Here is a 56,574-nt window from a genome sequence, read left to right on the forward strand (position 1 = left end):
ATGAAAAAAACGTTGCGTCGTCAGGTCATTTTCCCCTCTCTCAAATCGAGACAGCATGGAGCGTGAAAATTCTCCACCTGTAGCTTCTTCTAAAGAGATGTGACGACTTTCCCGTATTTGCCTAAAAACAGCTCCTATATCTTTCATCTTTTCTCCTCTTTTAGCTGGTATTTTTCAACCAATTGCTCAACAGTTTTCCCCTTGCTTAACCAATCGACCAGACGATCTAATCGACGAATTTCCTGCATCAAAGGATCCTGAATCGTTTCAATTTGAACGCCACAAACTTTCCCAGTAATCAGTGTTCGATTGGGGTGATAGGCGGGAGCTTGGCGAAAGAAATCTCCGTAGCTTCCGTCACGCTTTTTCCATTCTTGCAGTTCCTCCAGAGAATAGCCTGTTAATAGCGAGGTGATTTGGTCAAGGCTGGTCTCTTTTCCACCCTTTCGTAAGACTTTTTGGACTAAAGCTGTATATACAGTTGAAAATGATAAATTGTAAACTCTTGCCATCGGATTTCCTTTATCTTTTTTCATGATTATAACAAATTTTTGAGGAGACTTCTTGGTTGAAGGGACAGCTTCATGATATACTAATAGTATCTAGAAGATTTGAGGACAAAAGAATGAACTTATACACACAAGAAATCCGTAAAAACCCTGAAGGACTAGCTTTTGATCAAGAGTTGGATTTGCTAAAGGAATTGCAAAAGCGTAATCCAGAAATTCTTGATTTAAAAGATGTCAAAGCGACAGGTCAAGTAACTTACGATACTGGTCTCTATGTCTTGGATTACCAATTGAACTATACCATCGTCCTTGCCTCTAGCCGGAGCATGGAACCTGTTGAGATCAACGAAAGCTATCCTGTGACAGAAGTGTTCGCTGAGGACGCACAGTCAGAGGCAGATATCGAAGCCTTAGAAGAGGATTTGATCCTTCCTATTGAAGGAGGCAAGATTGACCTAAGTGAGAGTGTGGCGGATAATATCTTGCTCAATATTCCTCTTAAGGTCCTCACTCCAGAAGAAGAGGCTGGACACGGCTTTATCGAGGGCAATGATTGGAAAATCATGACAGAAGAAGAGTACCAAGAAGCTCAAGCGGTTAAGAAAGAAGAAAACAGTCCTTTTGCAGGTCTTCAAGGATTATTTGACGAAGAATAGGCTAGGGATGACATATTAAAAATCTAAACATAAATACAGATCTTTTCTTTGAGGAAAGACCTTCTTTTGGTATACTAGGATTTATAAACAACAGAGGGGAGACCTCTGAAAAAGGAGAAAAGTATGGATACATTATTTATTCCAGGTTGGTTGATTACTTTTGTAATCGTAGCCATTCTTGTATTGATCTTGTTGGTCAAAGGGTATGTCAACGCTAAACCAAACGAAGTTGTTGTTATTACAGGTCTTCGGAAGCAACGCCACTTACGCGGGAAAGCTGGTTTTATGATTCCCTTTGTCGAACAACGCTCTTATCTTGATATTGAGCAATTCTCGACAGATGTTCGGACATCTGAAGCAGTCCCAACACTGGACTTCATTAACGTCCGTGCCGATGCAGCTGTTAAATTAAAAATCGGTACAACCGATGAGATGATTGCCCGTGCTGCAGAGAACTTCTTGAACTGGAATACAACGGATATTTCCAACTCTGTTCAAGATGTCTTGGAAGGGAACTTGCGGGAAGTAATCGGTCAGATGGAGCTCCGTAAGATGGTCAATGACCGTCAAGAGTTTGCCTCAAAGGTGCAAGACAACGTAGCGCCAGACTTGGCTAAAATGGGGCTTGAAGTCATCGCCTTTACGGTCCAATCCTTCTCTGATGAAGGGGGAGTCATCGACAACCTCGGGATTGAAAATGTTGAAACCATTAAGAAAGATGCCTTGATTGCCAAAGCTAAAGCAGAACGCGAACGCAAGGAAGTCGAAGCAGAACAAGACAAATTGGCCAACGACAAACGTGTTGCAGCCGATCTTGAAATTGCGCAAAAACAAAACGAATTAAAACTTAAACAAGCAGCTCTCAAGCAAGAAGCAGATATTGCCCAAGCAAAAGCAGATGCTGCGAAAGGGATTGAGGCAGAAGTGCAACGTCGTGAACAAGAGCGCGTGGCAGCTGAAGCCAATATCATGAAACAAGAAAAAGAAGCGGAAGTCAAAGAGCGCGAAGTTAAGGTTCGTGAACAAGAATTGGATGCCAACATCCGTAAGCAAGCCGAAGCTGAAAAGTATGCTCGTCAACAAGCTGCAGAAGCAGAATTGATCGAACGCCAGCGTAAGGCGGAAGCAGAACTCTTCGAAACACAAAAAGAAGCCGAAGCTCGGAAGGCTCAAGCCGAAGCTGAGAAATTTGCTCAATTGCAAGAGGCCGAAGCCATCGAAGCCAAAGGTCGTGCAGAAGCAGAAGCCATTCGCTTGAAACTAGAAGCCGAAGCCAAAGGTTTGGACCAAAAGGCCGAAGCGATGAAGAAAATGCAAGAAGCTGCCATTACTGAAATGGTCGTTGATAAGTTGCCTGAAATTGCGCGTGCTGTCGCTGAACCATTAACCAAGGTGGATAAGATCACGATGTACGGGGAAGGCAATGCTTCTAAGATGGTGGGCGATATTATGCAAAGTATCGACCAAGTCTCTCAAGGAGCTGGATTTGATATTCGTCAATTGCTAGCAGGAGCTCTTGGGGTCAATATGACGGTCAATAAACTCAAAGAAGGAGAACAACCGGTCATTGAAGCAGAGGAGTTGGCTTCTAAAGAAGATTAATGTCATTCTTAAGAGAGTGTCTGAGAACTGTTTCTCGGGCACTTTTGTTTTTAAGATCAAATGATTTGCAGGAACTTCTCCTTCTTGGAGAAGGCGGGAAGCCATTTTCTGCTTTCTTTTGAGGAGGAAAAATGGTAAAATAAGGGCAAACTATAAAGAGGAGTGTCACATGACAAAAGCTAACTTTGGTGTTGTTGGTATGGCCGTAATGGGTCGTAACCTTGCCCTTAATATTGAATCTCGTGGCTATACAGTTGCCATTTTTAACCGTAGTAAAGAAAAAACAGAAGACGTTATTGCTTGCCATCCAGATAAAAACTTCGTGCCAAGCTATGATATCGAAAGCTTCGTAAACTCTATTGAAAAACCACGTCGGATCATGCTTATGGTTCAAGCTGGACCGGGTACAGATGCGACCATCCAAGCCCTTCTTCCACACTTGGATAAAGGGGACATCTTGATCGACGGAGGAAATACTTTCTACAAAGATACTATCCGTCGTAATGAAGAATTGGCGAACTCAGGGATCAACTTCATCGGTACTGGTGTCTCTGGTGGGGAAAAAGGTGCCCTTGAAGGACCATCTATCATGCCGGGTGGACAAAAAGAAGCTTATGACTTGGTAGCGGATGTTCTTGAAGAAATCTCAGCTAAAGCACCAGAAGATGGCAAACCATGTGTGACTTACATCGGTCCTGATGGAGCTGGTCACTATGTGAAAATGGTCCACAACGGGATTGAGTATGGTGATATGCAATTGATTGCTGAAAGCTATGATTTAATGCAACACTTACTTGGTCTTTCTGCAGAAGACATGGCTGAAATCTTCACTGAGTGGAACAAGGGTGAATTGGACAGCTACTTGATCCAAATAACAGCAGATATCTTGAAACGTAAAGACGACGAAGGCCAAGATGGACCCATTGTAGACTACATCTTAGACGCTGCAGGTAACAAAGGAACGGGTAAATGGACGAGCCAATCAGCTCTTGATCTTGGTGTGCCATTGTCACTGATTACAGAGTCTGTATTTGCTCGTTATATTTCTGCCTACAAAGAAGAACGCGTTCACGCTAGCAAGGTGCTTCCAAAACCAGCTACCTTCAAATTTGAAGGCGACAAGGCTGAGTTGATTGAAAAGATTCGTCAAGCTCTTTACTTCTCAAAAATTATTTCTTACGCACAAGGTTTTGCACAATTGCGTGTTGCTTCTAAAGAAAACAACTGGAACTTGCCATTTGCGGACATCGCATCTATCTGGCGCGACGGATGTATCATCCGTTCTCGTTTCTTGCAAAAGATCACAGATGCCTATAACCGTGATGCAGATCTTGCTAACCTTCTATTGGATGAGTACTTCTTGGATGTTACTGCTAAGTACCAACAATCAGTTCGTGAGATCGTTGCTCTTGCTGTTCAAGCTGGCGTACCTGTACCAACCTTCTCAGCAGCCATCACATACTTTGATAGCTACCGCTCAGCGGATCTTCCAGCAAACTTGATTCAAGCACAACGTGACTACTTTGGGGCTCATACATACAAACGTAAAGACAAAGAAGGTACCTTCCACTATTCTTGGTACGACGAAAAATAATCTTGCTCTATGGTCAAACGAGTTCTACTAGTAGAAAATGAGAAGCAAATCGCTCGCTTCATTGATTTGGAACTTCAAAAAGAAGGGTATCAAGTTGATGTTGTCGAGGATGGAAAAGCGGGTCTGGCCTTGATTGCTGCGACTAAATATGATCTGATCTTGTTTAATTACGATCTGTCAGATATGTCTGGTGAAACATTCGCAGAGGAAATCAGTCAGATCCGCCCAGCTTCTGTTTTGATTGTATTGGATAGCCGCGAAAAAATTGCTGAGCACAAAGAGAGTATTCAGCGCTTTGCCGTTTCCTATATGGTCAAACCCTTTATTATCAGCGATTTGGTCGATAAGATCACAGCCATTTTTAGAGGACGTGATTATATTGACCAACATTGTAGCCAGATGAAAATCCCAACTGCTTACCGCAATTTGCGCATTGATGTGGAACACCATACCGTCTATCGTGGGAAGGACATGATTAGTTTGACCCGCAGGGAATATGACCTCCTAGCGACTCTGATGGGAAGCAAGGGAGTGGTGACACGAGATCAGTTGTTGGAGAGTGTCTGGAAGTACGAGAGTACGGGTGAGACCAATATTGTCGACGTCTATATCCGTTATCTTCGTGGGAAAATTGATCTACCCGGTCAAAAAAGCTATATAAAGACTGTTCGTGGGATTGGCTATGCCATGCAAGATGCATTAGAATAAAAACATTCGAACCCTTAGAGGGTTCGAATGTTTTTATGTCTCAAGGGAAACGTTTGCGTTAGGAAAGAATAGGTTTTAAAAAGGATTTAGCCTAAAAAAGAGTAAAAAAAAAGATAAAATTTGGAGAAAAAATGAATGTAAGGCTTTACAAAAATTTAAAATATGGTATACTAGAAACAAATTAAGCGCAAACGTTTTCTCAAAAACAAAGCCTTAAGCAATATAAGGAGGTTGAATGATGAATAAAGGATCATTCAAAAGTTTATTTAGCTTTGAATTCTGGCAGAAGTTCGGTAAGGCCTTGATGGTCGTTATCGCTGTCATGCCAGCGGCTGGGTTGATGATTTCAATCGGGAAATCTATCCCTATGATCAACCCGAATTTGTCTCCACTTGTTATTACAGGTGGGATTCTCGAACAAATCGGTTGGGGGGTTATTGGAAACCTTCACATCCTGTTTGCACTCGCTATCGGTGGTAGCTGGGCCAAAGAACGTGCAGGGGGTGCCTTTGCAGCTGGTCTCTCATTTATCTTGATTAACCGTATTACCGGTGCAGTTTTCGGAGTGACATCTGCAATGTTAGCTGATAAAGCTGCAACGGTTCACACAATCTTCGGTGGATCAATTAAAGTTGCGGATTACTTTATCAGTGTTCTTGAAGCACCAGCTCTTAATATGGGGGTATTTGTAGGGATTATCTCAGGTTTTGTTGGAGCAACAGCCTTTAATAAATACTACAACTACCGTAAACTCCCAGAAGCCCTTTCTTTCTTCAATGGGAAACGCTTTGTACCATTCGTTGTTATCGTCCGTTCAGCTGCTACAGCCTTGGTTTTGGCAGCCTTGTGGCCAGTAGTCCAATCAGGAATTAATGGATTTGGTGTTTGGATCGCCAACTCACAAACCACTGCCCCAGTATTGGCACCATTCTTGTTCGGTACCTTGGAACGTCTTCTCTTGCCATTTGGTCTTCACCACATGTTGACCATTCCAATCAACTATACTCAATTGGGTGGTAGCTACCAAGTACTTACAGGTGCTGCCAAAGGAACAACAGTATTTGGACAAGATCCACTTTGGTTGGCTTGGGTAACAGACCTTGTTAACTTGAAGAAAGCAGATCCTAGTCAGTATCAACACTTGCTTAAAGCATACGTACCAGCTCGTTTCAAAGTTGGTCAAATGATCGGATCATTTGGTATCTTGATGGGGGTTGTGGTGGCTATCTACCGCAATGTGGACCCAGATAAAAAAGAAAAATACAAAGGGATGCTTGTTGCAACTGCTCTTGCAACCTTCTTGACAGGTGTTACAGAACCAATTGAATACATGTTCATGTTCATTGCAACACCATTGTACTTGATCTACGCCTTTGTTCAAGGTGCTGCCTTTGCAATGGCTGACTTGGTTCACCTTCGTGTTCACTCATTCGGTTCCATCGAATTCTTGACACGTACTCCAATGGCCATCAACGCTGGTTTGGCACTAGATATCTTTAACTTTGTATGGGTAACAGTCCTCTTTGGATTTATCATGTACTTCATTGCCAACTTCATGATTAAGAAATTCAATTATGCGACTCCAGGACGTAATGGAAACTACGAACAAAATGATGATGCCCCTTCAGGAGATGGTGCAACAGCTGGAGCTACTACAAGCTCAGCAAGCTCACAAGTGATTAACATCATCAACCTTCTTGGTGGACGTGCCAATATCGTAGATGTTGACGCATGTATGACTCGTCTTCGTGTAACCGTTAAGGACGCTGAAAAAGTCGGTACTGAAGAACAATGGAAAGCAGAAGGAGCTATGGGCCTTGTCATGAAAGGACAAGGTGTCCAAGCGATCTACGGACCTAAAGCTGACGTATTGAAATCTGATATCCAAGACGTTCTTGATTCAGGCGAAGTCATTCCTGGAACACTTCCTAGCCAAATGACAGCAGTTCAAAAGGCTGAAGCAACCTTTAAAGGGGTGACGGATGAAGTGCATTCCGTTGCAGATGGTGAAGTGATTAACATCGAAGATGTGAAAGATCCTGTATTCTCACAAAAAATGATGGGTGACGGATTTGCGGTTGAGCCTGAAAATGGCCACATCGTTTCACCAGTTGCTGGTAAAGTTACTAGCGTCTTCCCAACCAAACATGCCCTTGGTTTGGTAACAGATAATGGTTTGGAAGTATTGGTTCACATCGGTCTAGATACAGTTAGTCTTGAAGGAAAACCATTCGAGGTTAAAGTTACTGAAGGTCAAACAGTGGCTGCTGGGGACCTCTTGGTAGAAGCAGACCTTGATGCGATCCGTGAAGCAGGTCGTGAAACTTCAACAATTGTTGTTTTCACAAATGTAGATGCGATTAAATCAGTCAAGGTCGAACATACTGGTAAATTGGCTGCAAATGCGCCTGTTGCAACAGTAGAATTATAAGAGATGTCGGCAAAGAAAACGAGGTTGGGGCAGTGTACCCGGCCTCTTGCCGTTTCTTGATTTGGAGAGAAGGAGAAATCAGGGGATGAAATTTTTAACATTAAATTCCCATAGTTGGATGGAAGAGAATGCCCAGCAAAAATTTGAAACCCTCAAGGAACAAATTTTAGAAGCACAATATGATGTGATCTGTTTTCAAGAGGTCAATCAAGAAATGGGCTCAGAAGCAGTCGAAACGGATGAGTATTATCAAGCCTTGCCATCAGCTGTAGCCATTCACAAGGATCATTTTGTTCGCGTATTGGTTGAGGAGTTGGCTGCTCAAGGTCTTCACTATTACTGGACTTGGGCCTACAACCATATTGGCTATGATCACCTCAATGAAGGGGTAGCCGTTCTTTCGCGTCAACCTTTGAAGGCGGATGAGATATTGGTCTCCAATATGGATGATCCAACGGACTACCATACGCGTCGGGTGGCCGTTGCCCATACCAGTGTCGATGGAAAAGAGATTGCTGTTGCCAGTGTCCATCTTTCTTGGTGGGACAAAGGCTTCCAATTTGAGTGGCCACGCATTGAGAAGTACTTCAGCCAAGTAGGTAAACCCTTTATTCTAGCGGGTGATTTCAATAATCCTGCTGGTCAAGAAGGCTATGAAACGATTATATCAAGTTCACTTGAACTTCAAGATAGCTTTATTGAAGCTAAAGAAACAAAGGGTACCTATACTGTAGGTCCTGGAATTGATGGCTGGACAGACAATCAAATTCCATTGCGGATTGATTACATCTTTGCAAGTCCAGAATGGAACATCCAGCGTCTTTATGTCATCTTTGATGGGGAAAATAGACCCCATGTCAGTGACCATTATGGCTTAGAAGCTGAATTATCACTCTAATGTGAACGAAGAGTCGAAAGGAAAACGATTTTATTTAAATCGTCCTTCGACTCTTTTTTATGGATCAAAGTGGAGCAGGCATAGGGGATTCTCCTGTTCTTCTGCTTTCTTTACGATTCAGTTTATGGTAAAATGAAGTGTTAAAACAGTTTAAGGAGGTAGCAAATGCGTTGTCCAAAATGTGGTGGAAGTAAGTCTAGTGTGGTGGATAGTCGACAAGCTGAAGATGGGAATACCATCCGTCGTCGCAGGGAATGCGAAGAATGCCATTATCGCTTTACTACCTACGAACGTGTAGAAGAACGGACTCTAGTAGTTGTCAAAAAGGATGGGACACGCGAGCAATTTTCTCGTGATAAAATCTTTAATGGCATTATCCGCTCGGCTCAAAAACGGCCTGTTTCTAGTGATGAAATCGAAGAAATTGTAAACCGGATTGAACAAAAGGTTCGCAGCCAAAGTGATAATGAAATCAACAGTGAGTATATTGGTTCTTTAGTCATGGATGAGTTGGCAGATCTGGATGAGATCACCTATGTCCGTTTTGCTAGTGTTTACCGGAGTTTCAAGGATGTCGGTGAGTTAGAGACTCTCTTGAAACAAATCACGAAGGGAACCAAGAAGAAAAAGGAAAAATAGATGAAGCCCAATACGCCTTTCGCATTTTTAAAAAATAATCTTCTTCCACCGGCAGGGGCTGCATTGGAGCAGTATTACCTACCTATTTTGGAGACGGATACGGTAGCGGTTTATCGGTATCTACTCGCCTCTTATGATCAGGGTGAAAAACAATATTTACTGGCACAAATCCTCAATCACTTGAATATAGGATTTCCACAATTGCTACTAGCCTTTGATCGTTTAATTGCCATGGGTTTACTCGATCTCTATGAGGAAGAAGTTGGGATCACCATTCAATTACATGCTCCTCTTGAGGCCGAATCCTTTTTTTCAAATGCTGTTTTTAAACGCTTGCTTGAAAAGAAAATTGGGGAAAAGGCGGTGGAGGATCTGCTTCCAGCACGCTCTTTAGGAACTAGACGGCAAGTGTCCTTCTCGCAAGTCTTTGGATTAGACGCTGGTGAGGTGACTGTTGTTCCAAGCAAGAAACAGCAGTTTGATATGGACATGTTTAAACGAATGATGGGGCGTGATGGACTTCGTTTTGCGGATGAAGGAGAAGCGACTCTGGCCCTCTTTGCCATCGCAGAAGAGCAGCAATGGACCTGGTATGAAACCTATCTTTTAGCCAAAGAAACAGCTGTAGAGCGGATTGTCTCTCCAAAGAGAATGAAGCAGAAGTTGGCTCAGTCTAGCCAGGAGCAAGCACGTATGTCCTATAGCCGTCAGGAAGAAACTATTCTGAGAGAAGCGAAGGCAAAATCCAGCTTACAATTTTTAGCGGAGATTAAGAAGGCGCGCAATGCAAACATTACGCAGAGCGAACGCAAGACGCTATCTAAGTTAGCTGATCTAGGTTTACTAGATGAGGTGATCAACATTATCTTATTGTTGACCTTTAACAAGACCCAGTCTGCTAATCTGAATGAAAAGTATGCTTTGAAGGTAGGAAATGATTTTTCTTATCAAGGGGTCAACAGTGCGGAACTGGCAATTTTAAAAGTTCGAGAACGCCAGAAACAGGCTAAGGTTCAAGGAAACAAGGGGACGAGTCCTACATCAGCCAAGGGCAAGCAAAACAATGTTCCCAAGTGGAGTCAACCACATTATCAAAATCAAACCAGTCAAGAAGAAAAGGTGGATCTTGCAAAAGAGAAACAACGCCTGTTAGAAAAACTGAATCAAGGAGGTGAGTAGATGGAAAGTGTAGGTCAAACCATGTCTCACATGAATCGTGCGCGTCAATTTAACTATGAGGATTTGGTCGCACAGATCTTGGCAGACCAAGAAGTTGCGGCTTTTATCAAGGACAGGTCTTTGTCTCAACAAGAAATTCATCGTAGTATTTCAAAGTTTAATCAATACATCAGTGAGCGCAACCGTTTCTTATTGGGAGATCCGGATTATATTGCCAAAGGTTATAAGCCCATCCTCACCATGAATGAAGGATATGCGGATGTCGCTTATGAGGAGACACCAGAGTTAATCGAAGCCCAAAAACGTGCTGCAATCAACCAACGTCTGAACTTGATCAATCTCCCTTCAACCTTGAAAGAAGCGAGTCTAGCCAAGGTAGAGCTCGATGATAAGGGACGATTTGTGGCCTTTGAGGAATTAGCTAATTTTGTAGCTAACTATCCCGAGTATCAAAAGGGAATTTACCTCTATGGTGATTTTGGAGTAGGAAAGAGCTACATGATGGCAGCACTGGCTCATGATTTATCAGAAAAACGCCAGGCCTCTACCACTCTACTACATTTCCCAAGTTTTGCTATCGATGTCAAAAATGCCATCAGTTCGGGCTTGGTCAAAGAAACCGTAGATCAGGTGAAAAAAGCCGAAATTTTAATTCTCGATGATATCGGTGCGGAACAGATGTCAGCCTGGGTGCGAGACGAAATCTTACAAGTGATTCTGCAACACCGGATGCAGGAAAATCTTCCGACCTTCTTTACCTCTAACTTTAATTTTGAAGAGTTGGAACGTCATTTTGCGGCTTCGCGCAATGGAGATGAAACCTGGCAGGCCAAACGTGTCATGGAGCGCGTGAAATTTTTAGCCAAGGAAATCCACTTGGAAGGAGTCAATCGCCGATGAATGAAACCATCCGTTTAATGAAATCTCATTTTTCTGTTCGCCGCTTTAAGGAAGAACCGATTAAAGAAGCCGATCTCAAGGAAATCTTATCAGCTGGGCAGATGGCATCAAGTTGGAAAAACTTTCAATCTTATTCTGTGATTGTGGTGAAGAGCAAGGAAAAGAAAGAAGCTCTCTACGACTTGCTTCCTCAAGAAGCGATTCGCCAATCAGCCGTCTTTCTCCTCTTTGTTGGGGATTTAAACCGTGCTGAAAAAGCTGTCAAACTTCATGAGAAGGATTTTCATCCGGAAGGTGTGGATAATTTGTTGATCACTTCAGTGGATGCGGCTCTTGCAGCTCAAAATACGCTATTAGCAGCTGAAAGTCTCGGCTATGGTGGAGTCATCATCGGCATGTTGCGCTACTGTTCAGAGGAAGTTGCAAAACTCTTCCGTCTGCCAGACTATACCTATCCTGTTTTTGGGATTGCCCTCGGAGTACCCAATCAGCAGCATGCGGTGAAACCACGCTTGCCCTTGGAGCAGGTTGCTTTTGAAGAAGAATACCAAGAACAAGACTTCTCAGTTGTGACTGCCTATGACAAGGTTCAGGCAGATTATGCTGGAGCGCGTGCAACCGACAGCTGGAGTGAGAGCCTTGCAGCTCAATTTGGCCAACCTGAACAAGAAGAGACCAAAAAACTATTAGAAAAACACAAACTATTATAGAAATGAAGAGAGGCGTTCTTGAACCGAGGTCTTGCCTTTCATTAGAAAAGAGGAAATCATGGCCCTACCAACTATTGCGATTGTAGGCCGTCCCAACGTCGGAAAATCGACGCTCTTTAACCGGATTGCCGGTGAGCGGATCTCCATCGTTGAGGATGTAGAAGGAGTCACTCGGGACCGCATTTATGCAACAGCTGAGTGGTTGAATCGAAAATTTAGTATCATTGATACAGGGGGAATTGATGACGTAGATGCCCCATTTATGGAGCAAATCAAGCATCAGGCAGAAATTGCCATGGACGAAGCAGATGTCATCGTCTTTGTTGTTTCTGGAAAAGAAGGAATCACGGATGCGGATGAATATGTCACTCGTATCTTGTATAAGACCCATAAACCGGTCATTCTTGCAGTCAACAAAGTGGATAACCCAGAGATGCGCAATGATATCTATGATTTTTATGCCTTGGGGCTAGGTGAGCCACTACCGGTCTCCTCTGTCCACGGGATCGGAACTGGGGATGTGCTCGATGCCATCATCGAAAATCTTCCGAATGAAACAGAAAAAGAAAATCCAGATATCATTAAATTTAGCTTGATTGGTCGTCCAAATGTTGGAAAATCAAGCTTGATCAATGCAATCCTTGGCGAAGACCGTGTGATTGCAAGCCCGGTTGCAGGAACCACACGGGATGCCATTGATACCCATTTTACGGATGCAGATGGTCAAGAATTTACCATGATCGATACTGCCGGTATGCGCAAGTCAGGTAAAATCTATGAAAACACTGAGAAATATTCTGTTATGCGTGCCATGCGTGCCATCGACCGTTCAGATGTGGTTTTGATGGTCATTAATGCCGAAGAAGGAATTCGGGAGTATGATAAGCGGATTGCCGGTTTCGCCCATGAAGCTGGTAAAGGTATGATCATTGTTGTCAACAAATGGGATACTATTGAAAAAGACAACCATACCATGAAGCAGTGGGAAGAGGACATTCGCGATCAATTCCAATACCTTTCTTATGCTCCGATTGTCTTTGTGTCAGCTCTTACCAAACAACGTTTGCACAAGTTGCCAGAGATGATCAAACAGATTAGCGAAAGTCAAAATACTCGGATTCCTTCAGCTGTCTTGAACGATGTGATTATGGATGCTATTGCCATCAATCCAACGCCGACAGACAAAGGAAAACGCCTCAAGATCTTCTATGCGACCCAAGTGGCAACCAAGCCGCCAACTTTTGTGGTCTTTGTCAATGAAGAAGAGCTCATGCACTTCTCTTACCTCCGCTTCTTAGAAAACCAAATTCGTAAGGCCTTTGTTTTTGAAGGAACTCCGATCCATTTGATTGCGCGAAAACGGAAGTAGGGAATATACGAAAAATAACTGTTTTGATAAAATTTTTGGTTATTAGCCTCATCATTGTTTTCTTAACAGCCTGTCAATCAACGCGTCAAGAAAAATATTATAGTTCGATGAAAGACGGTGATGAGACGGACTATTCTAACTGTAAAAAACAATGAAATTTTTAAGATTGAATCCTGGAAAGAACTATCTGATATTGAAGCTTCTGATTCATTGGCATTTAACTCGGCCAAGGATAGTTTGATTGAAAATTATGGTCATATAAAGGGAATGGACTATTTTGTGGAAAAATCCAAGTCAGGCCATTTGCAGATCCATATAGTGACAGATTTTTCAAAATTGGACCTAAAAACTTGGAATAAAGATTTTAAACGAATAAGAAATTGAAGGACTTAACTGATTATTCAAAAAAATTGGAAGATAATGGAGCTGTCAGAACCAATAAATTTTCTAAATATATTAAACAACGATAAAAAAGACTTTTTGTTGACTATAAATAGGTTTACAAGGAGACCTTTCTTAGTTATGAAATCAGTTGAAAGGCTGGGACAATCTTGTCTCAGCTTTTTTTATCTAAAATGTGCTAAAATCCTTTCAAGATGATGACTATCTTTTCCTATTTTTCTATAGTTATGGTATAATAAAGGGATGAATTTAAGGTGGTAAACATGGCAAAATTAATCCCTGGGAAGGTTCGTTCACAAGGGAGCCTTCTCTATGAAGCTGGGAAAGTTTCCCTTCAGGAAGTAAAAGAAAAATACCTGTATTTTCGGGTGGAAGAAGAAAGCTTGCGGTACAGTTTGGACGACGATGCCGTTTTTTGTAGCTGTGCTTTCTTTCAAAAGAAAAAATTCTGTACGCATCTAGCAGCTGTGGAAGCTTTTTTGAAGAATGATGACAGTGGGAAAGTAGCTCTTGCAAGTCTTGAAGAAGATGCCACTGCGACAGAGGAAACTCAGGAGAAGGTCTCTTTTGGAAGTTTATTTTTAGATCAGGTTCTTCCAAAAATCGAGAAAAAAGAAACCCGCTATGTCTTATCGGCCGTTGGGCAGGAGGATGAATACTCTGGTCATTTCTTGTGGACCCTACGCATTCGTCGCTTGCCAGACGAACGTTCTTATGTGATTAGAGATGTGCTAGCTTTTTTGCAGACCCTTCAGAAAGAAGGCCACTTTGCAATTGGCAAAAGTTATTATGAACCTATTTCTTACTTAGAATTTGATGAGCCTAGTCAGGATGTGATCGATTTCCTACAGGGCTTGGTCACAGATAGTGGATCGAAAGAGCAAGATTTCTTTCCCAATGCTGGGCGCCATCTTTATTTTCCACCTACTCTTTTTGAAGAAGCTGTGGAATTACTGATGAATTTGGACTCTTTTCTCCTACAATATAGCTTGTATGATTTTTCAGGGGTCTATTTTCAGGATGTCCATGGGGAGGAAGATCTCTTTCATTTTCAGGTGGAAGACCATGGTGATTTTTACGAATTGATCATTACGGAGCCACAAGTGAAGGTTGTTGAGTCTGCTGTTTACCTGTTTCGAAATGGTGTCTTCTATCACCTGACGCCCCAACAGCGTACCTTATGGAAGGCCATCCAAGATCTTCCAATGGATCAGGATCGCAAAAAACGCCTGCATTTTGATCCAACGGACCAGACCAAACTTTCCTATAGTTTAAAAGAGTTCAAAAAACTGGGGCAAATAACAGCACCGACCAGCTTTTTAATCCACGATTTCACTCCAGAATTTCATTTTGATCTAGCACAGGACCAGACTGTTTTACTAGATGTGGTTTTCCAATACCAGGATCGTGTGGTAACCACACGTGAGGAGCTCCTTAACCTTCCTTATTCAAGTGATTTCGATAAGGAGCAAGAAGTCTTTTCAACCATGCTAGCAGCAGGGTTTACGGATGATTTTTCTTCTCAAAGAAGTCCTTTATCAAGCGAGCAAATCTATCCATTCTTTCATCAACAGATCCCGACTTTTGAAGCCTTAGGGGAGGTCATCCTCTCGGATAGCCTTTTAGATCTTTATCAAGTGGAGCGTCCAAAAATTGATGTTAAAACCAATGGCAGTCTACTGGAAATTGGCTTCGACTTTGAAAGTGTAGATCCAGCTGAAGTGGACCAGGTCCTCAAAGCTTTGGTGGGACAAGAAGATTATTTTGTCAGCCCTACAGGGAAGGTCCTTGTTTTTGATGAAGAAACCAAGAAGATCAGTCGAGCCTTAGCAGATCTGCGAGCTAAAATGAGCAAGGGTGGGAAACTACAAGCCCGCCGGATTGCTGCTTACCAGCTATCTGATTTGTTAGCAGATCAAGACAATGTTCATTTTTCAGAAGAATTTCGAAATTTAGCTCATGATCTGACTTATCCAGAAGATTATAACCTCCCTCAGATGACAATCCAAGCGACCCTAAGGGATTACCAAGAAACAGGGGTCAAATGGTTCTCCATGCTAAATCATTATGGTTTTGGTGGTATTTTAGCGGATGATATGGGGCTTGGAAAAACCCTGCAGACCATTTCCTTTTTGACCAGTGTTGCAAAAGAAGAAACTAAAATCTTGATTCTAGCTCCGTCTAGTCTCATCTACAACTGGAAACAAGAATTTTCAAAATTTGCTCCTCAGATGGAAGTGGCAGTGGTCTATGGTCTCAAGCAACATCGCGATGAACTCATCGCAACCAATCCTCAAGTAGTCATCACTAGTTACGCTTCTTTCCGTCAAGATGTGGAGGAATATCAGAAGAATCAGTATGAGTACTTGATCCTAGATGAAGCCCAGGTTATGAAAAATGCCCAAACCAAGATTGCCCAACACTTGCGTGGCTTTGATGTGCCACATGTGTTTGCCCTATCTGGGACACCGATTGAAAATCATGTAGGAGAACTCTGGTCTATTTTCCAAATTGTCCTTCCAGGTCTGTTTCCGGCTAAAAAAGAATTTCAAAAATTGAGTCCTGAGACCATTGCGCGATTTGTCAAACCTTTCGTCATGAGACGGAAAAAAACAGAGGTCCTTCAAGAATTACCAGACTTGATCGAAACCATCTATCACAATGAGTTGGATGAAGCTCAAAAAACGATCTATTTGGCCCAATTAAAGCAGATTCAAGATCGAGTAAGAACGTCAAGTGATGAAGAATTAAACAGAAGCAAGGTAGAAATTTTGTCTGGTCTCATGCGTTTGCGCCAAATTTGTGATACACCGGCCCTCTTTATGGAGGACTACCAAGGTGAAAGTGGTAAATTAGAAAGTCTTCGAGACCTGCTGGCGCAAATCCAGGATAGCAATCATCGTGTCCTCATCTTCTCCCAATTTAGAGGCATGTTGGATATTCTGGAGAAGGAGATTAACCAGCTCGGCATGACTTCCTTTAAAATCACGGGTTCCACCCCGGCTAAAGATCGTCAAGAAATGACCAATGCCTTTAATGATGGAGAGCGCCATGCTTTTCTTATTTCTTTGAAGGCAGGAGGAGTCGGATTGAACCTCACTGGAGCCGATACCGTCATCTTAGTCGATTTGTGGTGGAATCCTGCCGTGGAAGATCAGGCGATCGGCCGTGCCCACCGGATGGGGCAAGACCAAAATGTAGAAGTCTACCGAATGATTACCAGAGGGACCATTGAAGAAAAAATCCAAGAGCTTCAAGCTTCTAAAAGACACTTGGTCTCAACGATTCTGGATGGAACGGAAACACGTTCCAGTCTATCTGTGGAAGAAATTCGTGAGATTCTTGGAATTCAATCGGAATAACTTGAAAAATTCTGTGAATAGTTTATAATTAATGGAGTGTCGAAAGGAAGAAAGCATGACAGAAAAATATTTTCCTCAAGTAGGGGATAATGAGTTGATGTTAACGGAGATGCCCCATATGAACCTGTACGATGATTCAGATTTGATCAGTAACATTACAGGCGACTATGTGGATAAAAATTATTTGGAGTGGCAACCGATTGCTGAAAATACCAAACCTAAGCATCCTTACCATCAACTGCTAGAGGAGCCTCTACCAAAAAGACGTCCTGTTAGAAAACCGGATTTTAAAGAACCGATAGATAAGAAAAGCCCAGCCAATCGCTATGCAGAAGAAGCAAGAGAGCGGGCGCGTGAGGATCTGAAAAAGAAACGCACTGCACCTTATCTGACTACAGATCCATCCGCTACAACGGCCAATCGAAAAAAAACGTTCATTTCAGAGCGCAAATCTACGCAACCAACGGCTCCTTTTCAAAAAGAAAACCCTGGCGAATTATTGAAGTACAGTAAACGATTGCGACAAGATCAGTTGATTCTTGCAGAGTTCGAATCTGCAGAAGAACCGGAAGTGGCAGAACCTACTGAAAAGAAAAACAATTATGATTTCTTAAAGACCAGCCAAATATACAATAAAGATCAGCACAAGTTGAAACCACAGCCGATCAAGCAAGAATTGGATTTAACCCATCTAGATCAAGAATAAGGAGAAAACATGTCTAACACATACCATTTTATTGGAATTAAAGGAGCAGGGATGAGTGCTTTAGCTCTCATGCTTCATCAAATGGGACATACGGTTCAAGGGTCAGATGTTGAGAAGTATTACTTTACGCAACGTGGCTTGGAACAAGCAGGAATTCAAATTTATCCATTTGATGTGAAAAATTTGGAAGGTGACAAGATCCTCATTGCCGGGAATGCTTTCCGTCCAGATAACAATGTGGAAATTGCTTATGCAGATGAGCATGGCCTAACCTATAAACGCTACCATGAATTTCTTGGTGAATTTATGCGTGACTTCGTCAGCATGGGGGTTGCCGGAGCACACGGAAAAACCTCAACAACAGGGATGCTTTCTCACGTCTTATCAAATATCACCGACACCAGTTACTTGATCGGAGATGGGACTGGTCGTGGTTCTGCCGCAGCCAAATACTTTGTCTTCGAATCAGATGAGTACGAACGTCACTTTATGCCTTACCATCCAGAGTACAGCATTATCACCAATATTGATTTTGACCACCCAGACTACTTTACGAGCTTGGAAGATGTCTTTAATGCCTTTAACGATTATGCCAAACAAATCAGTAAGGGTCTCTTCATCTACGGAGAAGACAAGGAGTTGCGTCGGATTACCTCTGAAGCACCGATCTATTACTATGGTTTTGACAAGGAAAACAATGATTTTGTTGCGAGCAACCTACTTCGTTCCACAACCGGATCAACCTTTAGCGTGCATTACCATGGGGAAGATTTGGGTCAATTCCATATTCCAACCTTTGGTCGCCACAATATCATGAATGCGACAGCTGTCATTGGCTTGCTGTACATTGCTGGCTTTGACTTGAACCTTGTTCGCGAACATTTGAAGACCTTCGCAGGAGTGAAACGCCGGTTCACTGAAAAGGTGGTCAATGGAACCGTCATTATTGATGACTTTGCGCATCATCCAACGGAAATTATTGCAACCTTGGATGCGGCCCGTCAAAAATACCCAAGTAAAGAGATTGTGGCCATTTTCCAACCACATACCTTTACACGGACCATTGCCTTGTTAGATGAATTTGCAGAAGCATTGAATCAAGCAGATGCTGTTTACTTGGCACAGATCTATGGTTCTGCACGTGAAGTCGATCACGGCGATGTGAAAGTTGAAGATTTGGAAGCAAAAATTGTCAAACGTTCAGCGATTATTACAGCTGAGAATGTTTCTCCTCTTCTTGACCATGACAATGCGGTCTATGTCTTTATGGGAGCTGGGGATATTCAAACCTATGAATACTCATTTGAGCGTTTATTATCTAGTTTGACACATAGTGTACAATAAGAGATGATTGAGTCTGGAATCGATTGGTTCCAGACTCAAATTTATCTGTCCACTGAAGGAGTATAAGATGAGGAAAGCAGGATGATGATTCGAGCAATCACCCCAGCTGATCAAGAACAGCTGCTGTTGCTAGAAGAAGAACTTCATGACAATGAAGGAAAGGAGCACAGGACCACTCTTGAGGAAGCGCTAGGTTCGAAGGAAGCCATTTCTTTGCTTGCAGAGCAGGGTGGCGATGTGGTGGCTTACTTGTTGGCAACAGAAGACCAGCATTTAAAAGGAGACCTAATCGTATTGCGATTAGCAGTGAGGCCAGCCTTTCAAGGTCAAGGATATGGTGCTATTTTAATCGCTGCTTTAAAAGATGTAGCTGTTCAAAAGGAAAAGAAAGCCATTTGTATCGATTGTTCAGAAGACTTACTTTCTTACTTTGCCCAGCAAGGATTTCGAGATGAAGCTGAGTTTGATCGAGGTGTCCATATGGTTTGGGAACGATAGAAGGAGTAGATGATGAAAGAAAAGATTCACATTCGACAAGCTGAGCTGCAAGATTTGGATGCGATCGAGCGCATTGAGCTTGAGAATTTCTCAGAAGAAGAAGCGATTGCGCGTGAGATTTTAAAAGATCACATTGAAGCCATTCGCTCAACTTTTCTTGTAGCAGAGTGTCAAGGTCAGATTTTAGGGTATTTAGAAGGACCTGTTAGACCAGAGCGCTATTTGATCGATTCCTCTTTTTCAAAGGTTGAAGATCTAAGCCATTTAGAAAAGGGCTTTATTTCCATTACGAGTCTATCCATTGCTAAAGAAGCCCAAGGACTTGGAGTAGGAACCCTTTTACTTGAAGCGATGAAAGAGATCGCGATTAAGGATGGCCGTCAAGGGATCAATTTGACCTGTCATGATTATTTGATTCCTTATTACGAGAAGCAAGGATTTACCAATGAGGGGCTTTCAAAATCCCAATATGCGGGTGAAGTTTGGTACAATCTGGTCTGGGAAAATGAAAACCTTGATTAAATAGGTATTTTAAAGAAGAAGGGCAATTTGTATTGCTTTTCTAAATCTTTTAAGATATAATATTAAGGATTATGATGAGGGAGGTCAATTATTTGACTGATAAATCACAAGACAGTGAGAAGTTATTAAGCTTCAAAGAGCAGATCCTCAGAGACTTAGAAGAGGCCAATGAGCAACTTCTAAAGATTGAAAAAGAGTATGATCTACCTGATCGAAGCATTGAAACCCCTTCTTCACTGAAAGAGGAGGAGGAAGAAACACCACCTCCAAAAGAAAAAGCTGTTGTGGCTCCCACAGAAGAACCAGTGGAGCCAGAAAAGGCGAATCCTATTGTTGAAGAAAAGAGTGAGTCCTCAAAGCCTGCTCCAAAAGAACCAAGTCAGGAACCGGTAGAGGAAAGCTTATCACGCTCTTCTCGTAACCAGCGCCAACAAAAACAAAAGAAACAAAATAAAATCGCTAAACGAATTGTGCGGACAGTGGTCAGCCTTTTGCTGATTGTGATCGTGGCTACAGGGATCTTTGCAGTGACCTATATCCATTCGGCTGTTAAGCCAATGGATAAAAATGCAACAGAATTCGTGACGGTTGAGATTCCAGCAGGTTCAAGTAATCGTGAGATTGGCGCGATCCTTGAGAAAAAAGGACTCGTGAAAAATGGTCAGTTCTTTAATTACTATACCAAGTTCAAGAACTATAGCAATTTCAAATCTGGTTATTTCAACCTTCAAAAGAGCATGGATCTAGAAACCATCATCCAAAAACTGCAGGAAGAGGGGACTAAAACTCCTCAGGCTCCAGTTCTTGGGAAGGTGACGATTCCAGAAGGTTATACGATCGACCAGATTGCGACGGCTATCACCGCTGATGTCTCCACTAAGAAGGCAGGCAAGACTCCATTTAAGAAAGAAGATTTCTTGAAGGCTGTCCAAGACGATGCCTTTATTGAGAAGATGGTGGCCAAATATCCTAAGCTCTTGGCTAATCTGCCAAGTAAGGATTCTGGTGTTCGCTACCGTTTAGAAGGTTATCTCTTCCCAGCAACTTATAACTATGGGAAAGAAACCACAGTGAAAGAAATGATCGATCAGATGCTTGCGGCAATGGATCAAAACTTAACCCCGTATTATGAAACGCTTGAGAGCAAAAACATCAATGTGAACGAAGTATTGACTCTTGCTTCCTTGGTTGAAAAAGAAGGGGCGACAGATCAAGACCGCAAAGACATCGCAAGTGTCTTCTATAACCGCTTGAACCAAGATATGCCTTTGCAAAGTAATATTGCAATTCTTTATGCAGAAGGGAAACTTGGTCAAAAGACGACCTTAAAAGAAGATGCAACGATCGATACAGAGCTGGATTCACCTTATAATATTTATAAGAATACCGGCTTGATGCCTGGCCCAGTGGATAACCCTGGAGTATCAGCGATCGAAGCAGCGGTGAACCCAAGTAAGACAGACTACTTGTATTTTGTCGCAAATGTTGAAAATGGTGAAGTCTTCTTCGCTAAGACATACGAAGAACACAATAAAAATGTTGAAGAACACGTCAATAGTAAATTGACACAAGCAAGTTCAAACTAGAAAAAGCATGTGGCGCGTCCACAGCTTTTTCATTCAAATAATAGAAAGAGAAGAAACATGGCAGAAAAAACATACCCAATGACCCTAGCAGAAAAAGAAAAATTAGAACTAGAATTAGAAGAATTGAAATTGGTCCGTCGACCTGAAGTCGTCGAACGGATCAAGATCGCTCGCTCATATGGTGACCTCTCAGAAAACTCTGAGTATGAAGCAGCAAAAGATGAGCAAGCCTTTGTGGAAGGTCAAATCTCTAGCTTGGAAACAAAAATCCGTTATGCAGAAATCGTCGATAGTGATGCTGTTGCAGTAGACGAAGTTGCGATCGGAAAAACTGTTACAGTCCAAGAAGTTGGCGAAACAGATGAAGAAGTATACAGCATCGTCGGTTCAGCAGGGGCAGATGCCTTTGCAGGGAAGATCTCTAACGAAAGCCCAATCGGTCAAGCATTGATTGGTAAGAAGACAGGTGACGTTGTCACTGTTGAAACACCAGCTGGAAGCTACCAAGTGAAAATTTTGAACGTAGAAAAAACAGCGTAACTATAAAAGCAGGCTCTTCAAGAGGGCCTGTTTCAGATTAAAGACAAAGTCCTCTTAGAACCTTTCCTTAAGTGAGTACGGACGTCAGCGAACTTCTACGAAGTTCCATGACTTAGTTTTGAACCTAAGGTTTCAAAACTCCCCTAGTGCCTGAAACATAATTGTTTCAGGCACTTTTCTCACGGCGGAAAGTTTCGGTATCTGCTCTATAAACCTAATAGTTTATATCATTTTATTTTTTAACATTACTTAGGTAAAAACGGTCTTAACGCAGGCTCTTCAAGAGGGCCTGTTTTTTGTGCTCTTAATCTTCTTGTGAGAGTAAAAATTCTTCGTTGACTGACTGACCGGTATCAAAAAAACACTTGAACCCCTGGGTTCAAGTGCTGCTCTATTTCTCCTAGAATTTAGTAGTTTGTACTACTTTCTATTGCGTTGTTTTCCAGCATTGCGGTTGCTTTTTGGTTTGTGTTGGATTTGTGTCGTCGCAGTTGGTGTGACATCTTTTTTCACACGGTGACTAGTCGCTTTTGGAGGATTGTTTTTGTATTCCTCAGCGACCCGTTTGCGAAGATTTGGACGAATCAAGTAGTTGATGACAAATTGTTGGATAATTTGGATTACCCCACCGACTACCCAGTAAAGAGTCACTCCGGCTGAAGAGATCAATGAGAAGACACCGATCATAATCGGACTCATCAGTGATGCCTTACGCATGCTTTCCTTTTGGGTTTCATCTTCAATTCCATGAAGAGAGAGCATACTTTGTATATAGTAGAGAACCGCTACGATAGCCGTCAAGAGCAAGCTTGGTTTTCCAAGAGCAATGCCAAGGAAGCTACTTTCTGCTACCCCTTTGGTGTGTTGAGCTGCAAAGAAGAGAGCTGAGAAGAATGGCATTTGGATCAAGAGTGGCAAACACCCAACTCCACCAAACATGCTGACTCCATTTTCACGTTGAGCAGCCATTAATTCCTGTTGCGCCAATAGCTTTTCTTCTTGTGTGCTAGCGTTTTTCATGCGCTCTTGGATTGGACCAAGGATTGGCTTCAAGTAGTTCATCTTTTCAGATTGGTAAGTTGCCTTCCATGATTGGTACAAACCAAGTGGCAAGATGATTAAGCGCACGATCAAGGTGACGATAATAATCCCAATCCCAAAGCCCAAGCCAAGATTGTTGGCGAAGAATTTAATAGCTTCCCCCATTGGACGTCCAAGGACATTCCAGATGAATCCAGTTGGATTTCCAGTTTTACGATCGATGCCGACACACCCTGACAAAAAGACCAGGGAAGTAAGAGCCATCGTTGCGAGTAATACAAATTTATTTTTTTTCACAAATAGTTCCTCTTTTAAAAAATAATACTTCTCTATTCTACTGTTTTTTTCGAAAATACACAATAGGGCGATCGTCTTAATTTGTAATTTTGAAATTGGAGAAGTTTTCAAAATTTGCCAAATTGACATCCAAATAGGACACCTTTGAAAAAGGAGTCGGCCCTTTGCGGATTTCTTGAATGAATTTGGCCATTTGTTGACTGTTTTCAGCCTGAGCTAATATGCCAACCGTTCCATCATCATTATTCCAGACGCGTCCTGTGATGCCACCAATCTCAAGAGCTAGCGCATAGACACCCCAACGAAAGCCAACCCCTTGAACACGCCCTTGGGCAATCATTTTTACCTTTTGCATTTCTTTCCTCCTAGGCATAAAGAAATCCATCTGAAGCAGATTTCTTTGTGATATAATAGTCCTATGAATATTATAACGTCTAAATCCAATAATGGAATTAAAAATGCGAAAAAGTTACATCAAAAAAAATACCGGACAGATTCTTATCTCATTGAAGGCTGGCATCTTTTTGAAGAGGCAGTGAACTATCAAGCCCCTATTCGGCAGATTTTTGTTCTAGAAGCTTTTTTGGATCGGGTAGAGGGGATGGATCAGGTGACAGTAGTGACACCTGAGATTTTGGAACTGTTAGCTGATTCTAAGACCCCTCAAGGGATTGTCGCAGAGATTGCTCTTGAGCCAGCTACGATTCCTCTACAATTGGAGGGTCGTTACCTTTATTTGGAGGATGTACAAGATCCTGGAAATGTGGGAACCATGATTCGTACAGCAGATGCTGCAGGCTTTGATGGTGTCATTCTCTCAAAGGCTTCCGCTGATATATACAGTCTCAAGGTCCTTCGCTCCATGCAAGGAAGTCACTTTCATCTTCCTATCTGGAAAATGGACCGAGCTGAGCTGTTTGAGCGTGCTTCCAAATCCAATACTCCGGTCCTTGCGACGACCTTATCGAAATCGTCAATCGATTATCGTCAACTTCCTCAGATGGACCAGTTTATCCTGGTCATGGGCAATGAAGGAAATGGCATCAGCCAGGAAATGGCGGCACAAGCAGACCAGCTGGTTCATATTCCCATGCCAGGTCGGGCAGAGAGTTTGAATGTTGCGGTGGCAGCTGGAATTTTGATGTTTTATTTAAGGAATTTTTGAGAAAAAGCAGTATACTGAAACTGTAAGGAAAAGTTGTTGGAGATCTGATTGGGAGAACTCATCGATGAAAGGTGGTTATCTTATGCAATATCATCGTGACAAAGAATACATGAACTATGTGGGACATTTGATCCAGCACCCTAAGGTTCAAAAATTAGCCGACATCCCCCATCATATTCATTCCAATCGTTTGGAGCATTCCATTCATGTTAGCTATACTAGTTATAAACTGGCTAAAAAATTTGGCTGGGATGCTAAAAGTACGGCTCGGGGTGGCCTCTTGCATGACCTCTTTTACTATGATTGGCGCGAGACCAAATTTACCAAGAGTCACGCCTGGATCCATCCCCGCATTGCCGTGAGAAATGCGCGAAAGATTACAGATCTCAATGCCAAGGAAGAAGACATCATCATTAAACACATGTGGGGAGCTACCCTTGCTCCTCCTCGTTACAAAGAGTCCTTCGTGGTGACTATGGTGGATAAATACTGGGCTGTTAAGGAAGCTTCAGAACCTTGGCGTAAAAAGATGGCCAAAAGGAGATTTTTTCATCGAAAAATGTTAAAATCGTAGTAAACAAATTTGAAAGGAAGTTTATTAGATGTATAATGACTCTATAATCCAAGAACAAAGTGGATTGAATGCTTTTTATAACAAAATCTATTCATTAGTGGGGATCGGTGTAGGGATTTCAGCCCTTGTGTCTGGCCTTATGATGACGGTCTTTCAAGACTTCTTCGTTCAAATCTTGACAACAGCACCAATGGTTTACTACGCAGCAGTTGTTGTAGAATTGATCTTGGTCTTTGTTGCCTGTGGGAAGGCTGTTAAAAATAGCCCTTCTGCTCTTCCAATCTTCTTGATCTACTCAGCTCTAAATGGATTTACTCTCAGCTTTATCATTGCTCGCTACATGCAAGCGACGGTTTATAAGGCTTTCTTGGTCAGTGCCTTGATGTTTATTGTCATGGGAGCTATCGGACGCGTCGTGAAAAAAGACCTGTCTGGTATGGGACGTGCCTTGATGGGAGTCTTGATCGGTGTGATCATCGCTTCTGTTGTGAACATGTTCTTGAGAAGTTCTGGTATGGACTACATCTTGAGTATTATCTCTGTCTTCCTCTTTGCAGGATTGACTGCTTGGGATAACCAAAAGATCCGCTATGTCTATGATCAAACAAATGGTCAACCTGCGACAGGATGGGCAGTGGCCATGGCTTTGGAACTGTATCTTGATTTTATCAACCTCTTTATCAGCCTTCTTCGTATCTTCGGAAGAAACGACTAATCAAAGAGAAATTGAGCTGGGGCAGTTGCCTCGGCTTTTTTTGTCTTCCGACTTGTGCTATACTAATAGTGACTAAAGAATAGAAATGAGTGCTTATGAAAACACCCTTTGTAACCCGTGAACAATTAGACCAGTTGATCCAAGAATTTCCAACGCCTTTTCATCTCTATGATGAAGCAGGGATTCGTGAAACAGCACGAGCGCTTCACAAGGCTTTTGCATGGAATAAAGGCTTTAAAGAATACTTTGCGATCAAGGCGACTCCGAACCCATCGATCCTAAAAATTTTGCAAGAAGAGGGCTGTGGAGTCGATACTGCCAGCTACGTTGAATTGTTAATGGCGGATAAGTTGGGTTTTAGTGGAAAAGAGATCATGTTTTCTTCGAATAATACTCCAGCCAATGAATTCGTCTACGCTCGGGAATTGGGAGCAACCATCAACCTAGATGCTTATGAAGATATTGCTTTCTTAAAATCAGTTGCCAGCATTCCAAAGGTAATTTCCTGCCGCTACAATCCTGGTGGAGTATTTGAGCTGGGAACCGATATTATGGACAACCCAGAAGAAGCGAAGTTTGGGATGACCAAGGAGCAATTGATCCAGTCCTTTAGGGAGTTAAAGGAGTTGGGTGTGGAAGAGTTCGGGATTCATGCCCTCTTGGCCTCGAATACCGTATCGAACGATTACTATCCTGAGTTGGCGCGCCAGCTCTTTGAATTGGCAGTAGAAGTCGTCGAAAAAACAGGGGTTCACTTGGGCTTCATCAACCTCTCTGGTGGTGTTGGGATTAACTATAAACCGGACCAACGTCCCAACGATATTGCTGTAATTGGCGAAGGTGTGCATCGTGTTTTTGATGCCATTCTTAAACCTGCAGGTCTGGGCCATGTCAAAATCTATACGGAACTTGGTCGCTTTATGCTGGCTTCTAACGGTCTTTTAGTGACGACCGTGACCCATAAAAAGAAGACCTATCGTACCTATGTTGGCGTTGATGCTTCAGCTGTCAATCTTCTGAGACCGGCTATGTACGGGGCCTACCACCATATCACCAATATGGACCGTCCGGATGGACCGACAGAAGTGGTTGATGTTGTCGGTAGTCTTTGTGAAAACAACGATAAATTTGCCAAACAACGAAAACTCCCAGTGACGGAGATTGGAGATGTCCTGGTCATTCATGATACAGGAGCTCACGGCTTTTCGATGGGGTATCAATACAATGCCAAGCTGCGTTCAGCAGAAGTCTTGCTTCAAGAAAAAGGACAAGCACGCTTGATTCGTCGGGCAGAAAAACCAGAGGATTATCTGGCAACTCTCTATGGCTTTGACATTGAAAAATAAGCGATTGTCTGCTATAATAATAGTTATGTAAAAATAATGGATCGGAGAAAAATGTATGAATCTCTTTTTAGGAATTTTGTTGATTATTTTGGCTTTCTTTGGTGGAATGGTTGCAGGTATGTTCTTGCTTCGTCGTCAATTTGAAAAAGAATTCGCATCAAACCCACGTTTGAATGTTGAAGCAGTCCGTACACTTTTAGGTGCGAGCGGCCAACGCCCAAGCGAAGCAAAAGTTCAGCAAGTCTATCGCCAAATTGTGAACCAACAAAAATCAGCAATGGCGAAAAACAAGAAAAAATAAGAGTGGGGCAATCTCACGATAATAAATGAGAGGGGCTTGGAGGAATTTCTTAGTCCCTCCTTTTGGAAGGAAGAGATATGGATAACCGACCGATTGGTTTTTTAGATTCTGGAGTAGGTGGCCTGACTGTTGTCCGAGAATTGCTCCGTCAGCTTCCTCACGAAGATGTCGTCTATATTGGAGATTCAGCGCGTGCACCTTATGGTCCTAGACCAGCAGACCAGATTCGCGAGTATACTTGGCAGATGGTGAACTTCCTTCTGACCAAAAATGTCAAGATGATTGTTTTAGCTTGTAATACAGCGACTGCAGTGGTTTGGGAAGAAGTCAAGGAAAAACTTGATATTCCTGTTTTAGGAGTGATTTTGCCTGGAGCTTCTGCAGCCATTAAATCAACGACCCATCAAAAAATTGGGGTGATTGGGACACCGATGACGGTTTCTTCTGGAATTTATAAAGAGAAGATTCAAAGTCTGGCACCAGATATGACAGTCACCAGTTTAGCTTGTCCCAAGTTTGTTCCTTTAGTGGAATCCAACGAGTTGGCATCCAGTGTGACAAAAAAGGTGGTTTACGAAACCCTAAAACCACTAGTTGGAAAGGTTGATACCTTAGTCTTGGGATGCACCCATTATCCACTCTTAAAACCCATTATCCAAAATGTGATGGGACCATCTGTTAAATTGATTGATAGTGGGGCAGAGTGTGTTCGGGATATTTCGGTCTTACTAAACTATTTTGAGCTCAATAAGAGTCGTGAACTCTTAGAGCAAACCCACCGCTTTTATACAACTGCAAATGCCAATAGCTTTGCAGCGATTGCCGAAAAATGGCTAGAACGTTCAGTGAATGTGGAGCACGTAAATTTATGAGTGACAAACTATTTGAATACAAAGATTCCCAAGATTGGTATATTGCCCAATGGGGAGAAGATGCAGACTACAACCAATTTAGTCAAGTCCCTGCAGAAGCTTCCACTTTGTTAGACCAGCTGGAACTTCTCTTTGCCAAGGATCCTGAAGGATTTCCTCTCAATCTATCGGTGATGCGCTATGGATCAGCCTTTCGTTTCCTGACTTTTTTGACGGAAGTCTTAAATGAGGTCAAGGGAAGAACTTTTGAGATTGTCCAACGTCAAGGGGCCTTGCTCTTGGTAGAAAAGGGCAACTTACTGTATGTGCATCTACCAAGTGAGGGTGTGAACTTAGAAGCTTTTTTAGGGCAAGATAAGGTGAAAGATACCATCCTCATTGCGACTCGTAATGAAGGAAAAACCAAAGAATTCCGCAATATGTTTGAAAAAATGGGCTTTGAAGTGGAAAACCTTAATCAACACCCAGAGCTTCCAGAAGTGGAAGAAACAGGGATGACCTTTGAAGAAAATGCCCGCCTCAAGGCTGAAACAATCGCTAAATTAACCGGCAAAACGGTCTTGGCAGATGATTCAGGCTTGAAGGTGGATGTCTTAGGTGGCTTACCTGGAGTCTGGTCTGCTCGCTTTGCGGGAGTCGGTGCGACGGATGCGGAAAACAATGCCAAGTTGTTGCATGAGTTGGCCATGGTCTTTGAATTGAAGGATCGTTCAGCCCAATTCCATACGACCTTGGTGGTCGCAAGACCAGGAAAGGAAAGCCTAGTAGTAGAAGCGGATTGGCCAGGCTATATTAATTTTGAGCCTAAGGGCGAAAACGGCTTTGGCTATGATCCTCTCTTTTTAGTTGGGGAAACTGGCCGTGCTGCTGCGGAATTAACCCTTGAAGAAAAAAATACCCAATCTCATCGAGCATTGGCTGTTAAAAAGTTATTGGAGGTATTTCCATCATGGCAAAGCAAACAATCATCGTAATGAGTGACTCGCATGGAGACCGTTCCATCGTAGAAGCAATTAAAGACAAATACCTAGGTCAGGTCGATGGTATTTTTCACAATGGGGATTCTGAACTAAAAAGTGATGATCCTGTCTGGGAAGGGATTCACGTTGTCCAAGGAAACATGGATTTTTATGATGGCTATCCAGAACGCTTGGTGACCCAACTAGGGCCAACACGAATCATCCAGACCCATGGGCATCTCTTCCAGATCAATTTTAGTTTTCAAAAATTGGATCTGTGGGCCCAAGAGGAAGAAGCAGATATCTGTCTTTACGGCCACCTTCATATCCCAGATGCTTGGAAGGAAGGAAGAACTCTCTTTGTGAATCCTGGATCGATCAGCCAGCCACGCGGTCTGATTCGAGAGTGTCTCTATGCTAAAATTGAGATAGATGATTCTCAATACAAAGTAGAGTACTACACGAGAGACCATGTATTGTATCCGGAATTGACAAAGGAGTTTAGCAGATGATCGCAAAGGAATTTGAACGTTTCTTGCTGGCGCAGGAAGAGACGTTCCTAACTCCTGCCAGGAATTTAGCGGTCTTGATTGATAACCACAATGTAGACCATGCAGTTTTGCTGTTGAGCCAGATTAGCTATAGTCGTATTCCGGTAGTGACGGATGAACGCAAGTTTGTGGGGACGATCTCCCTAACGGATATTCTATCTTATCAATTGAAACACGAGATTCCTGAGGAGACTTTTGCTTCGATGGATATCGTAGACGTTGCAAAGAAGGAGGTCGGGGTCATCGGTTTAGACTTCAATTTGACAGAAGTCCTTCATAAGTTGGTGGATGACTCCTTCTTATCGGTGGTGGATGAAGAAGGGTATTTCCAAGGGATTATTACGCGAAAATCGATCCTCAAAGCCATCAATTCGCTGATGCATAATTTTTCAAATGAATACGAGATGATTCCAAAATGAAAGAATTTATTGCAAGTTTTATTGATCAAAAAGAATTAAGTGAAAATTCTCAGTCTGCCTATTTCTATGATTTGGACCAGTTTATCGAGTCGATCCATGGAAAAGTGACGCCGACAAATTTGAGAATTTACCAAGCTTCGATTAAAGATTTTAAACCGGCGGTTCAAAAACGAAAATTATCCGCCGTCAACCAATTTTTATATTATTTGTATCAAGAACGCTTTATTTCTGAGTACCATCGTTTGGTCTTGCCTAAAATTCAACCGGCCAAGACCCATGATCGGGAATTGATGGATCTGACCCATTTTTGGGAAGAATCAACCAATCCTCAGGGACGCTTGATGGCCTTGTTGATTCTGGAGATGGGCTTGTTGCCAAGTGAGATCCTCCAAGTCAAGGTCGAAGACATTCAGCTGGACTTTCATGTCATTCGAGTGGGCAAAGATGGCCAAAAACGGGTTTTAAAAGTTCCAGAACCTTTACTGGATGAGTTGCAATTCTTCCTAGATGGTGTTTATCTCTTTGATAATAAAGGAAAATCCTACTCCCGTCAGTGGGGATTCCGACAATTAGAAGCCTTCTTGATCGAAAAAGGGAATCAAGACCTTTCGGCTCAATCGATTCGTGAGCAGTATATTTTGAAACAACGTGAACTTGGTGTGGATCTCTTTAGTATTGCGCGTGAATTGGGCCTAAAAACCATGGTGACATTAGAAAAATATAAATAATGGATATTAAAATTAAAGATTTTGAAGGGCCTTTGGACCTTTTGCTCCACTTGGTCTCTAAATACCAGATGGATATCTATGAGGTTCCCTTGATTGAGGTGATCGAACAGTATTTGGCTTATCTGGCGACCCTCCAGGCTATGAAACTAGAGGTGGCTGGGGAATACATGCTCATGGCTAGTCAACTAACCTTGATCAAGAGTCGAAGACTTCTTCCTAAGGTTGCAGAAGAGATGGATGAAGCAGAGGATCTCGAGCAGGATCTCCTTTCTCAATTGGAAGAGTACCGTACTTACAAGCAATTAGGAGAGTTGATGGCCTCACAGCACGAGGAGCGCGCCCTCTATTATTCGAAACCGAAGATGGAATTGATTTATGACGATACCGAATTACTTCATGATCGCACCACGGTGGATCTCTTCTTGGCTTTCTCAAAACTATTGACCAAGAAAAAAGAAGAATTTCGCCAGAACCATACAACCATTGTAAAGGATGAATACAAGATTGAAGATCTGATGGATCAGCTGCGTCACCGATTCCACGATCGCTCACAAGTTCTCTTGCAGGACTTGTTTCTAGAAGCAGCGGATCTCCAAGAGGTCATTACCTTATTTCTTGCAACCCTTGAATTGATCAAGATCCAAGAGGTCACAGTGGTACAGGATACGGCTTTTGGAGAAATTTACTTAAATAGGATGGAACATGAGCAAATTATCTGAAATTGAAGCACTCTTATTTGTAGCGGGTGAAGAAGGAATTACTGCCAGACAAATCGCAGACCTTCTCTCTTTACCTCCGACAGGTGTGGTGCAAAGTTTAGAAAAATTAAGCCAAAAATACCAAGAGGACACAGATACCAGTCTGTGTTTGATGGAGACAGCTTCCCGTTATAAATTGGTGACAAAGGCAGACTACGCTTCGGTTTTACGAGACTATTCTAGAACTCCTATGAACCAAAGTTTGTCTCGGGCTGCCCTTGAAACCTTGTCAATCATTGCTTATAAGCAACCGATTACCCGCGTGGAGGTCGATGATATTCGAGGTGTCAATTCCAGTGGTGCCATTACCAAACTACTGTCATTTGATCTGATTCGCGAAGATGGAAAAAAAGAAGTCCTAGGGCGTCCCAATTTGTATGTCACGACCGAGTTTTTTTTGGATTATATGGGGATCAATCATTTGGAGGAATTGCCAAAGGTTGAGGAAGTGGACATCGATCCAGAGGAAGGTCAATTATTTTCAGAGAGAACAGAGGAACTAGATGAGAATTAACAAATATATTGCCCATGCAGGCGTGGCTAGTCGTCGCAAGGCCGAAGAACTGATCAAGCAAGGTTTGGTGACGGTCAATGGCCAGGTTGTACGAGAACTAGCAACCATCATTCAATCAGGGGATAAGGTTGAAGTTGAAGGAACTCCAATCTATAACGAAGAGAAGGTCTACTATCTTTTAAATAAGCCACGTGGCGTCATCTCTAGTGTATCGGATGATAAAGGACGGACAACAGTCGTTGACCTTTTATCTCAAGTACCAGAGCGTATCTACCCTGTAGGACGTTTGGACTGGGATACATCTGGTGTCTTGATTCTAACCAATGATGGCGATTTTACAGATGAGATGATTCACCCACGTAATGAGATTGATAAGGTCTATGTGGCGCGTGTCAAAGGGATTGCCAATAAGGAAAACTTGCGTCCCTTGACGCGAGGAGTGACCATTGATGGAAAGAAAACCAAGCCAGCGACTTACGAGATCTTAAAAGTGGATGTCGAAAAAAACCGTTCAGTGGTTCAGTTGACCATTCATGAAGGGCGCAACCACCAGGTCAAGAAGATGTTTGAAGCTGTGGGACTTTTAGTGGATAAACTCTCCCGGACCCAGTTTGGAAACCTAGATGTCTCAGGATTACGTCCGGGTGAATACCGCCGCTTGAACAAAAAAGAAATCAGCCAGCTGCACAATCTAGCAGTGACTAAATCTAAAAAAGCATGAAAACAATCCTGATTGCCATGGTCAGATGCTATCAAAAATGGATCTCTCCCCTATTTCCGCCTTCTTGTCGCTTTCAACCGACCTGTTCCAATTATATGATCCAAGCGATTGAACGCTTTGGTGTGAAAGGTGTCTTGATGGGGATTGCGAGGATTCTGCGATGCCATCCTGGTACCCAAGCGGGACCAGACCCTCTGCCAGACCACTTTAGTCTGAGACGAAATGAAGAATCAAAATAGGACGGTCGCAAAAATACAGAAACACCCTTAGAAATTATTTTTCTAAGGGTGTTTCTGTGTATATGAGTTGTCCATCAGCGCTTAGACCATGTTTTAGGGAGGAAGAGAAGAATCATTGGATAGATTTCAAGACGTCCAGCAATCATGGCCAAGGAAAGTAAGAATTTTGAAATGGGGCTAAAGATGGAGAAGGTTTGACCTGTTCCAATCATAGGTCCAATGTTGTTGAAACAACTAAAGACAGCGCTGACAACCGTCATGAAGTTATTATTGTCTAGACTGACTACAAAGAGCAAGCCGATTGTGATAAAACTGTATATTGTAAAGTACTTGAGGATCTGATGCTGTGTATCCTTATCGAGTACCGTATCATTGACATGCAAGGTCAGAACGCGGTTCGGAGACAAGGTTGAAAGAACCTGATTTTTTGCGATTCGCCATAAGGTCAAGCACCGAATGACTTTAAGCCCCCCAGCGGTCGATCCAGCAGAACCACCGATGACCATCAGCATCAAGAGGATGAACTGAGAAAAGAGAGGCCATTTTTCCGTCGTTCCATAACCAAAACCGGTAGTAGTGATGATATTGGAAACTTGGAAGAAGGAAATTTCAAAACTCTTTGCGACATTGGCATAGAGATGAAGGACATTGTAAGCGATCAAGATACTGGACACGAGGACGATGGTGATATAGGTCCGCAATTCCTCATCTTTAAAGAAGGCCTTGAATTTTCGGATCATGAGGAAGTAGTAGAGGTTAAAGTTAACCCCGAAGACTAAGACCCCGATACTGACCAAATAGGTGATCAAACTACTATTGTAGTGGGCGATCCCATCGTTAAAAACGGTAAAGCCCCCAGTACCAGCTGTCCCCATGGCGATGACAAAACTATCATAAAGGGGCATGCCAGCAAGGAAATAAAGAACCACAAAAAGGAAGAACAAGCCCAAGTACAAGAAGTAGAGGATTTGAGCAGTGTTTTTTAATTTGGAAACGACTTTCCCAAAAACTGGACCAGGAACTTCCGCCTTCATGACTTCGAGGTGGCTGTTCTTGTTATTGTCCATAATCGCAAGGGCAAAGACCAAAACTCCCATCCCCCCAATCAAGTGGGTGAAACTGCGCCAAAAGAGGAGAGAGTGGCTGAGGACACCCACATCATCTAATATCGTTGCCCCTGTTGTTGTAAAGCCAGAGCTAACTTCAAAGAAGGCATCGATCATGTTGGGGATTTGTCCCGAAAAGACAAAGGGAAGGGCCCCGAAGAAGGACCAGAGGATCCAACAGAGTGCTACAATCAGGACTCCTTCTTTAGCATAAATGTGAAAGTCCTTTGGTTTGTGAAAACTACCAAGGAGGCCAAGCGCAAGGAGGATGGACATGGTTGCTCCAATAGAGACAAAGACCTTGGCAGGTTCCTGATACATTGTTGCGACCACTAAGGGAACGATCAGGAGACCTGCCTCAATTAAGAGGAGCTTGGATAAGAGGTAACGAATCATGCTTCTATTCATCAGGTTTACCTCTCAAGTAAATCGTAGATTTTAGTGACATTTTGAATCAAGGTGGTCACGACAATCCGATCCCCTACCATCAAACGGTCATCTCCATTAGGGAAAATAGCCTTACCATCTCGAATAATGGCAGCGATCAAGACGCCTTTTTTCAATTTCAATTCAGAGAGAGGATATTGGGTTAGTTTATTGTCTTCCTTGATTTGGAACTGCAAGGTTTCAATTCGTCCGTTTGCGACATGGTGCAAAGCTTCTAGATTTGAGAACTGTGCATTGTAGCGTCCACGAATAAAGTGCATAATGGTATCTACAGCGATGCGTTTTGGAGTGACAATACTGGTCATATCCTGATCGCCAATGATCTCCAACAGACTGGTTCGGTTGACCTTGGTAATGTTCTTTTTGACTCCGACAGAATCCAAGAACATGGAGGTGATGATGTTTTCTTCATCAACCCCTGTCAAAGTAGCCACAGCATCGAAGTTATTGGCGCTCTCTTCTAAAAGAATGTCTTTAGCGGTTCCGTCTCCATGGACGACATAGAGATCAGGAAATTCCTGACTAAAGAATTCCGCCCGTTCGCGATTGACCTCTAGGACCTTGAGATCGATCTTGCGGCGCACATCTTGAAGAATATTGAGCAGATAGTAGGCAATTTTCCCAGCACCAATGATCATCATGCTCTTAATGACCTGAGGGCGAACATTGTTGTGAAAGAGAACGACCTCGATCCGATTACCTGTTACGAAAATTTTGTCTTGAGGTTGCAAGACAAAGTCCCCATTTGGAATGGTGAGTTCGTTGCCACGTTCGATCGCACAAACAATGACATTTCCGTATTTCTTTCGGAATTGGGATAGGCTCATATTGCAGAGATTGCTATCTGGCTTGATTTTAAATTCCATAAAGGCAACTCGGCCATTGGCAAAATGCTCCACAGAAAGGGCATTTGGAAAGTCAATGATATTGGCAATATAACGAGCTGTCAGCAATTCCGGATTGACAACCAAGGAGAAGCCCAAGATATTTTTTTCCTTGAAGTAGGAATTGGAATATTCTGGATTCCGCACTCGAACGATGGTTTCTTTGGCCCCCATTTTTTTAGCCAAAACAGCAGAAACCATGTTCACTTCGTCGTACTCGGTCATGGAAATGAAGATATCGCAGTCTTCAACATCTGCTTGCTCCAAGATCTTGAAGTTAGCTCCATTTCCTAAAATCCCAATGATATCAAACCGTTTGGTGATATGGTTGAGAACGGATTCGTCTTTTTCGATCAAAATAACATCGTGGTTTTCAGCAACGAGAGAACGACAAAGCGCCGTTCCGACCTTTCCTCCACCAACAACAATAATTTTCATAGATTACCTCCAGAGTATGCTTCTATCATACTCTATTTTCAAGAAAAATTCATCTATTTTAAGGACTTTCTGGAGGAATTATACCAAGCTAAGGAACAAGTGGGAAAATTGTCAAAATAGAAGAATGAGGAGGGATCGAAAACTTTGATATAGTTTCTTAAAAAAATCTAAAAAAACTATTGACAGGAGCTTCAAAAGTGATATACTTAAAAAGTACCTTCGTTGATTTACCTCAAACCTGTTGTGAGTTAAGTTAATGAAGCTGTAACCACGCTGTTTGCTGAGCTTGACTCCGGGCAGTGTGGCTATTTTTTTGTCAGAAAGAGATCGAGTATGAATATTGAAGAACTGGACTACCAAGAGTCAGCGGCTCAAAACCACATCGTCTTGTTCCAACCTCAGATTCCACAAAATACGGGAAATATTGCACGGACTTGTGCGGCGACCAATTCCCCCTTGCATATCATTCGCCCCATGGCTTTTCCGATCGATGATCGCAAGATGAAGCGAGCAGGACTCGATTATTGGGACAAGCTGGATGTTCGTTTCTATGATAGCTTAGAAGAGTTTATGGAAGTAGCGCGTGACGGTCAGGTGCACTTGGTGTCTAAGTTTGCAAATCAGACTTATTCGGACGTTTCTTATCAAGACGAGAAGTCCCATTATTTCTTGTTTGGACGCGAGGATAAAGGATTACCGGAAGATTTTATGCGCCAGCACGAAGAGAAGGCCATTCGCATTCCGATGAATGATGAGCATGTCCGGAGTTTAAATGTCTCTAATACCGTCTGTATGATTGTCTATGAAGCGCTTCGCCAGCAAGGGTTTAAGGGGCTGGAGTTGAGCCATCGTTATGAGCACGACAAGCTCAAATAAGAACGAAAAATTAAAAGACGAACGATGTAATCTATTAAGTTACAAAAACTTGCCACGGCAGGTTTTTTTTGTTATGATTAAGAAGTCTTCAGGGCAGGGTGTAATTCCCGACCGGCGGTGACTTTTACTAGGAAATGTTCTTTTTCTTTTCTACTTTGTTGCCAAGCTTTGCCTAACTAGAAGTTATGCCTAGAGCTTGTCGCCTCATCTAAAAGAAAATCTCCATTTCCATCCTCTAAAAGAAGTCCGCGAGCGCAAGCTGATGTGGTGTGATTCCACAACCGACAGTATAGTCTGGATGGGAGAAGACGAGAGACGAATAGACTAACAGCTATTCTGATCTGTTTAGAGCTGATGCATGGGAATAAAACGTTAGTGGCTGAGACTGACTAGCGACATGTTTCGATGGAAAGTAGCTAAAGTAACTAGAATAGTTTCTAGTTTAAGCTTTGTTTAAATAGTTTAGAGTAGAATGATGGGGTAGACGTCTTTCCAGCTTCTCTAATTTTTTAAAAATTGGAGGAACCTGTTATGACAAATACACGTAAACTGACCCTAGTGGCTGTTTTATCCGCTTTATCTTTTATTTTGATGTTCTATCAATTTTCTTTCTTGATAGATTTCTTCAAAATTGATTTGAGTATCATCGCCATTTTGTTGGCCTTGGTCCTATTGGATTTTAAAAGTGCCGTTTGGGTAACCTTGATCCGATCTGTTCTTAAATTAGCCCTTAATAATAAGGGGCTTGAAACCTTGATCGGATTACCAATCAATATCATTGGAGTTCTTGTTTTTGTCCTTGCTTTTGCATGGATTTGGAACAAGGAACGGACCCATGGCCGATTTGTCCTGGCTACGATTATTGGAACGATCAGTTTGAGTATCACGATGGTATTGGTGAACTATGTCTATGCAATCCCTTTGTATGCTCGCTTTATGAACTATGATATTTCGAAAACACTAGGGCTTGTCCACTATTTAGCCGCAATGGTTGCACCGTTTAACCTGATTGAAGGAGTGATTTGGGCCATCGCATTTGGATTGATCTACACTCTTTTGCAACCGATTTTGAAAAAATATGAAAAATAAACAACAGCATTGGGCGAAGGCAAGCTTCGCCCTTCTCATTTTTGTCATTCTTGGGTATGTGATTCGCTTTTACCCGCAACAATTAACTAGTTTTGATAGCGCGATTCAATCTACTATTCGAGGCGATCTGCCTGCACCACTGACAGCCTTCTTTACCAAGGTAACCCATGTCATGGATACCAAGATCATTGTCATCTGGGTGGGTCTTCTGCTAGCTGTCTTTGCCTATAAGAAATGGTACAGCGAAGCCCTCTTTCTGGGGAGCAATCTGGTATTGACAGGTCTTTTGGTTCTTCTTCTAAAGAATATCTACCAGAGACCGAGACCAAGTATTCTTCATCTTGTAGAGGAAAAGGGCTTTTCTTTCCCGAGTGGTCATTCACTGGCGTCTACCCTTGTTTTGGGAAGCTTGATCCTCATGATCGGCCAGCATGTAAAACATAAAACAGCCCGCTATTGTCTTCAAGGCTTGCTGGTTCTGGGAATTGTGACCATTGTGGTTTCCCGCGTTTATGTCGGAGTCCACTATCCATCAGACGTTCTTGGCAGTATGATTTTGGGCCTTGCTGTCTTGCAGTTTGAGTATCCCTTGTATGATCGCTTGCGGTTTCAATGGCGCTTTACAGGCAAGCAAAAATAAGTATCTACCAACTAGGAGTTGAACTCGCGTTTTGAGTTCGACTCTTTTTTTGATAAAAAGCGTTAATAGTCACGGCATATCGTGATATAATATAATCAGAAAGGAGGAAGATATGAAAATATCAGAGATTGCTGAACTAATGGTAGCAACTGGAACCTTATTAACAGGAATCGCAAGTGTTATCATGGCAATAAAAAAAGAGCCAAAAGAACGCAAGCCACGCAAAGCAAAGCGGTTCAGATAAGGCTCTGGTAGGTCGGGGCGAAAGCCCCTTATACCTACCATGATTATATCATATCGGTCAATAAAATGAAATATTTACCAATTTTCACAATCGTATTTTTTATATTTCTGCTGATTTTAAAAGACAGATGGAAATAAGAGGATGGTTAAATGAGAGAACAAATAGAAAAGTTATTAAACAGCGAGATAAGCACAAGCGCAATTGCCAAAGGCGCAGGCGTTCCTTGGTCTACAGTAGCAGACATTAGAAAAGGGAAAACCAGTATGGATAAAATGGCCTTACTTACAGCAGAAAAATTGTATAACCTTGCTGAAGAGTTGGAGAAGAAAAATAATAAAGATATTTAACGAATGTTCGGAGAGTTCCAAGCATAGATAGATGCTGACCTCTGCAGTCGTGGAAGAAATGGAAAGGGATAGCAGTATATTTTAAAAACCACTCATAACGAGTGGTTTTTGTGTTTATAACAGTAATTATCGAGATTATCTATTATAACCTCAATCGATTGACTACGTTTTTATTTATTTGAGCGTTATTTGACCGTATCTAAAATATTGTAGAATCAACCAACCTTATCTAATGGATACCTAATAGTAATCGTTTTAAAATTTTGCTATAATGAAGGGTATGAAATCCTACAATACTTTGAATGATTATTATCGAATTTTATTTGGAGAAAAGACCTTTAAAGTCCCTATTGATGCAGGCTTTGATTGTCCTAATCGAGACGGAACAGTCGCCCATGGTGGCTGTACTTTTTGTACGGTCTCAGGTTCAGGAGATGCCATTGTGGCCCCAGAAGCTCCGATTCGAGAACAGTTTTACAAAGAGATTGATTTTATGCATCGGAAATGGCCAGATGTGAAGAAGTACTTAGTCTATTTTCAAAATTTCACCAATACCCACGATAAAGTGGAAGTCATTCGAGAGCGTTATGAACAGGCCATCAATGAACCAGGAGTAGTAGGAATCAACATTGGTACGCGTCCGGATTGTTTACCAGATGAGACCTTGGCCTATCTAGCAGAGTTGACAGAGCGCATGCATGTGACGATTGAGTTGGGCCTTCAGACTACTTATGAAGCGACTTCTGAATTGATTAACAGAGCTCATAGTTATGAACTCTATGTTGAAACCGTCAAGCGCATTCGAAAACAAGTACCGAAGGCTGAGATTGTCTCCCATTTGATCAATGGGCTTCCGGGGGAAACACACGAGATGATGGTGGAAAATGTTCGCCGTTGTGTGACGGACAATGAGATTAACGGGATCAAGTTGCACCTTTTGCATTTGATGACCAATACACGCATGCAACGCGACTACCATGAAGGGCGTCTCCAACTCATGAGCCAGGAGGAATATGTCAAGGTCATTTGTGACCAACTAGAGATTATCCCTAAACATATCGTGATTCACCGAATTACAGGGGATGCGCCTCGTGATATGTTGATTGGCCCTATGTGGAGCCTCAACAAATGGGAGGTCCTAAACGCCATTGAAACTGAAATGCGTCGTCGTGGAAGTACCCAAGGATGTAAGCTAGAAGAAAAGGAGAGTGCCAATGCTTCGACCACTTGAAATGGCCCATCAATTTTTAGCAGAAGTCATCACCAAAGAAGATGTGGTGGTGGATGCGACCATGGGGAATGGACATGATACGGCCTTTTTAGCCCAACTAGCAGGCCGGGTCTATGCCTTTGATATTCAAGAACAGGCCCTTGTAAATACCCAAGAAAGACTGGAGAAGTTGGGGCTTCAAAACGTCCAATTGATTTTGGATGGCCACCAGCATGTGGATTACTATGTAACGAATCTCAAAGCAGCAATTTTCAATCTGGGTTATCTACCAGCTGCGGATAAATCAGTCATTACCCTGCCAGCTACCACGATTGAAGCCATGGAGAAAATCTGTACTCGCTTAGAAAAAGGTGGGCGTATCGCAATTATGATTTATTACGGTCATGCGGGGGGAGACATCGAGCGTGATGCAGTGCTGGACTTTGTCAGCCAACTCCCACAAAAAGAATATACAGCGACCATCTACCGGACACTGAATCAAGTGAATCAGCCACCGTTTTTGGTTATGATCGAAAAATTAGAAAGCTACCGTCATGGATAAAGAATATTTAAAGAACAAAATTGAAGGAATGAGACATCATTTTGTCGAATCGACCATCCACGAGCGAGAAACAGGTTTTTTTGATGAAGCCCATATGACCAAAAAAATGCTCAAAATAAAAAAGAAATTGGTTTCGCTTGAGATGGAACGCTGCCAAAAGAAGATTGAGCACAAGGATGTAACCAAGACAGACCAAAAAATTGCGGAGTTAAAACAGCAATTTGAGACTTGCTGCCAAGAACGTTAGGGAGGGAGGAAGATGGAATTACTCCTTTATGCAGTGATCTTCTCGATGATCTTGATCGTCTCAAATGTCACCAATAAACTTGTGCCGAGCCTTCCTCTGCCCTTGATTCAAATCTTACTAGGGATCGTTTGGGCCCTTTTTGTCCCAGAAGAAAATTTTCATCTAGATACAGAGCTATTTCTGGCCTTGGTCATTGGCCCTCTCTTATTTAGAGAGGCAGAAGAAGCAGATATAACTTCTGTCTTGAAGCACTGGCGCATCATTCTTTATTTGATTTTTCCAGTGATTTTTATCTCAACCATCAGTCTGGGCTGGGCAGCTCACTCCTTGTGGCTGAGCCTTCCTCTAGCAGCCTGTATGGCCGTAGGGGCAGCTCTAGGTCCAACAGACTTAGTAGCCTTTGCTTCCCTGTCTGAGCGCTTTACCTTTCCAAAGCGGGTTTCGAATATCTTAAAAGGAGAAGGGTTACTAAATGATGCCTCAGGTCTAGTTGCCTTTCGAGTGGCCTTGGCAGCCCTTGCGACCGGAAGTTTCTCCCTTGGAGAAGCAGGGGTTTCCTTAGGAATCTCCATTATTGGAGGATTTGCAGTGGGAATCTTGACGGCCTTTGTGAACCGTTGGCTGCAAAAATTGCTCTTGAGTGTTCGCGCCAGTGATATTGCCAGTGAATTGTTATTAGAACTGAGTCTCCCACTGTTGACCTTCTTCCTAGCAGAAGAACTCCATGTCTCTGGTATCATTGCAGTAGTTGTGTCAGGGATCCTAAAAGCCAGTCGCTTTAAGCACATTACCCTCCTTGAAGCGCGGGTGGATACTGTGAGCCATACTGTCTGGAATACGGTCAACTTTATCTTAAATGGCTCGGTCTTTGTCATCTTAGGAATGGAATTGGAAATGATTGCCAAGCCCATCTTAAGTAGTCCCATATACAATAATCTTCTTTTAGTTGTTTCTGTCTTTCTGTTGACAGCCTTGCTCTTCTTGATTCGTTTTGTCATGGTTTACCTCTTTTATTGGTTCCGAACGGTTCGACTAAAAAAATCGTTGAGAAATTATCTAAAAGATGCCTTATTGCTGACTTTTTCGGGTGTGAAGGGAACGGTTTCGATTGCGACGATTCTTTTGATTCCAACCAAGATCGAAAAAGAATACCCCATCCTACTCTTTTTAGTGGCAGGAGTTACCCTTGTCAGCTTTATTGCTGGCTTAGTGGTACTTCCAAAATTATCAGAAGACAAGGAAGAAACCAATGACTACCTCATGCAGATCGCGATTTTAAATGATGTTGTCATGGAGTTAGAAGCAGAACTAAAAAATAGCAGGCACAAGGGTCCCTTGTATGCGGCGATTGATAATTATCATGGTCGCATAGAAAACTTAATTCTAGGCCAAGAAAACAGGCTCATTCAAAAGGACTGGGAACAATTGAAGCTCCTGATTTTGAGTATTGAAAGTGACGGCTTGGAACAAGCCTACGAAGAAGGGAAGATTCGAGAGCGGGGCTACCGCGTCTACCAACGCTATCTTCACAATATGGAACAACGTGTCAATCGCAATCTCTCGTCTCGCTTAACCTATTATTTCTTGGTCTCCTTCCGACTTTTGCGTTTGTTGGGACATGAAATTGTCACATTTGGATCTGGTTTTAGGAATTGGTGGAAACACGAAGATCGACAACTAGAAGCCATTGATTATGACCAGATTGCGGCCCTTTATCTGGCCAATACGGAAATCATCATCGAAAGTTTGGAAGACCTCAAGGGGATTTATCGGAGCAGTTTGATCTCTTTCCTACAAGAATCTCGCCTGAGAGAGACAGCCATTATTACCAGTGGAGCCTTTGTGGAGCGGGTTATTAACCGGGTGAAACCAAATAATATCGATGAAATGTTAAGAGGCTATTATTTGGAGCGGAAGATTATTTTTGAATACGAAGCGCAACACCTGATTACCGCTAAGCAAGCGCGCCGTATGCGACAAAATGTCAATGAATTAGAAAGCTATTCCCTAAGAGAAAGTGCCAATACTCTTCCCTATGATATGATCGAGTATGCACGGAATCGATAAAAGTAAAAGAGAGTGGGACAGAAATCGGTCATTCGTTAGAATTCGATTTCGTCGTCCCACCTCCGCATAGTTGAGTAGGGCTGTAAAAACTGATGAAATCAGCGTAGTAGAGCGCACTCAACCACTGCGTCTTGCTCGACAATCCAAAGAAAATTGAGAGGCTAGGACTTTTGTCCCAGCCTCTTTTGATTTATTCATGATCTTTTGTGTGTCTGATTTCTGGTTTGACAAAGAGTCGCTCGTCACCCAGATCAATAAGGGATACTGGTACTTCATAAAATTGACTAAGGACATGGGGAGTTAGGATCTTTTCCTTTGGTCCTTCTTCGACCACTTGACCATGTTTGAGCAGGAGCACATGGGTCATGTCTTTTGTAATTTCCTCTGCATGGTGGGTGACGTAGATCATGGTTGGTGCGTGGTCCAGTTGTTTGATATGATGGATCTGACGGAGGAGCTTTTCTCTGGCAAAGAGATCCAATCCACTAGAGGCCTCGTCAAAAATGATCAGATCTGGCTGGTCCATGAGGCTTCGTGCAATGAGGACCGTCTGCTTTTCTCCCTGGGAGAGCTCACGATATTTACGGCCGATTAAAGAACTAGCTCCAATCGAAGTCAGCATATCCCGTGCCCAGTTTAGTTCTTCCTCCCCGTATGCAGCATATAAAATACTACTCTTGTATTGACCGGTTAGGACAATTTGTTCTGTCAAAAGATGCTCTGGCAGTCTTTCTGAAATAAAGGAGCTAACGATCCCAATACGTTTGCGCAACTCAGGGATGCCTCCTTCTCCAAAGCGAGTTCCAAGGACAGTGACCTGGCCAGAACTAGCCCAGTATTCAGACATCAACAGTTTGAGGAGGGTTGATTTTCCTGCCCCATTGAGACCTAAAATCGCCCAGCATTCATTTTCTTTCACTTGCCAGTTAATTTCTTTTAAAAGGGCTTTTCCATTGCGGATCAAATTGACGTCTTGTAGTTCAATCAAATTATTCATAACTTCATCCTTTTGATTAAAATCCCCTTTATTCTATCATAAAATCTTTTAATTTAAAGATAGAATTATCAGAAATCCCATTGTTATAGGGTTTCTTGCTTGTCGTAATACATTGTATTCTGACTTTGTTCAGTTATTTGTTCAGTTACAAACTCCCTAGAGCTGTTTCATAGAATGAAACAGCTTTTTTTGCACTCTCTTTTGAGAGGTGACTATATGTATCCATTGTCATAGATAAAGTGGAGTGCCCTAGTCGGTGCTGGAGTTCTTTATATGGTATTCCAGCATTTAATAACAAACTAGCGTGAGTGTGTCGGAAACCATGGAAACCAATATTAGGCACTTTAGCACGTTTAAAATGTGTTTTTAATCTTGTAAAAAGAGTACTGTTATTCGGGTATTCATGGATAAAATCTGAAAAGACTACTTTTGCAGTTTGTCCTATCTTCCAAGCCTCTTGGGTTTGCCTACGTTTGTACTGTTTTAATATTGTAACCGTTTGGGGGTCAATATCGATATCACGGTAACTAGATTTTGATTTAGGACTATGCACCTCTTGCATACGGTTTAGTGTTTTTGTAACGTGAACTACGGCTCTATCTAGATCAATATCAGACCATTCCAGCGCCAACGCTTCATTAATACGGCAACCAGTAGCAAGTAGGAAGTTGTAAAGTGTTTTCTCGTAAAAATAGCGGTATTTATCACTATCCAAGTTGTCCAGATAGTCCAAAAACGTTTTTAACTCAATGTTATCAAAGTGTTTAATCTTTTGGCGCTTTTCTTTCTGGGTATTTCTTGGGAGAATGACCTCACGAGCTGGGTTAAATGGTATGGCTTTCATAACCACACCATATTGTAAGATACGCTTGTTTACAGTATGGATTTTCTCATAGTGTAAATAAGCCCCTTGCTCCCCGTTATTTGTCTTTCCAGCTAATTTGTTAATTATGTTTTGAATTAGTGGAGTGGTTAGTTTATCCAGCTTATAACCCCCGAATAATGGCAGGATATGTTTATTTAAAATCTTACTCATGTTGCCTTGAGTATTTGGTTTTACTGTATGCTTATAGCTTTCCCACCATAATTCAGCGAGTTCTTTATATGTTTTAATTGTCGCTTCTTTGAATCTAGTAGAACCATTTTGAATGAAGTCTATTTCAGCTTCTTTAGCTTTCTGTTTGACCTCTTTTCTAGTTCTAGCTGTGATACTAGTTTTTACATCTTTTCCCGTTACTCGGTCAATCCCTAAGTAAATGTTAGCACGGTATACAGTTGTACCGTCTTTCTTTTTGTGTTCTGTAATTTTCATGATCTAAACCTTTCTAATTCATCAGCAGGCAAGCTGTAAAGGTTTTAGTTTGTGGTTTATATCATGCCAGGGCTTCACAGATTGCCCTGTATTCAATTTTAAAGGGGTTAGACGGTTGATTATATATCGGATTGTAGAAAGCGTGTATAGGGCCTGTATTAGACGGTGAAAACACGCTTTTTTGTTTAAATCGGACTTTTCGGACACCCTAAAGAAAAATAGAAGTGCTAAGGTTTGCTATGGTTTGATATATATAATCCTTGAAGTTAGAAGAGGCGAAAATGTCTATTTTATAAAAATTATTTTAGTTCAATTAGTTTGTTGTAAATTTTTTCAGTTAAGGCTTTTTGTTGGCTGGCAGTGAGGTGGTGAGAGGTACGAATGACGATAGTACCATACACGTAATGAGATCCAGGGTCTAATACTCCACCGTCAAATGCTGAAAGGTATGTATTTCTCTTTTCAGCTTCTTCTTTGGTCTTGTAAACTTCAATAGCGCCTCCTGCTTCAGTTCCCTTATCTACTAGATTAGCACCCTCAATAGGTTCAGTTACTTGGTTATCTGCAAAATAAATAGAAGCAGTATAGCCACCTTGTTTGTTCAATAAACCATTAGGATCATTTTCTTCTGTAGCATGTTGCACTTCTTGAATTGTATCTACTTCTTTCAATCGTTCCTCAATAAAAGAATCTTTAGGGTTTGTAATTTGTGCTAATTGCTTCACGCTATTTTGATATGCTGTTAATTTCTCAGTAATGTTTTTTTGTGCGCTAGAATAATCGACAGGTTTCGCAATTTCTTTTGCTTGATCTTCAATTTTTTGTGTATCGCTTTCCATTTTTGGAGCTTTACGAATTGAAGTTTTTGCTTCTTTAACAGCAGTTTTTAAATCTTCTAAAGTCTTAGCTTCTAATGGTTTAGCTTTTTCTTTAATGATTTTTTCAGTATCAGCAATTTGTTTTTCAATTGCTTTATTATTCTCATTAAGTGTATCAACAGACTTTTCAAAGTGACCTATTGCAGTTTGGTGAGGGGCATAAGATAAGAAACAGTAGCCCGCTCCACCAGTAGCAAGAGCTAAAACAACAGCAGTAGTAATAATTTTCTTTTTCATAATGTTTCTCCTATATATTTTTAATAGTATCCTAATCTTTTATTTTTCTAGTTTCATTTTGTCATTTGTTATACCTCGTTTCTACCTTTTTGCGATTATTAATATCAACCGTTTGCGCGTGGGTTCGTTTATTCATCTACCATGGTTTGAACTAGCTCTAATAATAAATCCTGTTTTTGATCACTTAATAACGCAAACAAAGTTAACAATTTACTTTCTTTATCTGGTAATGATCCTATCGCACTTAGAAGCATTGTGTAACTTTCCCAATCCGATTCAGGTCCATCCATTTTGATGTATTTGTCTTTGATTTTCTCTAAATCTGATTTAGTTACTAAGGATAATATTTTTGATTTTGCCATATTGGTCCAATCATCCTTATTTTGCTTTCTCAATTCAGAGAATGCAAAAAATTCATCAGGATATTCACTATATCCCAATAGATAGCTAATCGGAACATCAAAAAAACTTGATAGTTGTTCAGCATTTAATGTACTTATCGAATGTTTTTCATTTTCCCAATTTGAAATATTCATTTTTGAATAGGATTTTTTATTCTTATAAATGCTGTTCAATTCATCAGCTAATTGTTGTTGTGTTAATCCTTTGTCTTTTCGTAATTTTTTTAAATTATTCATACTTCATTCCTCAGTATAATTATAATTACTTTCTTTACGAAAGTAAAGTTTTTTTTTATCAACTCTTGACAAATAAAGAAAAACTTTATAAAATGAGTTTGTAAAATAAAACTTTACAGAAAGGAGGAGTTATTTTGAAAGTAAGTAATTTAGAATCAAGAGCATTGAGGAGAAAACAAGCTGACAAGTTACTAACATCATTAGAAGCAAGTAAAGAGATTGGGGTAAATCCAGTAACGTATAAAAAATTGATCACTTGTGGTGAAGTGAGAACATCAATTTATAGGAAAGCCATGGAATGGCTTGCGAAAGATTATTGAAGCAACAAAAAAAGGCCTGTAGCCACCAACTAACAAGCCTTAAATAGAATTAACTAAAACACAGGACAGCAGGCAAGCCGTAAGGGTTTTAGAAAATATTTTTATGGTTAGATTATACCATTCTTTGGTATTTATTAAAAGTAGAATAAGACTTAATGGTGAAGTATTTTAAAGGAAGATTGGAGAACAACATGAACAAAACAGAATTGATTAACAAGATTGATAAGGCAATGGATCGACTAGTTTTCTTAGCTGAAATTACGGAGGGTGAAAAAACTCTAACCGCTGGTTTAAATACCATTTGTAACATTCTTTTTGAAATTAGTGGAGAGATTTCACTTAACGGAATCAAGGAGGATGAAAATGTTTAGTTTGAGTAAAGAAAGTTAATTTGAATTATCTCACGGTCTTTTAGATCTGGTTGATAATTTTTTAAAATCAAAAAGCCAACCAGAACAAAGACTATTAGGGCTTATGACAGCAAAGCAGTTAAAAGATGAACTGAACGTAACAGACAACACACTGAAACGCTGGGAAGAAAACGGCTTGAAACGCTATCAACCACCACTAGAAGACACGCGCAAAGTGTACTATAAAGTGAGTGATATCTTGATCTTTTTGGGGGTGGAAAAATGAGCGGTATACATTTAAAACACCCTGCTTTTGGGGTTACAAAAATTGGCCAAGAAAAAGCAGGAAAAAACAGGCAAGAAACCTATGAACAAATGAAAGAACGGCAGAAATTAAAGAAGTTGCGAAAATTTAAAAATAGGGGGCGCGTGATTTGAATATAGTTGATCAATTGAAAGAAGTCGTTTCTTTAAATTGGACTGATGAAGATTATGGACAGTCAAAGCATAAGGCTGATTATAAAAAGCAACTTGCTAATATATATCAATTAGATAGCTTTAATAATATCGAACATAATAAAACGAAGATCTTAATACCTGAAAGTGAAGTTATGTATATCGCTGATAGGAATGGTGAACAGAAAAAATTTATCTGTTGTAGCAGTGTAAAAATATCAAATAATAGCGAACCCACAGTGAAATATAAGGCCACATTCCCCACCTTTGCCAAAATGGTAATTGATTATTTAATGGGTAGGTATGTGGTATTTGATAATCGTATTTACGATATAAATAACCAGCAAGCAAAACTAATAGATGAAATGACCCTTGCAAAGCTTTACGGGTTTAAAAATGATATTGGTTACGTGGTGGATATTCTAAAAGGAATTGACAAACATTTTCACGTTGAACCGGTGAGAAAGTTAGAGCTTTATAAAATAGCTGGTAAGGACTTTATAATTGATTTAGAAACCCACACCATCACGCGCACTACAATAGATAACCAACGATCATTTTTTAAATACTACCCTGTAGGCTATGATAAAGCTATAGAAAGCAAAGAAGTAGCAATGGATTTTCTAACCTATGTTATTGATGATCCTGATAGTTTACACAATGCACTGTTACAGACCTATTATATGGTACAGGTCGCTAGTGGTTTAAGGAGTAAGACAAATTTTTTTCTTGCCAAGTCTGGAGTTAGAACAGGAAAAGGCTTACGTCATATCGCTTTATCTGGTCTGCTTAATAAAATTGATGTGGAACTGGATAGCCTTATTGCTGGAGGATTTGAAGCCAGCAACGCCTGGGCTACATTTTCCGGTGGAGAAATGGCCTTGGCAACTGAACAGGGCGATATTATAGGGGATAAAATAGAGCGCGTACTAAAGATCATAGCAACCGAGAAAACCCATCTAGGGCGCAATGTAGGAGGTAACCAAGGTTTGGTATATCTAACCAGCGTTCTATGTATCGATACCAATAGGAATGTTTCGCTGTCTGATGAAATGAATGGGCGGAAAGTACTTATTCAATACAAGGATAGGCCAAAGGGGGAAACTGATTTGGAACGTGAACAGACCTTTGAAAAATATTGGGAAGCATTTACTGACCAAGATAAAACTCCCAAAATAGAGGGCTGTATAGGCTTCTTGCTGGCCAGTCTGGATTATTTCAAAGAGCAAGGGGAGAAGTTCATTTGGAAAGATGTAGAGGTTTATAACGGTAATGAAGCCTTAGATGATTTTCAGACGTGTTTGATAAATGAACTACAGTTATCTGAATACGTGATAAGGTCAAACAAAAGTAATCTTATAGACATTTATAAAAGAACTTATGGTAACAATACAGCTAAAGTCAAAAAGGCTTTGGAAACTATAGGGGTTAAATCCACTCAGAAAAGAATCAATGGGGAAGTAATGACCATTTACTGTGTTGCAAACCAAAAAAGGTTTAATAGTTTTATTCCACATGAGGAAACTGTAAACAAGGAATTAAGTATGTTCCCACCTATTGAAGATGATCCCTATCTTTAAAAATGTAAGCTGGTAAGAAGGTGTAAGGTGCGACCACCTTACAGGTTATACCCTACTCTCCCAAGAGGTTATCTTATACTGTAAGGTGTGTAATATGGTTTTAGGGGGGATAAAGAAATAAATAAAGAAAGAAAATTAGTATTAGAGGTATAGGAAAACCGCCTTACACGTCTTACCGTCTTACAAATTCAGTAATATCAAGGGTTTCAGCTGTAAGATGGTCAGAAATTCCCACCTTACAACCATCTTACATTTTTAGAAATAAGCCTAAAATTTAAAAAAGGAGCAAAAAATGAAAACTAAATTATTTATCCGTCATGGCTGGAAACAATCATTAGAAGAATTTGAGCAAGAAGTAAATGACTTTTTGGCCACTGTTCAAGTGGTGGATGTGAAGATCTCAGAAGCAACGTTTGGAAGTAGTGAAGATATGGCAGTACAGACTACATTATTAGTGATTTATCAATAAGTATAAAAAGTACTAAGAAGACAGGGGCATAAATGGAATTAGAGCAATTAAATGAAAAGCTAGAAAATATAAAATGGCTAGACAAAGAAATAGAGGAGCTTAAATTAGAAATAGAATCCCTTGACAGTGGGGTATTTAAGCGTAGTTCTCTTTCTGCTTCACCACTTCAAAAAAGTTCTAATAATAATGCTGAAAATAAAATAATTTCTACAATTAAGTTGAAAGAAGACTTGGAAGAACGACTAGAAAAGGTTATCAATGAACGTCTGGAAAGCGTTAGAATGATCGATAAAAACCCATACGCGTTAGAACGTACAGTATTACGCTTATACTATGTTAGAGCCTTGCCGAACTGGGATGTGGCTGAAAAAATAGATACTTCAGTACCAACAATGTATCGGATCCTAAGAAAAGGAAAAGAACGATTAGCAAAGATTTTATAGAAAGATAATTAGTGCGCGTGATTTACCCACTGAAAAAACAAAAAATGCTAACATTTGCTAACGTTTTAAAAGCAATAGGGAAAAACCTAATTAATTTTACCCGTTCAATTTAATAAGATGGAGCTTTAAAATATTGGTAAATGCTGGAGAAAGAATTTATAAATGGTTTTAGTCCAGGTATATTCTATCTAACTGATCATTCAGTAATTCGATAGATTTTTCTAGTTTCAAAATTCTTTCTTCTAACTCTTCAATATTGAGGCGTTCGTCTAGCTTTAGTGCATTAAGTTTAATTTGTAAAATAATATCTTGAATCATAAGAAAATGGTAACAAGAATCTGAATATTATTTTTAAGGTTTATCTATTCTGCTAGTTTTTTCATCTATTCGGTAAGATAAACTACTTCAAATTAAGAATTGTCGTTTTATATGGTCTGATTTAGACGTAAATTAGCACTGTACGAGCATGTTACTTTAATACTTGCTAGAGTAAGAATTTAAAAGTTATTATAATATTGACCTCTATGGTTCATTTTTTGAAAGAATCTTTTTATTTCACTTGGTTCAGGGTGTAAAATAGTTTTGATTCGTGCTATACTATAACTAGATGAAAAAAATCTAATGGTATAATGGAATGTGAGTTTATAGATGTTGGTTTTTAAAGTACCAACTAAAATTAGTGACAAAAATACTTAATAAGTGTATAATAGTAACATTTAAGATATTAAAAGCAATAGTCTTTATATAAGGAGGCAGGTTATGAATAACAAAACTACTTTCTTAGTTGCTAAAAATGATTTTGCATCAGGTGTATCTAGGATCCTTGACATTGCGTCTACAAGAAATAAGAGAATCTATAACACATCAAAATCAGGAGAAGAAGCTGATAGGAAAGCCATTTTTAATGATTGGTATATAATTGGTGATGATATAAGAGGTGCCTATGACAAACTCAAAGAAGAAATCAAAGCAGAAGCCTAATGAGGCTACTGTTGATCAAGTTACAGAGTATATCAAAAAGCAACCAGATGACGTTCAAGAAAAAGTTGCAGACATATTACTTGCTAGACGTGTTGAGAGTATGAGCTATTCTGGTCCTATTCCGCATCCAATGTTATTAAAAGAATTTAATGATGTAATTCCTAACGGGGCTGACAGAATAATGGCAATGGCAGAAAAACAATCTGAACACCGCATTAATATAGAAGATAAAGTGGTCAATGCTAATAATAGAGATAGTTTTTTGGGTGTTGTTTTTGCTGGAATTATCGCAATTCTTATTGTATTGGGAGCAATATTCCTAATTTATAATAAAAGGAGTATTCAAGGGTTTGCTATATTGATTGGAGCTTCAGCGACCTATATAGGTGTCTTTCTTAAGAGTAAGTCCAGCGACAACAAAAGTCTTGAAAAAAATGAATAAAAAGCACCCCAAAAGGGTGCTAGATCTTGCCTGCTGAACTCGTAAATGATTGACCCCTTGAGGGTCGTTTTTTTGTTCAGTTATTTGTGGAGTTCGGGGAGTGATCTAATGATATTAAATGACCCATTAAAAGCTAAAAAATGTTATTAAATCAAGGTTACAGACTGTTAATATACTCTAATAAATGCCGTTTGAAATTCTATCATAAAATATGGTAGAATAGAAAACAGGAGGTAAGGAATGTTTCGAAATAGTAAATTGTTATTCTGGACATGTGAGATTTTATTATTGACGGTGATTTTCTATATTTGGAAATCAATGGGGACTTTAATTTCTCCATTTGTATCTGTTCTGAATACCATCCTCTTACCATTTTTAATTGCAGGTTTTTTATACTATATCACCAACCCGATTGTTGAATTGTTAGAAAAACACTTAAAAATCAAGCGTGTGTTTGGGGTTTTGATCACCTTAGTACTCTTGTTTGGGATCATTGGTCTAGGGATCTTTTATCTGCTCCCCATCTTAATCAATCAGTTAACCAGCTTGATTAATTCAACTCAAGGACTATACTGGGAAGTCCAAAGTTTGGTTCGAAAACTTTCGACCAATCCTTTGTTCCAGAATGTAAATATCCAATCGACGATTCAACAGTTGAATCTCTCTTATATGGATATCCTACAAAATCTCTTAAATAGTGTGACCAACAGTTTGGGAAGTGTGGTCAATACCATCGTCAATACGGTCTTTATTTTGATCATGACCCCTGTCTTCTTGGTTTATTTCTTGATTGATGGCAAGAAATTGTTGCCCATGTTAGAGCGGACCGTTTTACGCAATGACAAACTCCACATTTCAAGCCTCTTGGTTAGTTTGAATGAAACAGTCTCTCGCTATATTAGTGGGATTTCGATCGATGCCTTGATCATTGGAACACTAGCCTATATTGGCTATAGTTTTATTGGATTGAAGTACGCTTTGGTCTTTGCCATTTTTTCTGGATTGGCCAACTTGATTCCCTATGTAGGACCAACTATCGGGTTGATTCCGATGGTCATCACTTATGCTTTTACCGATATGGATATGATGATCAAAGCAGTCATTTACATGTTGATTATCCAGCAGATCGATGGAAATATTCTGTATCCGCGTATCGTTGGAGGCGTGATGAAGGTTCACCCGATTACCATTATGGTTCTCTTATTGCTCTCAAGTAATATCTACGGAATTATCGGAATGGTCGTTGCGATTCCAGTCTATTCGATTGGGAAAGAAATTGTAAAATTCTTGGCCAATCTTTATGATAACCACCGTGCGGCCAAGGAGCAGAAGAAAAAAGAAGAATTTGGAATCATTAATAAATCCTAGACTCTAGCGCCTATATGGGCCTTGGAGTCTTTTTTGTACATTTTTTTGGAGAAATACCGTAAAAAAGTCAACAAGTGTTATGAAATGTGTTAAAATATAAGTGATTTTGAAAGAAAATAGGAAAAGGTAGGAAAAGATGAGACTGCTCTTATCCAAAAAACAGAGACGCCAATTGCAATTGTTGGAAATCTTGATTAAGGAAAAAAGATGGTTCCACTTGAAAGAGTTGGCCAAGCGTTTGGATTGTACTGAACGTTCGTTAAAAGAAGATTTGTCTAATCTTCGTAGTACATTCGATGACTTTTTAATTGAATCCTCTACCAATGGGATCAAGATCAGTTATGAGGATTCGGTTGGACTTGAGGTGATTTACCATCACTTTTTTAAAGAATCACAGGCCTTCGCCTTGATTGAATACCTCTTCTTCCACAAGGATGTTTCCAATGAATATATTTGCAGAAAGTTTGATCTGAGTTACCAATCTTTCTACCGTTTGATTCGGACGATCAATCAGAAGCTTCAAACCAAATACAATGTAAAAATTGATTTGAAACCCTTGAATCTTGTCGGGGATGAAGTGGATGTTCGTTTCTTCTATGCCCAGTATTTTGCGGAACGTTATTACTATATGGAATGGCCTTTCCCAGAATTTAAGGAAGAGGCCGTGACCGATTTGATCACCTTCTTCTTCAAGCTCTATGGCTATCCTTTGACCTTCTCTGTCATCAAGTCTTATAAAGTTCTCTTGACAGTCTACTTGTCACGGATTAAACAAGGCTATTTCATCGATATGCCAACGACCTTTGAAGCCTATAAAGATCAATATCAAGGAGTAACCAATGTCGAGGAGATGTTGCGCTACTTTAGTTTGCAGTTGGGTGTTGAGTTAAATGAAAACGTGTTGGAGCAGTTCTTCATCATCTTCATTCAAGAGAATTTCTATTTCAGCCCAGAAAGCTTGATCGAAGCTGCAGAAACGGATCCTTATGCCAAAGAGTCGACCAAACTCATCAAAGATATGTTCAAGGATCTATGCTATACCTATGAACTAGAAATTGAAAATCTTGATGAGATGTTGATGCATGTCCATAATACATCTCATCTTGGTCGGAAGGAATTATTCTCGGAGTTTCTCTTATTTGATACCAAGACCAACACCAATGAAGATTTCATGAGCATCTTCCCAGCCTTCTATGATGATTTGAAGGAGCATATCATCACTTATATGAAGACCATGAAGCATGATCTGAACGATGAGATCATCAAGCACATGATCTACACGGTATACACTCACTGGGAACGTCTCTTGCCACAGTTATTACGCCGTCGGAAGTCTATTAAGGTCTTGATTATCAGTCGTTTTGACGATCACCATGCCAAATCCATGATTGATTTCCTTGATTTTTACTGTACGGATAACTTTGAATTTACGCAGATGATTAAGTACAATCTAACCGTGAATGATATCGAAGCTTCGGATGCAGATGTGGTGGTGGCCAACTTTATGATGCCCGAATTAAAGAAAAAACCTTTTATCTGTACAAGTAGTCTCTCATCACTTGAACTGGTTGAAAAACTCAATGCCTTCTTTTATGATTTTACCAGTGCAGAACACTAAAATCAGGACCTGGTCCTGATTTTTTGATGGTAAAAAAAGAAAATGACGTAGAAGAATGCAGGCTCTCATATTTTGTGGTATAATATACAATATTATATACTGGAGGAAACTATCCATGGAAGACCCTGGCAGTCAGGAAATTTTACTGGAATTTATCTTACTAATTGTTTTGACATTATTGAACGCCTTTTTCTCGGCGACTGAGATGTCAATGGTATCGCTGAATCGTGCGCGTGTCGAGCAAAAGGCTGAAGAAGGGGATAAGAAATACATTCGTCTGCTCAGCGTATTGGAACAGCCCAACCATTTCTTGTCCACCATTCAGGTAGGAATCACCTTGATTACCATCTTATCTGGGGCTAGCCTGGCAGATAGTCTTGGTCGTGTGATTGCTGGTTGGATGGGCAACACCAAAACAGCACTTGCAACTGGAAGCTTTTTATCTCTTGCTTTTTTGACCTATATTGAGATCGTCTTTGGGGAATTATACCCGAAACGAATCGCCATGAACTTGAAAGATGAGTTGGCAGTTCGAACAGCTCCGATTGTCATTTTATTAGGAAAAATTGTCAGCCCCTTTGTTTGGTTGCTTTCAGCATCGACAAACCTCGTGAGTCGCTTGACGCCGATGAAGTTTGATGATGCGGATGAAAAGATGACGCGGGATGAAATCGAGTATATGCTAACTAATAGTGAAGAAACACTAGATGCGGACGAGATTGAGATGCTCCAAGGAATCTTTTCATTAGATGAAATGGTAGCGCGTGAAGTCATGGTCCCACGGACAGATGCCTTCATGGTGGATATCAACAATGATACTAAAGAGATTATCGAAAGTATCCTTAAGCAAAACTTTTCACGGATTCCTGTCTATGATGATGACAAGGACAATGTCATCGGTCTCATCCATACCAAACGTCTCTTGAACGAAGGATTTATCAATGGCTTTGATAATATTGTCTTAAGAAAGATT

General features: G+C 41.0%; 63 protein-coding genes and 1 riboswitch (2 of these 64 running past the window's edge). Of the genes, 53 read left to right on the plus strand and 10 right to left on the minus strand.

The annotated features are described in order from the left end of the window. Both JX304_RS05245 and JX304_RS05250 read right to left on the minus strand, forming a co-directional pair. Positions 1-147: the beginning of a helix-turn-helix domain-containing protein gene (locus JX304_RS05245; protein ID WP_205011560.1), read on the minus strand. It extends 714 nt beyond the left edge of the window; 147 of the gene's 861 nt are visible here — the first part of the coding sequence; the start codon lies at positions 145-147; its stop codon lies beyond the left edge, outside the window. After that, the gene (locus tag JX304_RS05250) at positions 144-512 is read right to left on the minus strand and encodes a DUF2200 family protein (protein WP_205011561.1); all 369 of its coding nucleotides are present in this window, start codon (positions 510-512) and stop codon (positions 144-146) included. The genes JX304_RS05245 and JX304_RS05250 overlap by 4 nt, the downstream gene beginning before the upstream one ends. A gap of 113 nt (positions 513-625) precedes the next feature. Between JX304_RS05250 and JX304_RS05255 the strand changes: the two genes are divergently transcribed. From JX304_RS05255 to greA, 18 genes are all read left to right on the plus strand, one after another. After that, a complete protein-coding gene (locus JX304_RS05255) occupies positions 626-1,165 on the plus strand; it encodes a YceD family protein (protein WP_205011562.1) in 540 nt (179 codons plus the stop codon). Between the two features lie 123 nt (positions 1,166-1,288). Continuing rightward, on the plus strand, positions 1,289-2,767 hold the full coding sequence (locus JX304_RS05260) for a flotillin family protein (protein WP_003017392.1): 1,479 nt from the start codon (positions 1,289-1,291) through the stop codon (positions 2,765-2,767). A gap of 169 nt (positions 2,768-2,936) precedes the next feature. Further along, positions 2,937-4,361, plus strand: a complete 1,425-nt coding sequence (gndA, locus tag JX304_RS05265; protein ID WP_205011563.1) for an NADP-dependent phosphogluconate dehydrogenase — start codon at positions 2,937-2,939, stop codon at positions 4,359-4,361. A 9-nt stretch (positions 4,362-4,370) separates the two neighbouring features. Continuing rightward, positions 4,371-5,069 carry a response regulator transcription factor gene (locus tag JX304_RS05270; RefSeq protein WP_205011564.1) on the plus strand — a complete coding sequence of 233 codons (699 nt, stop codon included), beginning with the start codon at positions 4,371-4,373 and terminating at the stop codon, positions 5,067-5,069. Positions 5,070-5,307: 238 nt separating this feature from the next. Continuing rightward, positions 5,308-7,500, plus strand: a complete 2,193-nt coding sequence (locus JX304_RS05275; RefSeq protein ID WP_205011714.1) for a PTS transporter subunit IIBC — start codon at positions 5,308-5,310, stop codon at positions 7,498-7,500. A gap of 85 nt (positions 7,501-7,585) precedes the next feature. Further along, a complete protein-coding gene (locus JX304_RS05280; protein WP_205011565.1) occupies positions 7,586-8,398 on the plus strand; it encodes an endonuclease/exonuclease/phosphatase family protein in 813 nt (270 codons plus the stop codon). 165 nt (positions 8,399-8,563) lie between these two features. Next, positions 8,564-9,037 (plus strand): transcriptional regulator NrdR, encoded by a 474-nt coding sequence (nrdR, locus tag JX304_RS05285; RefSeq protein WP_003005476.1) that lies wholly within the window; start codon positions 8,564-8,566, stop codon positions 9,035-9,037. After that, positions 9,038-10,216, plus strand: a complete 1,179-nt coding sequence (locus tag JX304_RS05290; RefSeq protein WP_205011566.1) for a DNA helicase — start codon at positions 9,038-9,040, stop codon at positions 10,214-10,216. Continuing rightward, positions 10,217-11,116 (plus strand): primosomal protein DnaI, encoded by a 900-nt coding sequence (dnaI, locus tag JX304_RS05295; RefSeq protein WP_205011567.1) that lies wholly within the window; start codon positions 10,217-10,219, stop codon positions 11,114-11,116. Beyond that, a complete protein-coding gene (locus JX304_RS05300; protein ID WP_205011568.1) occupies positions 11,113-11,826 on the plus strand; it encodes a nitroreductase family protein in 714 nt (237 codons plus the stop codon). The genes dnaI and JX304_RS05300 overlap by 4 nt, the downstream gene beginning before the upstream one ends. A 58-nt stretch (positions 11,827-11,884) precedes the next feature. Beyond that, positions 11,885-13,195 carry a ribosome biogenesis GTPase Der gene (gene der, locus JX304_RS05305; RefSeq protein WP_205011569.1) on the plus strand — a complete coding sequence of 437 codons (1,311 nt, stop codon included), beginning with the start codon at positions 11,885-11,887 and terminating at the stop codon, positions 13,193-13,195. A gap of 665 nt (positions 13,196-13,860) precedes the next feature. After that, complete coding sequence (locus JX304_RS05310) at positions 13,861-16,959, plus strand: DEAD/DEAH box helicase (RefSeq protein ID WP_205011570.1); 3,099 nt, start codon at positions 13,861-13,863, stop codon at positions 16,957-16,959. A 55-nt stretch (positions 16,960-17,014) separates the two neighbouring features. Beyond that, positions 17,015-17,665 carry a cystathionine gamma-synthase gene (locus JX304_RS05315; protein ID WP_205011571.1) on the plus strand — a complete coding sequence of 217 codons (651 nt, stop codon included), beginning with the start codon at positions 17,015-17,017 and terminating at the stop codon, positions 17,663-17,665. 9 nt (positions 17,666-17,674) lie between these two features. Beyond that, entirely contained in the window at positions 17,675-19,009 is a 1,335-nt protein-coding gene (gene murC / locus JX304_RS05320) for a UDP-N-acetylmuramate--L-alanine ligase (protein WP_205011572.1), read from the plus strand. 81 nt (positions 19,010-19,090) lie between these two features. Continuing rightward, positions 19,091-19,507, plus strand: coding sequence for a GNAT family N-acetyltransferase (locus JX304_RS05325; RefSeq protein WP_205011573.1), 417 nt, complete (start codon positions 19,091-19,093; stop codon positions 19,505-19,507). 12 nt (positions 19,508-19,519) lie between these two features. After that, complete coding sequence (locus JX304_RS05330; protein WP_205011574.1) at positions 19,520-20,029, plus strand: GNAT family N-acetyltransferase; 510 nt, start codon at positions 19,520-19,522, stop codon at positions 20,027-20,029. A gap of 71 nt (positions 20,030-20,100) precedes the next feature. Next, entirely contained in the window at positions 20,101-21,615 is a 1,515-nt protein-coding gene (gene mltG / locus JX304_RS05335) for an endolytic transglycosylase MltG (RefSeq protein ID WP_205011575.1), read from the plus strand. Positions 21,616-21,672: 57 nt separating this feature from the next. After that, the gene (greA, locus tag JX304_RS05340) at positions 21,673-22,155 is read left to right on the plus strand and encodes a transcription elongation factor GreA (protein WP_129299041.1); all 483 of its coding nucleotides are present in this window, start codon (positions 21,673-21,675) and stop codon (positions 22,153-22,155) included. Positions 22,156-22,575: 420 nt separating this feature from the next. Here greA and yidC read toward each other — a convergent pair whose 3' ends face one another. Both yidC and JX304_RS05350 read right to left on the minus strand, forming a co-directional pair. Next, entirely contained in the window at positions 22,576-23,493 is a 918-nt protein-coding gene (gene yidC, locus JX304_RS05345) for a membrane protein insertase YidC (protein ID WP_205011576.1), read from the minus strand. Between the two features lie 76 nt (positions 23,494-23,569). Continuing rightward, the gene (locus JX304_RS05350; RefSeq protein ID WP_200772534.1) at positions 23,570-23,848 is read right to left on the minus strand and encodes an acylphosphatase; all 279 of its coding nucleotides are present in this window, start codon (positions 23,846-23,848) and stop codon (positions 23,570-23,572) included. A 63-nt stretch (positions 23,849-23,911) separates the two neighbouring features. On the opposite strand from JX304_RS05350, the gene JX304_RS05355 reads away from it, so the two are divergent. The 14 genes from JX304_RS05355 (at position 23,912) to yidD (ending at position 33,355) form a co-directional block, all read left to right on the plus strand. Beyond that, positions 23,912-24,658, plus strand: coding sequence for a TrmH family RNA methyltransferase (locus JX304_RS05355; protein ID WP_205011577.1), 747 nt, complete (start codon positions 23,912-23,914; stop codon positions 24,656-24,658). Positions 24,659-24,740: 82 nt separating this feature from the next. Beyond that, positions 24,741-25,232, plus strand: a complete 492-nt coding sequence (locus tag JX304_RS05360; RefSeq protein ID WP_205011578.1) for an HDIG domain-containing metalloprotein — start codon at positions 24,741-24,743, stop codon at positions 25,230-25,232. A gap of 28 nt (positions 25,233-25,260) precedes the next feature. After that, a complete protein-coding gene (locus tag JX304_RS05365) occupies positions 25,261-25,947 on the plus strand; it encodes a Bax inhibitor-1/YccA family protein (protein ID WP_205011579.1) in 687 nt (228 codons plus the stop codon). 95 nt (positions 25,948-26,042) lie between these two features. Next, positions 26,043-27,293 (plus strand): diaminopimelate decarboxylase, encoded by a 1,251-nt coding sequence (locus JX304_RS05370; RefSeq protein ID WP_205011580.1) that lies wholly within the window; start codon positions 26,043-26,045, stop codon positions 27,291-27,293. Between the two features lie 55 nt (positions 27,294-27,348). Further along, on the plus strand, positions 27,349-27,594 hold the full coding sequence (locus JX304_RS05375) for a YneF family protein (protein ID WP_003005109.1): 246 nt from the start codon (positions 27,349-27,351) through the stop codon (positions 27,592-27,594). 77 nt (positions 27,595-27,671) lie between these two features. Further along, on the plus strand, positions 27,672-28,466 hold the full coding sequence (gene racE / locus JX304_RS05380) for a glutamate racemase (protein WP_205011581.1): 795 nt from the start codon (positions 27,672-27,674) through the stop codon (positions 28,464-28,466). Then, a complete protein-coding gene (locus tag JX304_RS05385; RefSeq protein ID WP_205011582.1) occupies positions 28,463-29,440 on the plus strand; it encodes a nucleoside-triphosphate diphosphatase in 978 nt (325 codons plus the stop codon). The genes racE and JX304_RS05385 overlap by 4 nt, the downstream gene beginning before the upstream one ends. Continuing rightward, positions 29,416-29,937 carry a metallophosphoesterase gene (locus JX304_RS05390; protein WP_205011583.1) on the plus strand — a complete coding sequence of 174 codons (522 nt, stop codon included), beginning with the start codon at positions 29,416-29,418 and terminating at the stop codon, positions 29,935-29,937. The genes JX304_RS05385 and JX304_RS05390 overlap by 25 nt, the downstream gene beginning before the upstream one ends. Continuing rightward, positions 29,934-30,395 carry a cyclic-di-AMP-binding protein CbpB gene (cbpB, locus tag JX304_RS05395; RefSeq protein ID WP_205011584.1) on the plus strand — a complete coding sequence of 154 codons (462 nt, stop codon included), beginning with the start codon at positions 29,934-29,936 and terminating at the stop codon, positions 30,393-30,395. Before JX304_RS05390 ends, cbpB begins: the two co-directional genes overlap by 4 nt. Beyond that, positions 30,392-31,123, plus strand: coding sequence for a site-specific tyrosine recombinase XerD (gene xerD, locus JX304_RS05400; RefSeq protein WP_205011585.1), 732 nt, complete (start codon positions 30,392-30,394; stop codon positions 31,121-31,123). Before cbpB ends, xerD begins: the two co-directional genes overlap by 4 nt. Next, positions 31,123-31,842, plus strand: coding sequence for a segregation/condensation protein A (locus JX304_RS05405; protein WP_205011586.1), 720 nt, complete (start codon positions 31,123-31,125; stop codon positions 31,840-31,842). Before xerD ends, JX304_RS05405 begins: the two co-directional genes overlap by 1 nt. Continuing rightward, positions 31,826-32,395 carry an SMC-Scp complex subunit ScpB gene (scpB, locus tag JX304_RS05410; RefSeq protein ID WP_205011587.1) on the plus strand — a complete coding sequence of 190 codons (570 nt, stop codon included), beginning with the start codon at positions 31,826-31,828 and terminating at the stop codon, positions 32,393-32,395. Before JX304_RS05405 ends, scpB begins: the two co-directional genes overlap by 17 nt. Beyond that, the gene (locus tag JX304_RS05415; protein ID WP_205011588.1) at positions 32,385-33,116 is read left to right on the plus strand and encodes a pseudouridine synthase; all 732 of its coding nucleotides are present in this window, start codon (positions 32,385-32,387) and stop codon (positions 33,114-33,116) included. Before scpB ends, JX304_RS05415 begins: the two co-directional genes overlap by 11 nt. Further along, complete coding sequence (gene yidD / locus JX304_RS05420; RefSeq protein ID WP_205011589.1) at positions 33,113-33,355, plus strand: membrane protein insertion efficiency factor YidD; 243 nt, start codon at positions 33,113-33,115, stop codon at positions 33,353-33,355. The genes JX304_RS05415 and yidD overlap by 4 nt, the downstream gene beginning before the upstream one ends. A gap of 74 nt (positions 33,356-33,429) precedes the next feature. Here the strand turns inward: yidD and JX304_RS05425 are convergent, their stop codons facing one another. Further along, the gene (locus JX304_RS05425; RefSeq protein ID WP_205011590.1) at positions 33,430-34,869 is read right to left on the minus strand and encodes a TrkH family potassium uptake protein; all 1,440 of its coding nucleotides are present in this window, start codon (positions 34,867-34,869) and stop codon (positions 33,430-33,432) included. Between the two features lie 5 nt (positions 34,870-34,874). After that, positions 34,875-36,230 carry a Trk system potassium transporter TrkA gene (trkA, locus tag JX304_RS05430; RefSeq protein WP_205011591.1) on the minus strand — a complete coding sequence of 452 codons (1,356 nt, stop codon included), beginning with the start codon at positions 36,228-36,230 and terminating at the stop codon, positions 34,875-34,877. Positions 36,231-36,563: 333 nt separating this feature from the next. On the opposite strand from trkA, the gene JX304_RS05435 reads away from it, so the two are divergent. The 9 genes from JX304_RS05435 to JX304_RS05470 all read left to right on the plus strand — a co-directional run bounded on the left by JX304_RS05435 (position 36,564) and on the right by JX304_RS05470 (position 43,512). Next, positions 36,564-37,106: a tRNA (cytidine(34)-2'-O)-methyltransferase gene (locus JX304_RS05435; RefSeq protein WP_205011592.1), complete on the plus strand. Its 543-nt coding sequence runs from the start codon at positions 36,564-36,566 to the stop codon at positions 37,104-37,106. Between the two features lie 80 nt (positions 37,107-37,186). Next, a riboswitch (FMN riboswitch) is annotated at positions 37,187-37,420 on the plus strand. 217 nt (positions 37,421-37,637) lie between these two features. Further along, positions 37,638-38,195, plus strand: a complete 558-nt coding sequence (locus JX304_RS05440; protein WP_049472288.1) for an ECF transporter S component — start codon at positions 37,638-37,640, stop codon at positions 38,193-38,195. Beyond that, positions 38,185-38,835, plus strand: coding sequence for a phosphatase PAP2 family protein (locus JX304_RS05445; protein WP_205011593.1), 651 nt, complete (start codon positions 38,185-38,187; stop codon positions 38,833-38,835). Before JX304_RS05440 ends, JX304_RS05445 begins: the two co-directional genes overlap by 11 nt. A 112-nt stretch (positions 38,836-38,947) precedes the next feature. Then, positions 38,948-39,079 (plus strand): hypothetical protein, encoded by a 132-nt coding sequence (locus tag JX304_RS10885; protein WP_256263199.1) that lies wholly within the window; start codon positions 38,948-38,950, stop codon positions 39,077-39,079. Between the two features lie 149 nt (positions 39,080-39,228). After that, complete coding sequence (locus JX304_RS05450) at positions 39,229-39,426, plus strand: DNA-binding protein (RefSeq protein ID WP_205011594.1); 198 nt, start codon at positions 39,229-39,231, stop codon at positions 39,424-39,426. Positions 39,427-39,697: 271 nt separating this feature from the next. Then, on the plus strand, positions 39,698-40,657 hold the full coding sequence (locus JX304_RS05455; RefSeq protein ID WP_205011595.1) for a TIGR01212 family radical SAM protein: 960 nt from the start codon (positions 39,698-39,700) through the stop codon (positions 40,655-40,657). Next, positions 40,641-41,198, plus strand: a complete 558-nt coding sequence (locus JX304_RS05460; RefSeq protein WP_205011596.1) for a class I SAM-dependent methyltransferase — start codon at positions 40,641-40,643, stop codon at positions 41,196-41,198. Before JX304_RS05455 ends, JX304_RS05460 begins: the two co-directional genes overlap by 17 nt. Next, positions 41,191-41,445, plus strand: a complete 255-nt coding sequence (locus tag JX304_RS05465; RefSeq protein ID WP_003008329.1) for a hypothetical protein — start codon at positions 41,191-41,193, stop codon at positions 41,443-41,445. Before JX304_RS05460 ends, JX304_RS05465 begins: the two co-directional genes overlap by 8 nt. Before the next feature lie 12 nt (positions 41,446-41,457). After that, positions 41,458-43,512 carry a cation:proton antiporter gene (locus tag JX304_RS05470; RefSeq protein ID WP_205011597.1) on the plus strand — a complete coding sequence of 685 codons (2,055 nt, stop codon included), beginning with the start codon at positions 41,458-41,460 and terminating at the stop codon, positions 43,510-43,512. Positions 43,513-43,702: 190 nt separating this feature from the next. Here the strand turns inward: JX304_RS05470 and JX304_RS05475 are convergent, their stop codons facing one another. The 4 genes from JX304_RS05475 to JX304_RS05490 form a co-directional block, all read right to left on the minus strand. Beyond that, positions 43,703-44,509 carry an ABC transporter ATP-binding protein gene (locus JX304_RS05475; RefSeq protein ID WP_205011598.1) on the minus strand — a complete coding sequence of 269 codons (807 nt, stop codon included), beginning with the start codon at positions 44,507-44,509 and terminating at the stop codon, positions 43,703-43,705. 145 nt (positions 44,510-44,654) lie between these two features. After that, positions 44,655-45,821, minus strand: a complete 1,167-nt coding sequence (locus JX304_RS05480) for a tyrosine-type recombinase/integrase (protein ID WP_205011599.1) — start codon at positions 45,819-45,821, stop codon at positions 44,655-44,657. A 299-nt stretch (positions 45,822-46,120) separates the two neighbouring features. Beyond that, entirely contained in the window at positions 46,121-46,936 is an 816-nt protein-coding gene (locus JX304_RS05485; protein ID WP_205011600.1) for an EbhA, read from the minus strand. 128 nt (positions 46,937-47,064) lie between these two features. Further along, positions 47,065-47,574: a helix-turn-helix transcriptional regulator gene (locus tag JX304_RS05490; protein ID WP_205011601.1), complete on the minus strand. Its 510-nt coding sequence runs from the start codon at positions 47,572-47,574 to the stop codon at positions 47,065-47,067. A gap of 134 nt (positions 47,575-47,708) precedes the next feature. Here JX304_RS05490 and JX304_RS05495 point away from each other — a divergent pair, with 134 nt between their 5' ends. From JX304_RS05495 to JX304_RS05550, 12 genes are all read left to right on the plus strand, one after another. Continuing rightward, positions 47,709-47,894 (plus strand): hypothetical protein, encoded by a 186-nt coding sequence (locus tag JX304_RS05495; RefSeq protein ID WP_061591457.1) that lies wholly within the window; start codon positions 47,709-47,711, stop codon positions 47,892-47,894. Between the two features lie 191 nt (positions 47,895-48,085). Next, complete coding sequence (locus tag JX304_RS05500; RefSeq protein ID WP_205011602.1) at positions 48,086-48,265, plus strand: hypothetical protein; 180 nt, start codon at positions 48,086-48,088, stop codon at positions 48,263-48,265. A gap of 46 nt (positions 48,266-48,311) precedes the next feature. Then, positions 48,312-48,530, plus strand: coding sequence for a MerR family transcriptional regulator (locus JX304_RS05505; RefSeq protein WP_239649413.1), 219 nt, complete (start codon positions 48,312-48,314; stop codon positions 48,528-48,530). Continuing rightward, positions 48,527-48,682, plus strand: a complete 156-nt coding sequence (locus JX304_RS05510; protein ID WP_185755159.1) for a hypothetical protein — start codon at positions 48,527-48,529, stop codon at positions 48,680-48,682. The genes JX304_RS05505 and JX304_RS05510 overlap by 4 nt, the downstream gene beginning before the upstream one ends. After that, on the plus strand, positions 48,679-50,280 hold the full coding sequence (locus tag JX304_RS05515) for a phage resistance protein (protein ID WP_239649410.1): 1,602 nt from the start codon (positions 48,679-48,681) through the stop codon (positions 50,278-50,280). Before JX304_RS05510 ends, JX304_RS05515 begins: the two co-directional genes overlap by 4 nt. Before the next feature lie 292 nt (positions 50,281-50,572). Then, positions 50,573-50,749 carry a hypothetical protein gene (locus JX304_RS05520; protein WP_205011603.1) on the plus strand — a complete coding sequence of 59 codons (177 nt, stop codon included), beginning with the start codon at positions 50,573-50,575 and terminating at the stop codon, positions 50,747-50,749. Between the two features lie 32 nt (positions 50,750-50,781). Then, positions 50,782-51,192 (plus strand): DUF1492 domain-containing protein, encoded by a 411-nt coding sequence (locus JX304_RS05525; RefSeq protein ID WP_205011604.1) that lies wholly within the window; start codon positions 50,782-50,784, stop codon positions 51,190-51,192. A 759-nt stretch (positions 51,193-51,951) separates the two neighbouring features. Further along, positions 51,952-52,173 carry a hypothetical protein gene (locus JX304_RS05530; protein WP_205011605.1) on the plus strand — a complete coding sequence of 74 codons (222 nt, stop codon included), beginning with the start codon at positions 51,952-51,954 and terminating at the stop codon, positions 52,171-52,173. Further along, positions 52,136-52,615 carry a DUF2335 domain-containing protein gene (locus JX304_RS05535; RefSeq protein WP_205011606.1) on the plus strand — a complete coding sequence of 160 codons (480 nt, stop codon included), beginning with the start codon at positions 52,136-52,138 and terminating at the stop codon, positions 52,613-52,615. Before JX304_RS05530 ends, JX304_RS05535 begins: the two co-directional genes overlap by 38 nt. Before the next feature lie 240 nt (positions 52,616-52,855). After that, positions 52,856-53,983 (plus strand): AI-2E family transporter, encoded by a 1,128-nt coding sequence (locus JX304_RS05540; protein WP_205011608.1) that lies wholly within the window; start codon positions 52,856-52,858, stop codon positions 53,981-53,983. Between the two features lie 136 nt (positions 53,984-54,119). Then, the gene (locus JX304_RS05545; protein ID WP_205011609.1) at positions 54,120-55,601 is read left to right on the plus strand and encodes a M protein trans-acting positive regulator PRD domain-containing protein; all 1,482 of its coding nucleotides are present in this window, start codon (positions 54,120-54,122) and stop codon (positions 55,599-55,601) included. Positions 55,602-55,716: 115 nt separating this feature from the next. Next, positions 55,717-56,574 carry the 5' portion of a hemolysin family protein gene (locus JX304_RS05550; protein ID WP_205011611.1) on the plus strand. Its footprint extends 492 nt past the window's final position, so the window shows 858 of its 1,350 coding nt (coding positions 1-858); the start codon lies at positions 55,717-55,719; the stop codon falls past the right edge of the window.

This window comes from Streptococcus parasanguinis, from assembly GCF_901875555.1.
GTDB classification, from domain to species: Bacteria; Bacillota; Bacilli; order Lactobacillales; family Streptococcaceae; genus Streptococcus; species Streptococcus parasanguinis_H.

Excerpts from the sequence above, each read along its gene's own strand:
- JX304_RS05490 (WP_205011601.1), bottom strand. The coding sequence starts at position 47,574 with ATGAATAATTTAAAAAAATTACGAAAAGACAAAGGATTAACACAACAA.
- JX304_RS05255 (WP_205011562.1), top strand. The coding sequence starts at position 626 with ATGAACTTATACACACAAGAAATCCGTAAAAACCCTGAAGGACTAGCT.
- yidD (WP_205011589.1), top strand. The coding sequence starts at position 33,113 with ATGAAAACAATCCTGATTGCCATGGTCAGATGCTATCAAAAATGGATC.
- JX304_RS05385 (WP_205011582.1), top strand. The coding sequence starts at position 28,463 with ATGAGTGACAAACTATTTGAATACAAAGATTCCCAAGATTGGTATATT.
- JX304_RS05360 (WP_205011578.1), top strand. The coding sequence starts at position 24,741 with ATGCAATATCATCGTGACAAAGAATACATGAACTATGTGGGACATTTG.
- JX304_RS05445 (WP_205011593.1), top strand. The coding sequence starts at position 38,185 with ATGAAAAATAAACAACAGCATTGGGCGAAGGCAAGCTTCGCCCTTCTC.
- JX304_RS05390 (WP_205011583.1), top strand. The coding sequence starts at position 29,416 with ATGGCAAAGCAAACAATCATCGTAATGAGTGACTCGCATGGAGACCGT.
- JX304_RS05315 (WP_205011571.1), top strand. The coding sequence starts at position 17,015 with ATGACAGAAAAATATTTTCCTCAAGTAGGGGATAATGAGTTGATGTTA.
- JX304_RS05275 (WP_205011714.1), top strand. The coding sequence starts at position 5,308 with ATGAATAAAGGATCATTCAAAAGTTTATTTAGCTTTGAATTCTGGCAG.
- JX304_RS05440 (WP_049472288.1), top strand. The coding sequence starts at position 37,638 with ATGACAAATACACGTAAACTGACCCTAGTGGCTGTTTTATCCGCTTTA.
- JX304_RS05540 (WP_205011608.1), top strand. The coding sequence starts at position 52,856 with ATGTTTCGAAATAGTAAATTGTTATTCTGGACATGTGAGATTTTATTA.
- cbpB (WP_205011584.1), top strand. The coding sequence starts at position 29,934 with ATGATCGCAAAGGAATTTGAACGTTTCTTGCTGGCGCAGGAAGAGACG.
- JX304_RS05470 (WP_205011597.1), top strand. The coding sequence starts at position 41,458 with ATGGAATTACTCCTTTATGCAGTGATCTTCTCGATGATCTTGATCGTC.
- nrdR (WP_003005476.1), top strand. The coding sequence starts at position 8,564 with ATGCGTTGTCCAAAATGTGGTGGAAGTAAGTCTAGTGTGGTGGATAGT.
- JX304_RS05535 (WP_205011606.1), top strand. The coding sequence starts at position 52,136 with ATGACAAACTCAAAGAAGAAATCAAAGCAGAAGCCTAATGAGGCTACT.
- der (WP_205011569.1), top strand. The coding sequence starts at position 11,885 with ATGGCCCTACCAACTATTGCGATTGTAGGCCGTCCCAACGTCGGAAAA.
- JX304_RS05310 (WP_205011570.1), top strand. The coding sequence starts at position 13,861 with ATGGCAAAATTAATCCCTGGGAAGGTTCGTTCACAAGGGAGCCTTCTC.
- JX304_RS05375 (WP_003005109.1), top strand. The coding sequence starts at position 27,349 with ATGAATCTCTTTTTAGGAATTTTGTTGATTATTTTGGCTTTCTTTGGT.
- JX304_RS05350 (WP_200772534.1), bottom strand. The coding sequence starts at position 23,848 with ATGCAAAAGGTAAAAATGATTGCCCAAGGGCGTGTTCAAGGGGTTGGC.
- JX304_RS05545 (WP_205011609.1), top strand. The coding sequence starts at position 54,120 with ATGAGACTGCTCTTATCCAAAAAACAGAGACGCCAATTGCAATTGTTG.
- dnaI (WP_205011567.1), top strand. The coding sequence starts at position 10,217 with ATGGAAAGTGTAGGTCAAACCATGTCTCACATGAATCGTGCGCGTCAA.
- JX304_RS05260 (WP_003017392.1), top strand. The coding sequence starts at position 1,289 with ATGGATACATTATTTATTCCAGGTTGGTTGATTACTTTTGTAATCGTA.
- JX304_RS05480 (WP_205011599.1), bottom strand. The coding sequence starts at position 45,821 with ATGAAAATTACAGAACACAAAAAGAAAGACGGTACAACTGTATACCGT.
- JX304_RS05485 (WP_205011600.1), bottom strand. The coding sequence starts at position 46,936 with ATGAAAAAGAAAATTATTACTACTGCTGTTGTTTTAGCTCTTGCTACT.
- JX304_RS05450 (WP_205011594.1), top strand. The coding sequence starts at position 39,229 with ATGAGAGAACAAATAGAAAAGTTATTAAACAGCGAGATAAGCACAAGC.
- JX304_RS05300 (WP_205011568.1), top strand. The coding sequence starts at position 11,113 with ATGAATGAAACCATCCGTTTAATGAAATCTCATTTTTCTGTTCGCCGC.
- JX304_RS05415 (WP_205011588.1), top strand. The coding sequence starts at position 32,385 with ATGAGAATTAACAAATATATTGCCCATGCAGGCGTGGCTAGTCGTCGC.
- JX304_RS05525 (WP_205011604.1), top strand. The coding sequence starts at position 50,782 with ATGGAATTAGAGCAATTAAATGAAAAGCTAGAAAATATAAAATGGCTA.
- scpB (WP_205011587.1), top strand. The coding sequence starts at position 31,826 with ATGAGCAAATTATCTGAAATTGAAGCACTCTTATTTGTAGCGGGTGAA.
- JX304_RS05435 (WP_205011592.1), top strand. The coding sequence starts at position 36,564 with ATGAATATTGAAGAACTGGACTACCAAGAGTCAGCGGCTCAAAACCAC.
- JX304_RS05270 (WP_205011564.1), top strand. The coding sequence starts at position 4,371 with ATGGTCAAACGAGTTCTACTAGTAGAAAATGAGAAGCAAATCGCTCGC.
- greA (WP_129299041.1), top strand. The coding sequence starts at position 21,673 with ATGGCAGAAAAAACATACCCAATGACCCTAGCAGAAAAAGAAAAATTA.
- gndA (WP_205011563.1), top strand. The coding sequence starts at position 2,937 with ATGACAAAAGCTAACTTTGGTGTTGTTGGTATGGCCGTAATGGGTCGT.
- JX304_RS05370 (WP_205011580.1), top strand. The coding sequence starts at position 26,043 with ATGAAAACACCCTTTGTAACCCGTGAACAATTAGACCAGTTGATCCAA.
- racE (WP_205011581.1), top strand. The coding sequence starts at position 27,672 with ATGGATAACCGACCGATTGGTTTTTTAGATTCTGGAGTAGGTGGCCTG.
- JX304_RS05425 (WP_205011590.1), bottom strand. The coding sequence starts at position 34,869 with ATGAATAGAAGCATGATTCGTTACCTCTTATCCAAGCTCCTCTTAATT.
- JX304_RS05530 (WP_205011605.1), top strand. The coding sequence starts at position 51,952 with ATGAATAACAAAACTACTTTCTTAGTTGCTAAAAATGATTTTGCATCA.
- JX304_RS05365 (WP_205011579.1), top strand. The coding sequence starts at position 25,261 with ATGTATAATGACTCTATAATCCAAGAACAAAGTGGATTGAATGCTTTT.
- JX304_RS05460 (WP_205011596.1), top strand. The coding sequence starts at position 40,641 with ATGCTTCGACCACTTGAAATGGCCCATCAATTTTTAGCAGAAGTCATC.
- JX304_RS05475 (WP_205011598.1), bottom strand. The coding sequence starts at position 44,509 with ATGAATAATTTGATTGAACTACAAGACGTCAATTTGATCCGCAATGGA.
- murC (WP_205011572.1), top strand. The coding sequence starts at position 17,675 with ATGTCTAACACATACCATTTTATTGGAATTAAAGGAGCAGGGATGAGT.
- JX304_RS05510 (WP_185755159.1), top strand. The coding sequence starts at position 48,527 with ATGAGCGGTATACATTTAAAACACCCTGCTTTTGGGGTTACAAAAATT.
- JX304_RS05455 (WP_205011595.1), top strand. The coding sequence starts at position 39,698 with ATGAAGGGTATGAAATCCTACAATACTTTGAATGATTATTATCGAATT.
- JX304_RS05290 (WP_205011566.1), top strand. The coding sequence starts at position 9,038 with ATGAAGCCCAATACGCCTTTCGCATTTTTAAAAAATAATCTTCTTCCA.
- JX304_RS05500 (WP_205011602.1), top strand. The coding sequence starts at position 48,086 with ATGAACAAAACAGAATTGATTAACAAGATTGATAAGGCAATGGATCGA.
- JX304_RS05250 (WP_205011561.1), bottom strand. The coding sequence starts at position 512 with ATGGCAAGAGTTTACAATTTATCATTTTCAACTGTATATACAGCTTTA.
- JX304_RS10885 (WP_256263199.1), top strand. The coding sequence starts at position 38,948 with ATGAAAATATCAGAGATTGCTGAACTAATGGTAGCAACTGGAACCTTA.
- JX304_RS05325 (WP_205011573.1), top strand. The coding sequence starts at position 19,091 with ATGATGATTCGAGCAATCACCCCAGCTGATCAAGAACAGCTGCTGTTG.
- JX304_RS05405 (WP_205011586.1), top strand. The coding sequence starts at position 31,123 with ATGGATATTAAAATTAAAGATTTTGAAGGGCCTTTGGACCTTTTGCTC.
- trkA (WP_205011591.1), bottom strand. The coding sequence starts at position 36,230 with ATGAAAATTATTGTTGTTGGTGGAGGAAAGGTCGGAACGGCGCTTTGT.
- JX304_RS05465 (WP_003008329.1), top strand. The coding sequence starts at position 41,191 with ATGGATAAAGAATATTTAAAGAACAAAATTGAAGGAATGAGACATCAT.
- xerD (WP_205011585.1), top strand. The coding sequence starts at position 30,392 with ATGAAAGAATTTATTGCAAGTTTTATTGATCAAAAAGAATTAAGTGAA.
- JX304_RS05330 (WP_205011574.1), top strand. The coding sequence starts at position 19,520 with ATGAAAGAAAAGATTCACATTCGACAAGCTGAGCTGCAAGATTTGGAT.
- JX304_RS05280 (WP_205011565.1), top strand. The coding sequence starts at position 7,586 with ATGAAATTTTTAACATTAAATTCCCATAGTTGGATGGAAGAGAATGCC.
- JX304_RS05355 (WP_205011577.1), top strand. The coding sequence starts at position 23,912 with ATGAATATTATAACGTCTAAATCCAATAATGGAATTAAAAATGCGAAA.
- mltG (WP_205011575.1), top strand. The coding sequence starts at position 20,101 with ATGATGAGGGAGGTCAATTATTTGACTGATAAATCACAAGACAGTGAG.
- JX304_RS05520 (WP_205011603.1), top strand. The coding sequence starts at position 50,573 with ATGAAAACTAAATTATTTATCCGTCATGGCTGGAAACAATCATTAGAA.